Raw genomic sequence first — 57,671 nt, 5'->3', positions numbered from 1 at the left:
TCAATAGCACCAGCTGCACCTAACAAGTGACCAGTCATAGACTTTGTAGAATTTATATTGATGTTTTTAGCATGATCGCCAAAAACCTCTTTAATCGCTTTTAACTCGGCAACATCACCTAAAGGTGTAGATGTTCCGTGTGTGTTGATGTGATCCACATCTTCTGGTTTTAAACCAGCATTTTCTAAACAGTTTTTCATAACTGCTATTACACCAATTCCTTCCGGATGTGGTGCTGTCATATGATAAGCATCAGAAGACATTCCGCCTCCTAAAACCTCTGCATATATTTTTGCGCCTCTTGCTTTTGCGTGCTCATATTCTTCTAGAATAATTGCTCCGGCACCTTCACCTAAAACAAAACCATCACGTGTACCATCAAAAGGTCTTGATGCTGTTTGTGGGCTTTCGTTTCTAGTTGATAAAGCATGCATAGCATTAAATCCTCCCATTCCAGCAATTGTCACTGCTGCTTCACTACCACCTGTTACAATAACATCACAATGTCCTAAACGTATATAGTTTAAGGCATCAATCATTGCGTTAGCAGAAGAAGCACATGCAGATACAGTTGTGTAATTAGGACCCATAAAACCATTCTTAATAGAAATGTTTCCGGGTGCAATGTCTGCAATCATCTTAGGGATAAAGAATGGATTAAATCTAGGTGTACCATCACCAGCAGCAAAATTTAACACTTCATTTTGAAATGTTTCTAAACCACCAATTCCAGCGCCCCAAATAACACCAACTCTTAATTTGTTAACGGTCTCTAAGTCTAGTTTAGAGTCCGCAATAGCCTCATCAGATGCGACCATTGCGTACTGCGTAAACCTGTCCATTTTGCGGGCTTCTTTTCTATCTAGAAAATCAGTTGCCACGAAATTTTTTAACTCGCAAGCAAAGTTTGTCTTGAACTTTTCAGTATCAAAATATGTAATAGGTGCGGCACCACTTTTACCACTAATAAGACCAGACCAATACTCGTCCTTAGTGTTTCCAATTGGCGTTAACGCTCCTAACCCTGTAACTACTACTCGCTTAAGTTCCATAAATATTGTGCTTATTTAGCAGCTTCAATATAAGATACAGCCTGACCTACTGTAGCAATGTTCTCTGCTTGGTCATCTGGAATCTGGATATCGAATTCTTTTTCAAATTCCATGATTAATTCTACAGTATCTAATGAATCTGCTCCTAAGTCGTTCGTGAAGCTAGCTTCAGTTACAACTTCGTTTTCATCAACACCTAATTTGTCTACGATAATCGCTTTTACTCTTGATGCAATGTCTGACATAATTTTAATTTTTTTAGTTTTAATTAAGGGGCAAAAATAAAAAACTTTATTTTAAAACACACGTTTACTTTAAAAATGTGCTACGAATTTAATTATTTAAATCGAAGAATTTCGATTTTAGCCCGTAATTGTTAATAATTATTGCTTTTTTTGTTTGAAGAATTTAACATTGAAAATAGAAAATGAAACGTGTAGTAATTTTTGCGTCCGGTAGCGGAAGTAATGCTGAAAATTTAATAAGGTTTTTTCAAAATAGAGACAATGCGTCTGTTATTCAGGTATTAACTAACAATCCTCATGCCAAAGTCTTAGATCGCTGTAAAAAACTAAAAGTTAGCGGGTTATCGTTTAACAAAACAGCCTTTACAGCAACAGATGATGTCTTAAACCTATTAAAAGTTAACCAACCAGACTTAATTGTATTGGCTGGTTTTTTATGGAAATTTCCAGAAAACATCCTAAAGCACTTCCCAAACAAGGTTATAAACGTACACCCTGCATTATTGCCAAAATTTGGAGGAAAAGGCATGTACGGAATGCATGTGCACGAGTCTGTTGTAGCTAATAAAGAAACAGAAACAGGGATCACAATACATTATGTAAACGAACATTATGATGAAGGCGCTGTTATTTTTCAGGCTAAATGTGAGGTTTTAGCTTCAGATACAGCTTTGGACGTCGCAGAAAAGATTCATGAATTAGAAATGAAACATTTTCCGGAAGTCGTAAATAAATTATTAAGTTAGTAGATCAACTCTAATCAAAGTACTTTATACAGCGTATAGTATAACTTTAACTGATTTAAGATAAAACAATACCGTTTTCGCTTAAGCGGAAATTAAAAAATGGGTAAAAAGAAGAAAAAATATTACACCGTTTGGCAAGGACATCATAAAGGCGTTTTTGAATCCTGGAATGATTGCAAAGCACAAATCAAAGATTATCCTGGAGCGCAATACAAATCCTTTGCTACGTTTGACGCTGCCAAAGCCGCCTTAAAAGGAAATTACTTTGACTACATTGGAAAAAAGGAAGGCTTTAAAAGCGAGTTAAGCCATGAACAGCTTAAAAAAATTGGGCGTCCAAATTATAATTCTATTTCTGTAGATGCAGCCTCTTCTGGTAATCCCGGGATAATGGAATATCGTGGCGTAGAAACAAAATCTAAAAAACAACTATTTAAACAAGGTCCTTTTGCTGAAGGCACCAATAATATTGGCGAATTTTTAGCATTAGTACATGGTTTAAGTTTTTTAAAAAAACATAATAGCGACTTACTTATATATACAGACTCTAAAACCGCTATGAGTTGGGTGCGCAAAAAAACGTGCAATAGCAAACTAGAACGTAACGCAAAAAACAAACCGGTGTACGATTTGGTAGACCGCGCAGTTAATTGGCTAAAAGAAAACGATTATAAAACCACGATAGTTAAATGGGAAACCAAAGCTTGGGGTGAAATCCCTGCAGATTTTGGTCGAAAATAATTAGCGTTTCTTTCAATAGATTCCACTTTTTTACAGAATATATTTTACGTAAGTTTGCACTAAATTTTAAAGCCATTTATGAGCAAGTTAGTAATAGTAGGTACAGTAGCATTTGACGCTATAGAAACTCCTTTTGGTAAAACCGATAAAATTCTTGGTGGAGCAGCAACATATATAGGGTTGTCTGCAGCAAACTTTAATGTAGATCAAGCAGCAGTATCTGTTGTTGGAGGAGATTTTCCTCAGGAATATTTAGATCTTTTAACAGATAGAAACGTAAATATTGAAGGTATCGAAATTGTAAAAGACGGTAAAACCTTTTTCTGGAGTGGAAAATATCATAATGACATGAACTCTCGTGATACGTTAGCTACAGAATTAAATGTATTAGAGCATTTTAATCCTGTAGTTCCTGAAAATTATCGTGATGCAGAGATAGTGATGTTAGGTAATTTACACCCTTTAGTACAACAAGGTGTTTTAGACCAAATGACTAAAAAGCCAAAATTAGCTATTTTAGACACTATGAATTTCTGGATGGACATCGCTTTAGATGATTTAATTTCAGTAATTAAAAATGTAGATGTTATTACTATTAATGATGAAGAGGCAAGACAATTAACTGGAGAATACAGTTTAGTAGTTGCCGCTAGAAAGATTCATGAAATGGGACCAAAATATGTAGTTATTAAAAAAGGAGAGCACGGTGCTTTACTTTTCCATGATGACCATATGTTTTACGCACCTGCTTTACCATTAGAAGAAGTCTTTGACCCAACAGGAGCTGGAGATACTTTTGCTGGTGGATTTGCTGGATATTTAGCAAGCACTGGAGATATTAGTTTTGAAAACATGAAAAACGCAGTAATCTACGGATCTACTTTAGCATCTTTTTGTGTGGAGAAATTTGGAACAGAGCGCATGGTAACCTTGAAAAAAGAGGAAGTCAATACACGTTTGCTGGAGTTTAAAAAACTGACACAGTTCGATATAGAATTAACATAAACTAACGCGCTCATAATTATGAGCGCGTTTTTTATTTTTATTATTTTAATAAAACAACTCACAACACAACAACAATGAGTGATGCTTTAAAACACGAGTGCGGAATTGCACTTATTAGATTACGTAAACCGTTAGAATTTTACAAAGAGAAATATGGTAGTGCATTTTATGGTGTAAATAAAATGTATTTAATGATGGAAAAGCAACACAATCGTGGTCAAGATGGTGCTGGTTTTGCAAGTATCAAAATGGACACATTACCAGGAGAACGTTACATTAGTCGTGTACGCTCTATCGCACAACAACCTATTCAGGATATTTTTGCTCAAATTAATGACCGCATTAATAAAGAATTAGCAGATCATCCAGAATACCAAGATAGCGTTGCACTTCAAAAAAAGCACATCCCATATATTGGAGAGCTTTTATTAGGTCACGTACGTTATGGTACTTTTGGTAAAAACAGTGTAGAAAGTGTTCATCCTTTTTTAAGGCAAAATAACTGGATGCACCGTAACCTTATTTTAGCTGGTAACTTTAACATGACTAATGTTAAAGAGCTTTTTCAAAGTTTAGTCGATCTTGGTCAACACCCAAAAGAATATACGGACACCATTACTATAATGGAAAAAATAGGTCACTTTTTAGATGATGCGGTAAGTAAAATTTATAAAGAACTTAAAAACGAAGGTTATGGTAAGCATGAGTGCTCTCCATTAATAGCAGAACGTTTAAAAATTGCTAAAATATTAAGACGTGCTGCAAAAAACTGGGATGGTGGTTATGCTATGGCTGGTTTAATTGGACATGGAGATGCTTTTGTGCTTCGTGATCCTGCAGGAATACGCCCAGTGTACTATTACACTGATGACGAGATTGTTGTTGTCGCTTCAGAGCGTCCAGTAATACAAACGGTATTTAATGTAGAGTTTGATGATGTTAAGGAGTTAACCCCAGGTCATGCTTTAATCTCTAAAAAATCCGGTGCTGTTTCAATTAAAAAAATATTAGAACCTTTAGAACGCAAATCATGTAGTTTTGAGCGTATTTACTTTTCAAGAGGAAGTGATGCCGAAATATATCAAGAGCGTAAAATGTTGGGGCGCCTATTAATGCCTAAAGTTTTAAAGGCAATTGATAATGACACAGAAAATTCTGTGTTTTCATACATACCAAATACAGCAGAAACATCATTTTACGGAATGATTGAAACTGTAGAAGAGCATTTAAATGAAAAGAAAACAAAGGCTATTTTAAACGGTAATGGAAAATTATCTGCAGATGAAGTGACTTCTATTTTAAAAGAAAGACCTCGTATCGAGAAAATAGCTATAAAGGATGTAAAACTAAGAACCTTTATTACGGAAGACAGTAGTCGTGATGACTTGGTTGCACACGTTTACGATGTCACTTACGGTGTTATCAAACCAACAGATAACTTGGTTATTATTGATGATAGTATTGTGCGTGGTACAACCTTAAAAAAGAGTATTATTAAAATGATGGACAGATTACATCCTAAAAAGATTGTAATTGTATCCTCAGCACCACAAATACGTTTTCCTGATTGCTATGGTATTGACATGGCTAATCTAGAAACTTTAGTTGCTTTTAACGCTGCTTTAGCCTTACTTAAAGAAAACGGTAAGTATGACTTAGTAGAAGAAGTGTACCACAGGTGTAAAGCACAAGAAACATTAGCAGATAAAGATGTTAAGAATTTTGTAAACGAAATATACGATCAGTTTACTACAGAGCAGATTTCGGCTAAAATATCTGAGCTATTAACAGACGAATCAGTAAAGGCGGAAGTAGAAATTATCTTTCAACCAGTATCTAATTTACATAAAGCCATCCCTGATCATTTAGGAGATTGGTACTTTACAGGAAATTATCCAACTGCTGGAGGTAACAGAGTGGTTAACAGAGCATTTATTAATTTTTACGAAGGAAATAAAGAACGTGCTTATTAAACCAAGCTATTTTCTTACATCAAATCAGTTAACCGATTATATTTACGTTTTAACCATAATATACAACATATCAATTTAATTGTAGTTATATTTGAGCTTACCATAACATAAGTAGGTTAAGTTCATGGTAGATTTGGGGCAAAAAAGGAGAACTCTCGTTCTCCTTTTTTATTTGCCAAAAATTAAGCAAAACATACAATTTATAGCATAAAAAAAAGCAGATTCAAATGAATCTGCTTTTCTATTTTATAAACGTTTTAAAGCTTATTTAGCTTCTGCGTATCGTCTTTCAACTTCGTTCCAGTTAATTACATTAAAGAAAGCATCAATATAATCAGGTCTTCTGTTTTGGTAGTTTAAGTAGTAAGCATGCTCCCAAACATCTAATCCTAAGATTGGAGTTCCTTCGCAAGTTACACCTGGCATTAATGGGTTGTCTTGGTTTGGAGTAGAACATACTTCAACCTTACCTCCTTTATGCACACATAACCAAGCCCAACCTGAACCAAATTGTGTTGCTGCTGCTTTACTAAAAGCATCTTTAAAAGCTTCAAAAGATCCGTAAGCTGCTTCAATAGCATCTTTTAAATCTCCTGACAAACGTCCTTTTCCCTCTGGATTCATAACTTCCCAAAATAATGAGTGGTTATAAAAACCTCCACCATTATTTCTAACAGCCATATTTTTCATATCTAAGTTAGCAAGAATATCTTCGATAGATTTTCCTTCTAAATCAGTTCCTTCTATAGCAGCATTTAATTTAGTTGTGTAACCGTTATGGTGCTTAGTGTGGTGTATCTCCATTGTACGTGCATCGATATTTGGTTCTAATGCATCATACGCATATTTTAATTTTGGTAATTCAAATGCCATGATTGTATGTTTTAAATATTAATATTCAATTTTATCAAAAATAAACATTAAAGCTTTCAATCAAAAATATTTAAGGACTCTATTAATTCTATTTAATAATATTTTAACACCAGAAATTAATTATTACAGATTGTTTTGAAATAAATTTAACAACCATAATATTGTTATTATCTTGTCTAAAATTAAAAATTAAATGTCTAAAACAACTCCTTTTAAAGTTTACGATGCCTCCGCAGGAAGCGGAAAAACCTTTGCATTAGTTAAGGAGTATTTAAAATTATTATTTACCGCAACTTACAACGATGGCTTCAAACAAATATTAGCTATAACCTTTACCAATAAAGCGGTTGGCGAGATGAAAACTAGAATTTTAGACACCTTAAAACAGTTTTCTGACCCAGAGATTAGCGCAGACACAAATGGGATGTTTAAAGCTATTACAGAAGAGTTAGCATTGCAACCAAAAGATGTCCATCAAAAAGCCATTGTTTTGCTAAATACAATCATGCATAATTATGCCGCTTTTGATATTTCTACTATTGATGGTTTTAATCATAAATTAATTAGGACGTTTGCACATGATTTAAAGATTCCGATAAATTTTGAAGTCGAGCTAGACACACCTTCTTTACTAAGTCAAGCTGTAGACAGTTTAATTGCTAAAGCTGGAACAGATAAAAAGCTAACCAAAGTGTTAATAGATTTTGCTCTAGAAAAAGCAGATGATGATAAGAGCTGGGATGTCTCTAGAGATTTTAACACCATTGCAAAACTTTTAATTAACGATAACGATTTACCACATTTAGAAAGCATAAAGCATAAAACGCTAGAAGATTTTAGTGGCCTGAAGTCGCAACTTATTAAACAGATTGCTAATCAAGAGGTGCTAATTGCAGAATTAGCCAACAATTTATTATCTGTATTTGAAGCCAATGGATTAGATCAAAAAAGTTTTTCTAGAGGAACACTATTTAATCATTTTGTAAAGATTTCTAATTTAGAATTTTATAAAATTTACGACAATCAATTAGCAAATAACATAGCAGAAGGCAAACTCTACACCAAAACTTTAGATTCCGCGAAAGCGCAAGCAATAGATCAGCTTTTACCGCAAATAGAAACCGTTTATCACAAAATAAAAACAACTGTTTTAGATGTCAAATTCTTAAGAGCGGTTTACAAAAATGTAACACCATTATCTGTCCTAAACGCTATTAATAAAGAGTTAACACTAATAAAAGAAGACGAAAACAAATTACTAATATCAGAATTCAACACCTTAATTAGTAAAGAAATTAAAAACCAACCGACGCCTTTTATATATGAGCGTTTAGGCGAAAAGTTTAGACATTATTTTATTGACGAGTTTCAGGACACGTCACAAATGCAATGGGAAAACTTGATTCCGTTAATAGAAAACACGCTTACCGGACAGAATCTAAAAGGAGAACAAGGAACCGCTATGTTAGTTGGTGATGCTAAACAAGCCATTTATAGATGGCGAGGTGGAAAAGCAGAACAGTTTATTGGCCTAACAAAAGAAGACAACCCTTTTCCTGTCGAAAAAGAAGTAGTAAGACTAGAATATAATTATAGGAGTTATAAAAATGTTATTGAATTTAATAATCAGTTTTTTGATTATTTATCGCAAACCAGCTTTAGCAGTCCTGACTATTCTGACTTATACAATAAGGCCAAACAAAAACCAGTAATAAAACATGAAGGCTATGTAAACCTAAATTTTCTGGACATACAAAGCGAAGATGATATAAACCAATTATATCCGGAAACTGTATTTGAAACCATAAACAAGTGTTTAGAAAACAATTACAACCTTAAGGATATTTGCATATTAGTTAGAAAGAAAAAAGAAGGTGTTGCAATAGCTGAATATTTAAGCGACAAAGGCGTGCGTATTACATCCTCTGAAACCATGCTTATCAACAACTCTGAGGATGTTAGACTTGTTGTAAATATTTTTAGATTACTAGTTAACCCTAATAATCTTGAGGTCAAGATTAAAGTCTTAGACTATATTGCTAGTCTAAATGCTATTGAAGATAAACATCAGTTTTTTAAAACACATTTAAATTTACCGCTCCAAGTGTTTTTTGAGAGCTTTAAGTTATTTGATATTGATTGTGACCCAACACAATTAGTTCAGTTGTCTTTATACGATTTAGCGGAAAGTATAGTGAGGGGATTTAACCTGACCAAAAAATCGAATGCCTATATCCAGTATTTTTTAGATATTATTTTAGAGTTTTCACAAAAGAAGATTTCGGACATCCCAGGATTTTTGGATTATTATGACACTAAAAAAGACAGTTTAAATATTGTATCGCCAAGTAACCAAAATGCCATTCAGATTATGACGATTCATAAATCTAAGGGTTTAGAGTTTCCGGTAGTAATTTTCCCATATGCACAATTGGAAATTTATAGAGAGATGGAACCAAAAGAATGGTTTCCGTTAGACCAAAGCCAATTTAATGGCTTTTCAAAAACACTAATTAACTTTAATAAAGATTTTGAAGACTTTGGTGACATAGGAGAATCTATCTATTTAAAACATAGATCGGAACAGGAATTAGACAACATGAATCTGTTATATGTAGCCTTAACACGACCAATCGAGCAATTATATATAATTTCTAAAAAAGAAAACCAAACTAAAACCGGTGTTAAATTTGACAGTTACTCTGGACTATTAATGAATTACCTAATGCAACAAGGGTTATGGAATGATAGTCAATTAGAGTATAGCTTTGGACAGCAAAACCGTGAGGTAGTACCAGAAGAAAAGCCTGAAACAACTCAAGAAACAGAACAGTTTATTAGTGTTGCCAAGCAGGATCATGATATTAAAATTATCACCAAATCTGGATACCTATGGGATACAGAACAACAAAATGCAATTGAAAAAGGCAATTTAATTCATGATATTATGGCAGAAATTAATACTGAAAAAGAGGTACCTGCCGTAATTAAAGATTATATCAACTCTGGAATTATTAATAAAGAACAAGCTTTACTATTAAAAGACACCATAAATACTATTATAAACCACCCAGAACTCAAAGATTATTATAGCACAGACTACACTGTATATAATGAACGTGATATTATCTCTAAATCTGGAGCAATAATAAGACCTGACCGTTTAGCTATAAAAGATAATACAGCCACTATAATAGATTATAAAACAGGATTACCAGATCCCAAATACCAACAACAATTAGAAACGTATTCTGATATTTTAAAAGAGATGAATTTTACAGTAGACAAAAAAATACTGATTTATGTTAATGACGCTATAAAAATAGTGACGTATTAACATAAAAGAAAAATCACAACCATTATCTTAAAGAAAAACATTACTAAATTTGCAAAACTAAAATACGACATATGTACAGCAATATAAAAGAACATCTCCAAAAAGAAATACAAGACATAAAAGACAATGGGCTTTTTAAAGAAGAACGCATTATAACTTCTGCTCAAGGTGCAGAGATTACTTTAAACACAGGAGAACGTGTTTTAAACTTTTGTGCTAACAACTATTTAGGACTATCCTCACATCCAGACGTTATAAAAGCTGCACAAGACACAATGGATACTCATGGATTCGGGATGTCTTCTGTACGTTTTATTTGCGGTACTCAAGATATACACAAAACTTTAGAGCAAAAAATATCTGATTTTTATGGAACTGAAGACACAATACTATACGCTGCAGCATTTGATGCTAACGGTGGTGTGTTTGAACCTTTATTAGGAAAAGAAGATGCTATTATATCAGATTCTTTAAACCACGCCTCTATTATAGACGGTGTTAGATTATGTAAAGCAGCGCGCTATCGTTACAAAAACAATGACATGGCAGATTTAGAGCAACAACTAATTGATGCGAATAAAAATGGAGCACGTTTTAAAATCGTCGTAACTGACGGAGTATTTTCAATGGACGGACTTGTAGCACCTTTAGATCAAATAACAATCTTAGCAGAAAAATATGATGCTATGATTATGATTGACGAGTGCCACTCTGCTGGATTCATAGGAGAAACAGGTCGTGGTACTTTAGAAGAAAAAGGAGTAATGGGTAAAATTGACATTATTACCGGAACGTTAGGAAAAGCACTTGGAGGTGCAATGGGTGGTTATACAACTGGTAAAAAAGAAATAATAGAAGTACTACGTCAACGTTCTAGACCGTATCTATTTTCAAATTCTTTAGCCCCAGCAATTGTTGGTGCTTCGATTAAAGTCTTTGATATGTTATCTAATGACAATACTTTACGTGATCAATTAGAAGAAAATACTGCTTTTTTCAAAAAAGGAATGAAAGCAGCAGGATTTGATATCATAGATGGTGACTCTGCAATTGTACCTGTAATGTTATATGACGCTAAATTATCTCAGACTATGGCAAACATGTTATTAAAAGAAGGAATTTATGTCATTGGATTCTTTTTCCCAGTGGTACCAAAAGATAAAGCAAGAATACGCGTGCAACTATCCGCTGCGCATACAAAAGAACAATTAGAAAAAGCTATTGCAGCCTTCATAAAAGTAGGTAAAGCACTGGAAATTATCTAGAAAGATTCTATAATAGATAAACAAAAGCACTAAATAATCAATATTTTTATATATTTGTCTTTGTTAATAATATATAACAACTTATTTTTGCTTTTAATTAACACTTAAAAATTAAACTTTTGAATATGAAAAATCTTAGCAGATTATTGTTCACAATGTTACTACTTACAAGTATGGGTAACGTTATGGCTCAAAATGAAAACAATCCGTGGGCAATCAACTTCGGTATTAACGCAGTAGATGTTTATCCAGTAGGAGAAAACATGCCTCAAGGAGATTACTTTGATGAGTTCTTCAATGCTGAAGATCACTGGAGTATTTTACCTTCTTTATCTACTATCTCTGTATCTAAGTATGTAGGAGACAACTTTTCAGTACAAGCTGGAGGTTCTTTAAACAGACTTACAAAATGGGGACAAAGTGCAACAAACCCTAGTTTAGGAGTTAGTGATTTAGCTTACTATGCACTTGATGCTAATGTAAGATACCACTTAGGAGAAGTTATTGGTTCAAAAAAATTAGATCCAGCTATCGGAATTGGTGGTGGTTACACATGGATTGAAGAAGGAACTTACAATACGTTTTCTACAGTAGCAGGTTCTAACAATGCTGTTGGAGCAGGAACTTTAAATGCTTCTTTAGGTTTAACTTACTGGTTCTCTGATAACATTGGTTTATTTGTTGAGTCTAAATATAAGCACTCTTTTGAAGACTACTTAACTAAGCATTTCCAACATTCTGCAGGTCTTACTGTAAGATTTGGAGGAACTGATACTGATGGTGACGGAATATATGACAAAAACGATGCTTGTCCTGATGTACCTGGATTAGAAGCTTTCAACGGTTGTCCTGATGCTGATGGTGATGGAATCGAAGATTCTAAAGATACTTGTCCTGAAGTAGCTGGTTTAGCTGAATTTAATGGATGTCCTGATACTGATGGTGATGGTGTTTCTGATAACAACGATGACTGTCCACAAGTAAAAGGATTAAAATCTTTAAAAGGTTGTCCTGATGCTGATGGTGATGGTGTAACTGACGCTAAAGATAAGTGTCCAAGTGAAGCTGGTCCTGCTGCAAACAGTGGATGTCCTTGGCCTGATACTGACGGAGACGGTGTATTAGACAAAGATGATAACTGTCCTAAAGTTGTAGGTACTGTTGCAAACAAAGGTTGTCCTGAAGTTGTTGCTGCTCCAACTCAAGTTGTATTAGACAAGTTAAATAGCTATGCTAAAACTATCTTATTTGATACTGGTAAATCTAGCTTTAGATCAGAAACTTTTTCTGTACTACAGTCTATTACTGCTATCTTAAAAGAATACCCAGAATCTAACTTTACAATCGAAGGTCACACTGATAGTGTTGGAAGCAAAACTTCTAACCAAACTTTATCTGACTCTAGAGCTAACGCTGTAATGGCTTACTTAATCGAAAACGGAGTTAGTTCTCAAAGATTAAACGCTTACGGATTTGGTGAAGATTACCCAATCGATAGTAACACTACTAAGGCTGGAAGATTTAACAACAGACGTGTAGAAGTTAAACTTAGAAAATAAGTTTAAACAAAACATTAAATTTTATAGAAAAACGCTTCGGGAAACCGAAGCGTTTTTTATTTTTATATAATGACAAACTTTATTCAAGACGTACTAATAGACCTGAAAAATAAACAAGCTAATTTTAGCGACCTTATTTTTATTTTACCCAGCAGAAGAGCTGGAGTATTTTTAAGACGTGAACTAAGTTTAATTTTAGACCAAACACTATTTGCTCCTAAAATAGTAAGTATAGAGTCTTTTGTAGAAGAGCTGTCTGAGCTAAAATCAGTATCAAATACAGAACTACTATTTCAATTTTATAACACTTATATTCAATTAACACCAAAACCTGAAAGAGAGGATTTTGACACGTTTTCAAAATGGGCTCAGATAATTTTACAGGATTTTAATGAAATTGATCGTTATCTGATTCCACAATCAAAAATATTTGACTATTTAAAAGCAATACAAGATTTAGAACATTGGTCATTAGAACCCAACCAAACAGAAGTAGTTACCAACTATCTGAAATTTTGGAACAAGCTTCCTATCTATTATAAAAACTTCACACAAAATCTAATAGATAACAAGCAAGGCTACCAAGGCTTACTTTACAGAGAAGCCTTTAATAACATCAAAAACTACATTGATAATACAAATCAACAGCATATATTTTTAGGGTTTAATGCCTTAAATGCTGCCGAAGAAAATATAATTCAAGATTTACTACGTGAAGATTTAGCATCGATTTATTGGGATACAGACCAATCCTTTTTAGATAACAAAATACATGATGCTGGATTATTTATTAGACAACATCAAAACAATTGGGAGCATTTTAAAACAGCACCTTTTAATTGGAAAAATAACCATTACAAAAGTCAGAAAAATATATCTGTCTTTGGAGTACCCAAAAATATTGGTCAAGCAAAAGCTATTGGATCTATATTACAAGATTTATCAAAAAACGATCCTTCCTTAAAAAAAACAGCTGTAGTATTAGGAGATGAAAACTTACTTATTCCTGTATTGAATTCTATTCCAGAATCAGTAAAGACATTAAACATCACCATGGGGTTCCCTTTAAAATCAATCCCGCTAGCATCTTTGTTTGAACACCTTTTTAACTTACAAAAAAAGAACAGTTTAACCTATTACTATAAAGATGTAATAAGTATACTAACGCATCAATTTATACAACCACTGTTTAAAAATGGAAGCGCTATTGATTTGGTGGAGTTAATAAACAAAAACAATCTAGTTTATTTAATGGAAGCTGATTTAAAAGCTATTTGCAAAACAGAAGCGACGCTTTTATCCTTACTGTTTAGTAATTGGAATAACGATGCAAATACTGGCTTAAATAGCTGCTTTAAGCTTATTGCGACTATAAAAGAACACTTGTCTGAAGATAAAAAACAAAACCAACTAGGATTAGAGTATTTATATCGATTCAATACGTTGTTTAATGAGATATTGCGTCTAAACGATGCCTATAAACACATCAAGGATATCAAAGGTCTTTATAGTATCTTTAAAGAACTACTAAGCTCAGAAACATTAGATTTTCAAGGAGAACCTTTACAGGGTTTACAAATCATGGGAATGTTAGAATCTAGAGTATTAGATTTTGAGACCATAATAATCTCTAATGTTAATGAGGGGATATTACCGTCAGGAAAATCCAACAACTCTTTTATACCGTTTGATGTTAAAATAGAAAACAAACTACCTACTTATAAAGAAAAAGACGCGGTGTACACCTATCACTTTTATCACTTATTACAGCGTGCTAAAAATGTATATGTACTTTACAATACCGAAATAGACACGCTAGTTGGAGGAGAAAAAAGTAGATTTATAAATCAGTTAGAATTGGAAAACATTCATACCATAAATCACAAAATACTAACGCCAAAAGTCCCTAGTTATAAAAAAGAACTCGCTATTATAACAAAAACAGAAAGTGCCATTTCTCAGTTAAAAGAAATAGCACGTAAAGGATTTTCGCCATCATCATTAACCAGCTACGTTAGAAATCCAATAGATTTTTATTACCAAAAACTACTAGGCATATCAGATCTAGAAGAAGTAGAAGAAACCATTGCGGCAAACACTTTAGGTACAGTAGTACATAACACCTTAGAACAATTATACCTACCATACAAGCAACAACTACTAACAGTAGATATTGTTAAAAGCTTAATCCCTCAAATAGATAAAAATATCACTGCCTTTTTCAAAGAAGAATACAAAGAAGGTGATATGACCAAAGGTAAAAATCTTATTGTTTTTGAGATTGCAAAACGCTACGTCCTTAACTTTTTAAACCTTGAAATTGAAGATTTAAAAAAAGGGAATACCATCAAAATAATTGACTTAGAAGCCGAAACAAATAATGTTGCTATCAAAATTGAAGGCTTAGATTTTCCGATACAATTAAGAGGAACAGCTGATAGAATTGACGAGTTTAATGGTGTTACTAGAATTATAGATTATAAAACGGGAAAAGTCGACCAAAGCAAAGTGTCTATAGTAGATTGGGAAGACTTAACATCAGATTACGACAAGTACAGTAAATCATTTCAAGTTTTAATGTATGCCTACATGCTTCATAAAAAGAAGATCACAGAACCGCCTTTAGAGGCTGGTATAGTTTCGTTTAAAAACTTAAGTGAAGGGTTGCTAAAATTTACTAAAAAAGATCAAGTTAGAGGCGGGAACAAAGACACTTTAATCACAGAAGATACCCTAGTCGAATTTGAAATTCAGCTTAAAAAATTAATCTTAGAAATATTTGACCCAACTATAGATTTTATTGAAAAAGAACTATAATGATTGAAAAAAACCTAGTTTTAGATAGAAAAAACCAAAAACCAATTGTTTTTGATGTGTTTTACAACAAAACAAGTACACCAAAACCATTAGTTGTTTTTTGTCATGGCTATAAAGGCTTTAAAGATTGGGGCGCTTGGGATCAAGTAGCAGAGCAATTTAAAGACACTGGTTTGTTTTTTGTTAAATTTAACTTCTCTCATAATGGGGGTACAGTAAATCAACCCATAGATTTTCCGGATTTAGAGGCTTTCGCCGAAAATAATTACACAAAAGAATTACAGGATTTAGATGATATAATTACGTTTCTAATTTCGGATAAAAACCCACTATCTAACCAAATTAACACACAACATATTACAGTAATTGGCCACTCTAGAGGTGGTGGTATAGCTACTATAAAAGCTAGCGAAGACAACCGTATTACTAAGTTAATTACTTGGGCAAGTGTTTGCGCCTTTGGAAAACGCACCTCCACAACCGGAGACCTAGAACAATGGAAAAAAGCAGGTGTAAAATATGTGCTAAATGGCAGAACAAAACAAAAAATGCCACATAACTATCAGTTTTATTTAGACTACAAAGCACATGAAGCAAGATTAAATATAGAAAACGCATGTAAACACATCGCTATTCCACACGCAATCATACATGCAATTGATGACCCATCAGTTAGTTTTGAAGAAGCAAAACAATTACACAATTGGAACCCTAAAAGCACGCTATTAAGTCTTAAAAATAGTAATCACGTATTTAACGCAAGCCATCCTTGGAACAGTAATACATTACCAGAAGCACTTCAGACTGTTGTAACCGATACCATTACTTTTATAAATACAAAAGCTTAAAAAGAACGGCATCTAAAATCTAATTGGAATTATTTCTATTTTAAACCACTAAGGACTAAAACAGGTAACGTTGACACATAAAAGTCTCTTTTAAGGATATTATTTTTCTCCCATATCTTAGTAAAAAATCCTCTTTTACGTCTAACAACACACAATAAATCAGGATTAAAATCTTTATAGTGCTCTAAAACACCTTGAAAAGTTGTTGCGTTTTCACTTTCTTTTATAGTAGAAGCAATGGCTTTTAAATCGTCATTTACAAGTAAATCTTCATCGCTATGCATTGGTGTTTTTACTAACAGTAAGTTTACTGTAGCATTAAACTGTTTTTTAAAGCTCACTAACGGTGCTAAAGCATCTGTTTTATTAATAACAGCAGATTTTATAGCCATTAATATAGAATTAATAGATTTGTACTGATAGCCTTCAGGTACAATCAATGCTGGTATATTAGTTTGCTTAATAATCTTCCCAGATGTTTTACCTAAGTACACCTCATCTTTAATAGAGTTTGTTCTTGGTTCTAACATGATCAAATCAATATCTAGTGTTTTACAAACCAACTCTAAAGTATCTACTAATTTACCTTTAAAAGTCTTTACAACAACCTGAACATTTTTAGTATTTACTTTAGCCACGTGATTGTTTAAAAAATCTAAACTTTCGCGTTCTAAAATATCATCTACTTTAATCATAGTTCCGGACTTAGTGTATACATTGTAAATTTGTACTACATACACTTTTGCGCCAAAAGCTTCGGCAAAATCAACTGCGTATTGTAAATGACTTTGTGCGTTTTTGGAAGACCCAACAGGAACTAAAATAGATTTCATATAAAGTAAATTTAGAAATCAAAAATACAGATTTTTATTCACAAAAACTTCGATAATCTTTTACGACCTTTGTAAAACCAATCTTAACGTCTATTTTGAGCACTTCTATTAGTTTAAAACACATAAATAAACTCGCAATTCCAGCCTTAATTGCAGGTGTATCAGAGCCTATTTTATCGTTAACAGATGCTGCAGTAGTTGGTAATGTCCAAAATAACCCAACAGAGGCTTTAGCTGCAATTGGTATTGTAACTACCTTTTTATCCATGTTAATCTGGATATTGGGTCAAACCAGAAGCGCTATTTCGTCCATAATATCACAACATGTTGGGGCTAATAAACTAAATCAAGTAAAAGATTTACCAGCACAAGCTATTTTTTTAATCACCTCGTTAAGCTTAGTAATTATAGCCACTACCTACCCTTTTGCTTCGCAAATATTTACGTTATACAATGCCTCAGATTTAATCTTAGACTATAGTATTGATTATTATAAAATCCGCGTATTTGGCTTTCCGTTTACCCTATTTGTAATTGCTGTATTCGGGACATTTAGAGGGCTTCAAAACACGTTTTACCCAATGATAATAGCTATAATTGGAGCAGGACTAAATGTAATATTAGACTTTGCTTTTGTTTATGGTATCACAGGATTAATAACCCCTATGCATATCAAAGGTGCTGCGTATGCAAGTGTTATTGCTCAGATTGTAATGGCTTTAATTTCGGGATATTTATTATTGACCAAAACAGCAATACCCTTGCGCATTACATTTCCGTTTAATAAACAAATTGGCAATTTTGCCCTCATGATTTTAAACCTATTTATACGGACATTAGCACTAAATATCACGCTTTATTTTGCTACAAAATTCGCAACTGGATATGGTAAAAATTATATTGCAGCCTATACAATAGCCATAAACTTATGGTTTTTAGGGGCGTTTATAATTGATGGATATGCTAGTGCAGGAAATATCTTATCTGGTAAATTACTAGGAGAAAAAAATTACGGAACATTGCTACAACTTAGCACTAAACTAATAAAAATAGGCATTTTACAAGGCTGTATCATTGCTGTTTTGGGTGCTGTTTTTTACTATCCTATTGGACACATATTTACTAAAGAGCCCGAAGTATTAAAGCAGTTTTACAACGTCTTTTGGATTGTTTTAGCCATGCAGCCCCTGTGTGCGTTAGCTTTTATATTTGACGGTATGTTTAAAGGACTAGGGAAGATGAAGGATTTACGCAACCTTTTATTACTATCTACTATCCTAGTGTTTTTACCAATACTTTTTATCGCAGATCATTATGATTTTAAACTAAAGGGTATATTTATAGCCTTCACCTTTTGGATTATAGCACGTGGTTTTCCGTTAATTATAAAATTTAGAAAACAATTTTCACCTCTTGCCCAAAACAACTAACTTTACCGCTTAATAAAAATATATGTTTTTAAGCTTATTACAACAAGTCAATATTGAAGAAAAAATCAAGAATGCTCCTGACGATGAATATCAGATAGGGATTCTTATAGGATCTTACCTTCCTTTATTTGCATTAATTGTTTTGGCTTATATCCTATACAGGTACAACAAAAACAGAAACAAAGATCAATAACATTATGAGCGATTTAATTTTTCCCCTATTAGCATTATTTGTAATACTAGCTTACTTCTACAACAAGTTTCGTAACCGCAGATAATTAGCGCGTTTTTAGCCAACCAGTAATGCTTAATCTTTTAGTATTTACTGGTTTGACTTCGTGTTCTAAAATTTGACTTTCAAAAATCACCACACGACCAGGAAAAGGGTACACCACTTTTTCTACCTCCTGCCCATTATCATCTAAATACAATACCAATTCACCACCATTTTCAGGTTGCCAGTCTTCGTGGTTTAAATAACACACAAAAGACAGCTTACGTCTATCATCATTTTTAAAAGTATCTAAATGGCGTTTATAAAACGTTGCTTTAGGATAAATAGCATAATGAAACTCCTTATGTAAAATTCCTAAAAAACACGTTTTATTTAAATACCCAACCAGATCATTTATCTTATTAAAAAACAACCCTTCCGCATAATTAGATTTAGCCTCTTCAATCCACAAAATCACATCACCTCTAATGGATTTAACAATTAGCTCATCAAATTTATTACCAATAGCAGCCTTCTTAAAAGCATCCTCCTCATGCTTCTCAAGTATAGACGCTCTTAAGGCATCAACTTCTTCAGTAGAGAAAAAATGGTCAACAATCGCGTATTTCTGTTTCCCAATATCGTCTATGATTTGCTCATAAAGCGGATTTTCAACAAAATCTATAGCTTCAAAAAGCTGATTCATAGTACATTTATATTTAAAAAAGTGCGCAAATGTAACCTATTAACCATTCGCTTTTACAAATTCAATATCTTTGCACCCTAAATACTTTGGTTAATGAGCAATATTCGCATTACAAAACAATTCACTTTTGAGACAGGACACGCACTTTATGGTTATGACGGAAAGTGTAAAAACGTACACGGACACAGTTACAAATTAGATGTTACCGTAATCGGGACACCAATATCTGACTCCGATAATGCTAAATTCGGGATGGTTATAGATTTTACAGATCTTAAAAAAATAGTAAAAGAAGAAATTGTAGACGTCTTTGATCACGCCACAGTATTTAACAAAAACACACCACACGTCGAGCTTGCCAAAGAGCTAAAAGACAGAGATCACAATGTGTTATTGGTAGATTATCAACCAACCAGCGAAATGATGGTTATTGATTTTGCACAAAAAATAAAAAACCGCTTACCAAACGCAATCAAATTACACTCCCTAAAACTATCCGAAACCGCAACCAGTTATGCCCAATGGTATGCTAGCGATAATGGATAAATAATTAGGGCGTTACCACAAGGGTCGCGCTTTCCACTATATCTTTTTTGCGCATAAGCGCGCACAAAAAAGGATGCCGTATCAATCGCTAACGCAACCGTTAGCCAACACAAGGCATTATCAAGAATTAAGTATCTTTACAGCATGCAAATTCCAAAAGGAAAAAATATATATTTCGCCTCAGACAATCATTTAGGCGCACCAACAAAAGCACTGTCTTTACCACGCGAAAAAAAGTTTGTCGCATGGTTAGACATGGTAAAAGAAGATGCAGCAGCTATTTTCTTACTAGGAGATATGTTTGATTTTTGGATGGAATACAAACGTGTAATACCAAAAGGATTTACAAGAACATTAGGTAAACTAGCTGAAATTAGTGACTCCGGAATTCCAATCTATTACTTTGTTGGTAACCATGATTTATGGATGGATGGTTATTTTGAAGAAGAATTAAACATCCCTGTTTACCACAAACCAAAAGAATTTACCTTTAACAATAAAACCTTTTTTATAGGACATGGAGATGGTTTAGGTCCAGAAGACAAAGGGTATAAACGCATGAAAAAAGTGTTTACCAATCCTGTTGCTAAATGGTTATTCCAACGTTTATTGCACCCAGACTTTGCTTTGCGTTTAGGACAATATATGTCCGTTAAAAACAAAATGATTTCTGGAGACGATGATGCTAAATTTTTAGGAGACGATAAAGAGTGGTTAGTACAATACTGCAAACGCAAATTAGAGACTAAACACCGCGATTACTTTGTCTTTGGACACAGACACTTACCATTAAACATAGACTTAGGTAACAACTCTAAATACGTTAATCTAGGTGATTGGATACAGTACTTTACTTATGGGGTTTTTGATGGCGAAAACATGGAGTTAAAGGACTATTAATCCTCCTTTTCATGGTCCTCAATATCCTTAGTTAAATCTAAGTTTCTTAACGTTTTGTTTTTTGCTCCAATAGCAACTACTGTCAATAGCGTCATGACACCCCCAAAAATTACAGCTCTAGCAGCACCACCTAAATATTTGGCAGCAATACCGCTTTCAAAAGCACCAAGCTCATTAGACGACCCAACAAACATACTGTTTACTGATGCTACACGACCACGCATATGATCAGGCGTTTTTAATTGTAATATGGTTTGACGTATTACCATGGACACGCCATCTGTTACTCCAGAAAAGAACAAGGCTGCAACGCTAACCCAGAACAGTTCTGACATTCCAAAAATAATAATACAAATTCCAAAACCAAAAATAGAAATTAATAACTTTTTACCTGCATTTTTACTAACCGGTAAGTAGGTTGTAATAAACATAGTTAATATACTACCAATAGATATTGACGCATTTAAAACACCAAACCCTTTTGGTCCAACATGTAAAATATCTTGAGCAAAAACAGATAATAAAGCAACTGCACCACCAAATAATACAGCAATCATATCTAAAGACAAAGCCCCTAAAATAGCTTTATTATTAAACACAAACTTAAGTCCAACCTTTAGACTTTCCTTTACAGACTCACCAATATTAGGGTTTAAAATAGGCTTCTTTTCTATCTGAAACGTGATAACAAAAGCTAAAGCTACTAACACAAACACAATACACAATGTGCTAGCCACACCAATCCATCCTATAAAAAAACCTCCAAATAATGCTCCTAAAACGGTTGCTGCTTTCCAAGTACTACTACTCCAGGTCGCCGCATTAGGATAGATTTTTTTAGGAACCAATAACGCTATTAAAGAGAAAATAGTAGGCCCAAAAAACGATCGTAAAAAACCTCCAAAAAAGACCAAAGCATAAATACAGTATAAAATAGTATTGGTTTCCCAATGGCCAACAACCGTATCCCAAGTCAATAAAAACAAGCCCAAACTAATTAAAGAAAATGCTGCGATACATAGCGCTAACAAATTTCGTTTTTCTCTTTGGTCTACAATATGACCTGCAAATAAAGCCATAGTAAAAGCAGGAATAATTTCCATTAAACCAATTAACCCTAGATACAAGGGATCTTTAGTTAAAGTATACACCTCCCACTCAATAACAATAAACTGCATGGACCAACCAAAAACTAAGGCAAATCTTAATAATAAAAAGATATTAAACTCTCTTATTCTTAATGCTGCGTATGGATCATTTTTAGCCATATTACTCTTTTAAATCTCTTAATTTTAATTGCAAAGACACATTACCTTGCCAATGATTTTCGTCTACAGAATAGACCGCTTTAAAACGTTTTCTATCTTTTATAAGGTTTAATTTATCGCCTAAATTAAAACCAATACACACAAATTTTTCTCTACCAGATTGCGTCACTGTACATCTAATATGCTTATCGTCTTCTCCTACACATTTTCCATAACCAGTGTCTTTTAAATCTTCCGACATAAAAATAGGTGTCATGTTTCCAGGTCCAAAAGGTGCAAACTGTTTAACAATACGCCAAAATTTATCGTCAATAGCACTTAGTTCTAAAGTGGTATCAATTTTAATTTCTGGTGTTAATAAATTTTTATCTATTGTTTTGGAAACCTCATCTTCAAACGCTTGTTTAAAGGCTTCATAGTTTTCTTCTTTAAGCGTTAAACCTGCAGCATACATATGTCCTCCAAACTGTTCGATATGCTCACTACAAGCCTCTAAAGCATTGTAGACATCAAACCCAGAAACTGATCTTGCAGAAGCTGCTAATTTGTCTCCACTTTTAGTAAACACTAATGTTGGTCTGTAATACGTCTCTATTAATCTTGAGGCCACAATACCAATAACCCCTTTGTGCCAATCTTCTTGATACACTACAGAGGTTAGTCTTTGTTCCTCTTTGTTTTCTATTATTTGTGCTAACGCTTCAACCGTAATGGTTTTATCAGTATCGCGTCGGTCTGTATTAAACTCTTCTATCTCTTCAGCATAAGTAACCGCTGTGTCAAAATCAACTTCAGTTAATAAGTCAACCGCATATTGTCCATGTTTCATTCGCCCTGCAGCATTAATACGTGGCGCAATAGTAAACACAACATCCGTAATAGTTAACGTGTCTTTTTTAAGCTGATTGATAATAGCTCTAAATCCAGCTCTCGACTTTTGATTAACCACTTTTAATCCGTGGTATGCCAAAATCCTATTTTCCCCAGTAATGGGAACAATATCAGCACCAATTGCTGTGGCTACTAAATCTAAATATGGCAGTAAATCGGCAATAGTTTCACCATCTTTTCCTGCTAAGGCTTGGATTAATTTAAATCCAACACCACAACCACATAACTCTTTATAAGGGTAATTACAATCGGCTTGCTTAGGATCTAAAACAGCGACCGCATCTGGCACAACTGCTCCTGGTCTGTGGTGATCACAAATTATAAAATCTATGTTTTTTTCTTTCGCATAAGCGACTTTGTCTACCGCCTTTACTCCACAATCTAATGCTATAATAAGACCAAAATCATTGTCTTCCGCAAAGTCAATTCCTTTATAAGAAACCCCATAACCTTCGCCATACCTATCAGGAATATAAGTCGCAACTAAAGGTGTTTTTGTTTTTAAATACGATGACATTAACGCAACAGAAGTCGTGCCATCTACATCATAATCGCCATATACCAATATATTTTCATCATTAGCAATAGCGTGCTGTATTCTAACCACAGCTTTATCCATATCCTTCATTAAATACGGATCATGCAAATGGTCTAAGCTAGGTCTAAAAAAAGATTTAGCATCCTCAAAATTTTCAATACCTCGCTGCACTAAAAGAGATGCAATGGGTGCATCAATTTGCAAACTATCTGCTAAAGATTTAACAGTTTCAGGATTAGGTTTTGGTTTTAAGGTCCAGCGCATGTAATGGATTTAGAATAAAAATTAGACTCTTTTCTAAGTAAATACGATTACTTATTATGAAAATGCACATTAGTTTTAACTTCCGCAAATCGTCTAAACATCTCCATAACACCACAGTATTTTTCAACTGATAATTGTACTGCTCTATTTATTTTTTCTTCATTTAAATCCTCGCCAGTAAAATGATAATCTAAAATTACGGTATGATAATATTTAGGATGCTCGTCAGTTAACAAACCTTCAACCTCCATTTTTAAATCATACGTATTAATTTTCATTTTATCTAAAATAGATACAACGTCTAATCCAGAACAACCCGCTAAGGATGATAGCATTAAGGCTTTAGGAGACAATCCTTCACGCGCTTTACCTTCTACATCTGTATCCATTAAAACATGGTGACCACTTGGGTTATCAGAATCGAATAACATGTTTCCTTTCCAATTGGTTGTAATTTTATGCGACATAATTGAATATTTTTTCGTTTATTGATATCAATCAAAAATACTACTTAAAAACAAAAAACAATGCCTTTAATAACACCTTTAACAGCAGATCACGATTTAGAAACTAAAGAACTGGCAACATTCTTTAACGAGACCCTTGGATTTTGTCCAAATTCGGTTTTAACCATGCAACGTAGACCTGCTATTAGTAAAGCCTTTATCAATTTAAACAAAGCGGTTATGGCTAATGAAGGTCGTGTAACCTCAGCTTTAAAACGAATGATTGCATGGGTAAGCAGTAATGCTACAGGTTGTCGTTATTGTCAAGCACACGCCATTAGAGCTGCCGAGCGTTATGGAGCAGAACAAGAGCAATTAGATAACATCTGGGAATACAGAACACACCCTGCTTTTAATGATGCAGAGCGTGCTGCTTTAGATTTTAGCTTAGCTGCTAGTCAAGTACCAAATGCTGTTGATGGCGACATTAAAACACGTTTACACGACCATTGGGATGAAGGAGAAATTGTAGAAATGCTTGGTGTAATCTCTTTGTTTGGTTACTTAAACAGATGGAATGATAGTATGGGAACAACCTTAGAAGAAGATGCTATTGATAGCGGAAACCAATACTTAGGCAAACACGGTTTTGAAGTTGGAAAACACGTGTAATTAAAGCTTATTTATAATTATTATATATCAAAAACCTTACTAGAAATAGTGAGGTTTTTTTTATTAAATAGTCTTTTTAGTTAACGGATTTTGATTAAAATGTAACCCTTCAAAACCTGTTTTAATAAAGTTTCTGATATTTTGATGACCTGTCCCGCTGGGGTGGTTTAAAACCTCATCAAAATAATACTGCCCAAAACACGCCAAGGTTTCGGTTTTAGATAAGGCTTCTGCTTTTGCAAAAGCAAACACTTTACACGATCCCGAATTTTCTCCTTCAGCATTTTGCAACAAACCATTTATAAAAGCTGTTGGTGTAAAATCAAAATACGTGTCCACTACTTGCATAGTTTCCGCGAAAGCGATTGTATTTGGTGTGTTTTTTAATTTTAATTTAAACGCTGTTATAGTCATCGTTCTGTTTTAATTCTATTTACTTTTTCCGCCTACAACAATTACAATTTCGCCTTTAGGTGGCTTATTGGTGTAATGTTCTAAAACCTCTTTAGCGGTTCCTCGGATCGTTTCTTCGTATAATTTAGTTAATTCTCTAGACACAGACACAGGTCTGTCTTCTCCAAAATACTCACAGAAATGACCTAAGGTTTTGATTAACTTATGTGGACTTTCGTAAAAAATGATGGTTCTGGTCTCTTCGGCTAATAGTTTTAATCTTGTTTGGCGTCCTTTTTTTACGGGTAAAAAACCTTCAAAAATAAATTTATCATTTGGAAAACCGCTATTTACTAATGCGGGTACAAACGCAGTTGCTCCTGGAAGGCAATCTACCTCAATACCATGTTCTATACACGCTCTAGTTAGTAAAAATCCTGGATCAGAAATGGCTGGCGTACCTGCATCACTTATTAGAGCAATGGTTGTTCCTGCCTTTAATTTTTGCACCAAATTATCCACCGTTTTATGCTCGTTATGCATATGGTGGCTTTGCATTTGTGTACCGATTTGGTAGTGTTTTAATAACTTCCCAGAGGTACGTGTGTCCTCTGCTAAAATTAAATCGACGTCCTTTAAAACCTCTACAGCTCTAAATGTCATATCCTTAAGGTTTCCAATTGGCGTTGGAACTATGTATAATTTACTCATTTCTCGATTAATTAGAGCTCAAATTTAAACTATTAATTTGTTTTTTTGACGCACATCTTTACCCAAAAAATAAGACACTAACACTATAAAAATAGTATAAAAAGACATCCCAAAAAGACCATGTCCTGCATTGAAATGCGCAACAGTAGCTAATATGACATCAAAGAAAAAGCCTGCATAAGCCCATTCTGTGAGCCAAGCACTTTTACGCCATAAAATCATGACAACACCTAAAACTTTAATAATAGCTAAAGGAATTACAATATAAGTCGGATAGTTTAAACTTTTAAAATAGCCTTCTATCATTGTTGTATTGAAAAAGTACATTTGAGCCGAGTACAAAAACATGGCGCAAACCAAAATTGTACTAACCCAATATAATATGTTTTTTATAGATGTTTGTTTCATGTAATTATTGTGTGATTTTTAATTATTTTAAGCAGATACTTGCAACCAGACTACTCAAATCTAGCACCAATAATTGCCATAAAGCGGATTTCGTAATCTTCTTTACCTTCCCAATTATTATAATCTGGCTTAACCACATTATTAATTAAATTACTTGCTTCTTCTAAAGAAGACGATGTGTTTAATTGTGATAACACTCTGTTATAATCGTCAACTTCTCCATCAAACAAATGTTTGATAAAAGCCAACTTATCATTTAAACCTATATTTAATCCAGATTTCAATCTATCGTTTAAACTCTTTTTCTCATTAGCATCAGACTTTGCTACCGGTTCAAAAACAGGAATATCATCAAATCCAGCAGTGATATCTTCAAAATCGTTTTTACTATAGTCTTCCTTTGGTAAAACTGAAGCAAGCAAATCGTCCACCTGGTGGGTTTCGTCCGGCATTTGAGCAACCATATCCTTAATTTTCTCCATTAATGGCTCCATTATAGCATCATCTTCATCATCATCTAAGTTAATGTAGGTTTTATTATCAACTTCAATATTATCGCTTACCTTATTATTAAAAGCAGAGTCTAACATATCAAAAAACGAGGAGTCATTTCCTATAGTTGGCAAAGCGTCGTCTAAATTTTCGCTTGCAAACTTCAAAACAGTTAATTTTTCATACAAAGCAGCAACCTCAGCATGCATTTGGTTAACATCCTCTTTACCACCTAGCTTTAGAATCCTATGTGCTATACTCATTAATTCTGATTCTAATTTCTTCTTCATGGTTTTATTTTTTTTTATAATTTTTGAATTTATTGCAAGTTAGCCTTTTGATTTTTAATAAATTTGACCCACCTTTATACAAAACGTAAACACATTACGTTTTAGTGCTAAATTTACAAAATGTTTCTCGAAAATACAGTAAATCAAAAAGAACAATTTGGATGGATTGAAGTCATCTGTGGATCAATGTTTTCTGGTAAAACAGAAGAGTTAATCCGTAGGCTTAAACGTGCTCAATTTGCTAAACAAAAAGTTGAAATTTTTAAACCAGCAATCGATACACGCTATGACGAAGAGATGGTGGTGTCTCATGACTCCAACGAGATCAGATCTACGCCAGTACCCGCTGCTGCCAATATTCCAATATTAGCAGACGGTTGCGATGTGGTTGGTATTGACGAAGCTCAGTTTTTTGATGACGAAATTGTTAGAGTATGTAATGACCTAGCAAACAAAGGAATTCGTGTGATTGTTGCCGGACTAGATATGGATTTTAAAGGAAATCCCTTTGGACCAATGCCTAATTTAATGGCGACTGCAGAGTATGTTACAAAAGTACATGCGGTATGCACTAGAACAGGAAACCTTGCACAATATAGCTTTAGAAAATCTGCTAATGACAACTTAGTTTTATTAGGTGAAACTGAAGAGTATGAGCCACTGTCTAGAGCTGCTTATTACAAAGCAACCATGCGAGAAAAAATAAAAGACATAACTGTTCAGGATGCACAACAAGTAGATCAAAAACCTAAAACAACAAATGGTTAACGCTCAAGAAACCGTTTTAGAAATAGATTTAAATGCCCTAAAACATAATTTTGAGTATTTAAAATCTAAACTATCAGGAAACACAAAATTTCTGGCAGTAGTAAAAGCATTTGCTTACGGTAGTGATGCTGAAGAGGTCGCTAAATATCTAGAAACATTAGATGTTGATTACTTTGCGGTTGCTTATACTTATGAAGGCGTTGCACTTCGCGATGCAGGTGTAACAACCCCAATTTTAGTGCTACACCCTCTTCCGATTAGTTTTGACACCATAATTGAGCGCTGCTTGGAACCAAGTTTATACTCCAAACGTTTATTGGATCTTTTTATCGCTTGCGCTGAAACACATAAACAAAGTAACTACCCTGTTCATTTAAAATTTAATACAGGCCTAAACAGGCTTGGTTTTGCAGATCAAGATATTCCTGAAATTTCAGATGCACTATCTAAAACTGAAACTATAAAAGTAAAAAGTCTATTTTCTCATTTAGCAGAAAGCGAAGAAGTGGAGCACCCAGATTTTACTTTAAAGCAAATAGAACGCTTTACAGCTATCTATAAAAAAGTATATCGTTATTTAGATTACAAACCTTTCCTACACCTATGTAATACATCAGGACTATTAAATTATCCTGAAGCACATTTTGATATGGTTAGAAGCGGTATTGGTCTTTATGGTTTTGGAAACGATCCCCGATTTAATAAACACTTAAAACCTATTGCATCTTTAAAAACAATTATATCTCAAATACATCATATAAAACTAGGCGAGAGTCTAGGATATAATAGAGCCTATACAGCAGCAAAAGATACAAAAACAGCAACATTACCTATTGGCCATGCAGATGGTATTAATAGACAATATGGTAATGGACATGGTTTTGTGACTATTAATAATCAAAAAGCATACATATTAGGTAACGTTTGTATGGACATGATTATGGTAGATGTCACAAATATAGACTGTAAAGAAGGTGATCAAGTCGTCATTTTTGATACAAATCACACTGTAGACACTTTAGCAGAAAACGCCAATTCTATCTCATACGAATTGCTTACTGCGGTATCTCAGCGAGTAAAACGCGTAATTTGTCGATAAGTTAGTACCCAACCGACCTGTTTTTTCCTGTTTATGTTAAAAAATTAACTAAATTCGAAGTAGTAAATATAAACTAACATTTAAAATTAGAACATTATGCTTAAAGAATTTAAGAATTTTATCATGACAGGAAACGTAATTGAATTTGCGGTTGCTGTAATTATGGCTGGAGCTATAGGACTTGTAATTAACGGTTTTGTTGGAGACATCATTATGCCAGTTGTAGGTCATTTTGCAGGAGGAATGGACTTCGCTAGCTTAGCTTACCAATTAGATCCAGCAGTATTAGCTGCTGACGGAACAGTAGAAAAAGCTGCTAACAGTATCCGTTACGGTGCATGGATCAATACAATAATTAACTTATTTATTGTTGGTTTTGTAATGTTCTTAATGGTTAAAGCTTACAATAAAACTAAGAAGCCAGTTGAGGCTGCTGCACCAGCAGGACCAACTGATAATGAATTATTAATGGAAATCAGAGACGCTTTAAAAAAGTAATCTAAATTCTATTATTAGTATCAAAAACCGATTTTATATTTAAAATCGGTTTTTTTTATGCCTAATTTTTACGAAAAAATTAATACTTTTTATATTCTTTCTTTACTTAAATACCCTAATTTTAAACCTTAATTAAATTAATAGTAAAAATGAGAGTAGCAGTAGTTGGAGCAACCGGAATGGTTGGAGAAGTAATGCGTAAAGTACTAGAAGAAAGACAGTTTCCTATTTCAGAATTTATTCCTGTAGCATCAGAACGTTCTGTAGGTAAATCTATCTCATTTAATGGTAAAGATTATACCATTGTAAGCTTACAAGATGCCGTAAATGCTAAGCCTGATATTGCTTTATTTTCGGCAGGTGGAAACACGTCTTTAGAGTGGGCTCCAAAATTTGCGGAAGTTGGTACTACCGTTATTGATAATTCTTCTGCGTGGAGAATGGATCAAAGCAAAAAATTAATTGTTCCAGAAATTAATGCAGATCAATTAACTACATCAGATAAAATTATAGCAAACCCAAATTGCTCTACCATACAAATGGTAATGTGTTTGGCTCCGCTTCATAAAAAATACAAAATCAAACGTGTTGTTGTTTCAACTTACCAATCTATTTCTGGTACAGGTGTAAAAGCAGTACAACAATTAGAAAACGAATTAGCCGGAATTGATGGAGAAATGGCATACCACTATCCTATCTTTAAAAATGCAATTCCGCATTGCGATGTCTTTGAAGACAATGGTTATACTAAAGAAGAATTAAAACTAGTAAACGAAACTCAAAAAATATTAAACGATAATACTATAGCGGTAACAGCAACTGCGGTAAGAATACCTACTGCTGGTGGACATAGTGAGTCTGTAAATATTGCTTTTGAAAACGACTTTGACTTAACAGAAGTTAGGGAATTACTTAGCCAAACAGACGGTGTAGTTGTACAAGACAATACAGACGTAAACACATACCCAATGCCTTTATATGCTAATGGTAAAGACGATGTTTTTGTTGGTCGTATTAGACGTGATTTATCTCAAGCAAATACAATTAACATGTGGATTGTAAGTGATAACCTTCGTAAAGGTGCTGCAACAAACACAGTCCAAATTGCAGAATATTTAGTAAAAAATAAATTGGTTTAATATAAAACCAAAAAGCGTACTGCTATCTATTATAGCGTAACGCTTGAAATCTTAAAAAGTGCTTGTTTATTTTAAACAAGCACTTTTTTGTTTAAATTTATAGTCGCAACCAAAACGTATTTATAACATGAAAAAAATAGCACTTTGCCTATTAACCCTTTCCATAATTATGTCGTGTAAAGAAGAAGAAAAACAACAAGCAGTAAAAAGAGATATAGTCGTTGACTATCCTGATACTAAAAAAGCAGATACAGTAACCAATTATTTTGGAACGGATGTAAAAGACCCATACCGATGGTTAGAAGATGATAGAAGTGCTGAAACGGAAGCTTGGGTAAAAGCAGAAAACAAAGCGACACACTCATACTTAGACAATATACCGTACAGAAAAGCACTTAAACAGCGTCTTGAAAAACTATGGAATTACGAGAAAATTGGCGCTCCTTTTAAAGAAGGAGAATACACTTATTTTTATAAAAACGATGGATTACAAAACCAATATGTTATCTATAGATACAAAACCGGTGAAGACCCAAGTACAGCAACAGTATTTTTAGACCCAAATACTTTTAAAGAAGACGGAACCATCTCTTTAGGTGGGACAAGTTTTTCTAAAAACGGTAGCGTTTTAGCCTACGCCATCTCTGAAGGAGGTAGCGATTGGCGAAAAATATTAGTTATGGATATCGAATCTAAAAAAATTGTCGAAGACACTTTAGTCGATATTAAATTTAGTGGGATGTCTTGGTATAAAAACGAAGGCTTTTACTACTCTAGTTACGACAAGCCTAAAGGTAGTGAGCTGTCTGCAAAAACAGACCAACACAAAGTTTACTATCACAAATTAGGAACACCTCAAAAAGAAGATCAATTAATTTTTGGAGGTAAAGCTTCAGAAAAACACAGATACATTTACGGGTCAGTAACAGAAGACGACCGTTACTTAATAATTTCTCCTCGTGTTTCTACCTCAGGAAACAAATTATATATCAAAGATTTAACGCAACCTAATTCTAAACTAGTGGAGATTATTGGTAATACCGATAACGACACCTATGTATTAGTTAATGAAGGGTCAAAATTATTTTTAGTAACAAACCTTAACGCGCCAAATAAAAAAATAGTTACAGTTGACGCGTCTAATCCTACTCCAGAAAACTGGGTAGATTTTATACCAGAAACTAAAAATGTGTTAAGTCCATCAACAGCTGGCGGATACTTTTTTACTGAATATATGGTTGACGCCGTATCTAAAGTAATGCAATATGATTACGATGGTAAATTGGTTAGAGAAGTTAAATTACCAGGTGTAGGAAGCGCAGCTGGTTTTGGTGCTAAAAAAGAAGAAAAAGAATTATACTATTCGTTTACAAATTATGTAACTCCAGGCAGCATTTACAAATACGATATAGAAAACGGAACTTCAGAATTATTCCGTAAACCAGATATCGATTTTAATCCTGAAAATTACGAGAGCAAGCAAGTTTTTTATGCTTCAAAAGACGGTACAAAAGTACCAATGATAATCACGCACAAAAAAGGATTAGAACTTAATGGTAAAAACCCAACTATTCTTTATGGTTATGGTGGTTTCAACGTTAGTTTAACACCTAGTTTTAGCATCGCTAATGCGGTTTGGATGGAACAAGGTGGTATTTATGCTGTACCAAATTTACGTGGTGGTGGAGAATACGGAAAAGCTTGGCATGATGCAGGAACGCAATTAAAAAAGCAAAATGTTTTTGACGATTTTATCGCTGCTGCGGAATACCTTATTGATCAAAAATATACCTCATCAGACTTTTTAGCAATCCGTGGTGGATCAAACGGTGGGTTATTAGTTGGTGCAACGATGACGCAACGTCCAGATTTAATGAAGGTTGCTTTGCCTGCAGTTGGTGTTTTAGACATGTTACGTTATCATACTTTTACTGCAGGAGCAGGTTGGGCTTATGACTACGGAACAGCAGAAGACAGCAAAGAAATGTTTGATTATTTAATGGGGTACTCTCCTGTACATAATGTAAAAGAAGGTGTGAAATATCCTGCAACTATGGTAACCACAGGTGATCACGATGACAGAGTTGTACCTGCACATAGTTTTAAATTTGCTGCCCAATTACAAGACAAGCAAACAGGAAGCAATCCAACGTTAATACGTATCGAAACTGATGCTGGTCACGGTGCCGGAACACCTGTAAGTAAAACAATAGAGCAATATGCTGACATCTATGGTTTTACACTTTTTAATATGGGATTTGATGTTTTACCAACAGAAATCGAAGATTTTAAAGACTAATAATATTACTTAAAAAAATAGCAGCAAGTGGTTAGCAAAATAGATTAACCGTTTGCTGCTATTTTTTATTTCAACCATAACAATTCCCCAACATTTAAACTTATGAAAAAAATACTTTTACTAGCATGTGTTGCTTTTGCCTCACTAACTGCAACAGCTCAAAAAGCGGATGTTAAAACGCAAGACGTTAAAGCTACTTTTGAGCAACCAGAGATTCTAAAAAACACTAAAACGTATAGCTACACCATTCAAGATGATGGAAAATACTGGAATTATACTGCTACTGAAGCAAATCCAACAATAGCATCCAATACAGAAGGCATAAACCTAAGTGGGTTAGAGCGTGTTACTGAAAATGCAGACTTACAGGTAATTGTTGGTTTTTCTGGTAACCAATTAAAATCTAGTCCAGGATTAATTGTTTTACAAGGCACATACAATATCATGGTGTTAAATAAAGAAAACAAACTACTCTTGAACATTAAAGAAACTGTAGAAAAGAATGTATCCGCAGCAAAAAGCGAATACAGTATAGTAAACAAAAATGCAAGAAACATAACAAAAGCACTTATTGTTACAGAACACGTGCAGGATTTACTTAAAGAATATGAGCATCTATTCTCAGGTAGTGCGGACCTAAAAGTACCATTTGGATTGTTTAAAAAAACAAAGGATGGTGTTGCAGAAAGTTTTAACACGTCTTCTAAACCTTTAATAGATGCCATTGTTACTAACAGTAACGATACGGAAGCACTAGATAAAGCTATTGCTTTTTGGACCGCTCAATTAAATGTTGATTTTGGGAAAAAAGTTAAAGACAAGATAAAAAATCGCGTTATTTACGCCAATTTAACTTCTGCAAGTTTATTAAAAAAAGACATAAACGCTGCTAAAACCTATTTTGAATTAGTTAAAGAAAACACTGGATTCTTTGATACTTGGACTTCAAGTTACAAAACGATATTTAGTCGTTTTGAGAGCTCTAATTCATTAGAAAATTCAGACAACTTAGTAACTGTTGCTGTAACACCAAATAGTGCATATTTAATTACACTACCTGCAGGAAAATACACTTACAAATCTAAAGACCCAATAAACTATTCTAAAATAGAGATTCAAAATTTTGTTCCAAATGTTAAGTCTGGTATTGCATCTTTAGACTCTAAAATAAAGCCAGAAATTTACATTTACGAAAATGATGTAAAAACACTTCGTCATTTTGGAGACGGAAATAACACTATTATTACTAATGATGGTGAAGAAATAATCTTTAAAGTTTACAAAGGAGAATATAAGCCTTGCGTCAAACAAGCGGATGGTTCTTATAAAATGTATAACAGTAATATTGTTATAGAATAGTCATAAAACTAATTTTAAATTAAAGAGTCGCTCTAAATCAGAGCGACTTTTTTAATACATTATTTTTCTTCTTAAAGAAGACTTAAAAAGCAATCTTTAGTTTGGTAGTAATAATCAATTACTCTAGTTTTGCACTCGTAAATGAACAAAATAATCACTAAATATTTATCCTTATTAGCACTCTTGCTATTGACAGGACTAACTAACGCACATGCAGATACTGCAATTGATGCGGACTATGCTTTAGCTGGTAATCATGAAAATAAAGCTTCAGTAGATGCCAACTTAGGTACTATATCTAATTTTACAATTCAACAAAACGAAACAGCAGAATGGTTTTTCGATTATACCGAAGCCGAAGAAGCAGAAAACGAAGAAACCGTTAGTAGCACGACTATTAACTCTTTTAGTAGTTATATTTCAAAACTGTTTCATACTCAATTATTAAGTGATTTATCTTCTAAACTTCAAAAAGAAGCTAACAGTTTCACCTATATCGTTTGTCAACCTTCGACAAAACTTCATGTTAGATTAGAAGTCTTTATAATCTGATTTTTTCTTTCTATTATAGACTAATTTTTATTGGTTTATTACATATTTCAAAAAAAATAATATAACACAAACAGCCTGTCTTGTGCCGTATTGGCAATGACTTGCTGCAATCACATTTTATTTTACCAATTTATTTTAAATAAAAAATTATGAAAAAAATCTTCATTTTCATGGGTTTATTCGCATGTCTAATTCATACAAGCTGCGAAACTAAAAAAGAAGAAAAGAAAGAACACGTTGCTTTTCTTGTTACCAATCCTATTAAAAAAGACACCACTATAACTAAAGATTATGTTAGTCAAATACATTCTATTAGACATATCGAATTAAGAGCCTTAGAAAGAGGTTATCTAAAAAGCATCTCTGTAGACGAAGGGCAACATGTTAAAAAGGGACAAGCCATGTTCCAAATAATGCCAAATATTTATCAAGCTGAATTACAGAAGGCTAAAGCCGAATCTGACGCTGCCAAAATTGAGTTTCAAAACACGAAATTATTGGCGGATGGTAATGTCGTTTCTCAAAACGAATTAGCCATGGCAAATGCTAATTTAGATAAAGCTAATGCTGAAGTAACTTTAGCACAAACACATTTAGGTTTTACTAGAATTACAGCGCCTTTTGATGGTATCATGGACCATTTAGAAGCAAGAGAAGGGAGCCTTTTAGATGAAGGCGAATTACTTACAACATTGTCTGATAATAGTCAAATGTGGGTCTATTTTAATGTCCCTGAAGCAGAATACCTAGACTATATTACTAGCGCCGATAAAGACACTAAAAAAGAAGTTGGCTTACTAATGGCTAACAACAAACAATTCAACCAAAAAGGAATTGTTGAAACTATTGAAGGAGAGTTTAACAGCGAAACAGGAAATATTGCTTTTAGAGCCACGTTTCCAAATCCGGATGGAATCCTAAGACATGGCGAAACAGGTAGCGTATTAATGGCAGTACCTTTTAAAGACGTTATTATTATTCCTCAAAAAGCAACGTTTCAAGTCTTAGATAAAACCTATGTTTTTATTGTAGATCAAGACCATATCGTAAAACAAAAAGAAATTACTATTGGTGCAGAGTTACCACATCTATTTATTGTTAGTAAAGGACTATCTGAAAACGATACTATCTTACTAGAAGGTATCAGAATGGTTAAAAACAATGAAGAAATAGAAACCAAATTTTTAGAACCAAACAAAGTAATGTCTGAGTTAGACTTATACGCTGAATAATTTTAGAATTTAATCTACAAAAGACATGTTTAAACAATTTATAAAAAGACCCGTTTTGGCTATTGTCATTTCGGTTATCATTCTATTTATAGGGGGACTTGCCATCAAGCAACTTCCTATATCTCAGTTCCCACAAATAGCACCAACAACGGTAAATATCTTTATCGCTTATCCTGGTTCTAGTTCTGAAGTATTAGTTAATTCGACATTAATCCCATTAGAAACAGCCATTAATGGTGTACAAGATATGCGCTATATCGCGTCTGATGCAACCAGTGCCGGAGAAGCAACCATTCGTGTTATTTTTGAACCAGGCACAGATCCAAACGAAGCTGTTGTCCGAGTAAAAACACGTGTGGATCAAGTAATGCCACTATTACCAGAATTGGTACAACGTGAAGGCGTTATTATATCCCCAGTCCAACCTAGTATGTTAATGTACGTTAACCTATCTAGCACAGATAAAAATAATGATGAAAAGTTTTTATATAACTATGCTTACACTAAGGTTATACCAGAAATACAACGTATTAAAGGGATTGCAAGCGCTCAAATTTTAGGAAGCAGAAAATACGCCATGAGAGTTTGGCTAAAACCAGACCGTATGCGTGCGTATAATATTTCTGCAGAAGAAGTATTAGAAGCCATGGAGGAGCAAAGTATTTTAGCTAGACCTGGACGACTAGGACGTAGTTCTGGTATGACTGCACAATCTTTAGAATATGTACTAACTTATGAAGACCGCTATAACGAACCTGAACAATACGAAGAGATTATAATCCGTGCCAATAAAGAAGGAGAAATCATTCAATTAAAAGATATTGCAGAGGTTAATCTAGGAAGTGAGTTTTTTGATATCTACTCCAACTTAGACGGAAAACCTTCCGCGTCAATAGTATTAAAACAAACGTTTGGAAGTAACGGTAGCGATGTAATAGATGCTGTAAAAGTAAAATTAGCAGAATTAGAAGTAGAACTACCACCGGATGTAGACTTTCAAATTAGTTATGATGTGTCTAACTTTTTAGATGCGTCTATAGAACAAGTATTACACACCCTTAGAGATGCTTTTATCTTAGTTGCTATTGTAGTATTTCTATTTTTAGGGGATTGGCGTTCTACATTAATCCCGATTATAGCCGTACCCGTATCTTTAATTGGAGCCTTTTTTGTAATGCAATTATTTGGATTGTCCATCAACTTAATAACATTGTTTGCATTAGTACTAGCTATTGGTATTGTCGTCGATAATGCTATTGTCGTCGTGGAAGCCGTCCATGTTAAAATGGAAGAAGAACATCTCACCCCCTACAAAGCATCGTATGAAGTGTTAGGTGAAATTGGAGGGGCTATTGTCGCAATTACTTTGGTGATGGTTTCTGTTTTTATTCCTATTTCATTTATGACGGGGCCTGTAGGTGTTTTCTATCGTCAATTCTCTATTACTATGGCTGGTGCTATTGTTATTTCAGCAATTGTTGCATTAACACTAACACCTGTATTATGTGCCATGTTACTTAAAAACAACCATGGAAAAACTAAAAAATCACCAATAGATAAATTTATCAACTGGTTTAATAATGGTTTTGAAAAACTAACAGGTAGGTATGTCAAAATACTTAATAAAATTGTAGCAAGACGCGTAATAACCTTTGGAATATTAGCTGCTTTTTGTGCCGGTATTTATTTTACCAACAAAGTATTACCAGCAGGATTTATACCTAATGAGGATCAAGGTATGATTTACGCTATTATTCAGACACCGCCAGGTGCAACGTTAGAACGCACAAACGAAGTCGCTAAAAAACTTCAGAAAATATGTGAAGAAACAGAAGGTGTCGAATCAGTATCCTCTTTAGCCGGTTACGAAATCATGACGGAGGGTCGTGGATCTAATGCCGGAACCTGTTTAATTAATCTTAAATCTTGGTCAGATCGTGAGCATACCGTGCACGAAATCATGGAAGAACTAGAAGAAGAGACTAAAGATTTAGGTGCGGTTATCGAATATTTTGAACCACCTGCTGTTCCTGGATTTGGATCTTCTGGAGGGTTTGCCATGCGTCTATTAGACAAAACGAATTCAACGGATTATCATCATTTTGAAGAGATTAACAACAACTTTATAGAAGCTCTATCTAAACGTAAAGAGCTTACAGGTTTGTTTACCTTTTTCTCTGCAAATTACCCACAATATCAATTAAAAATAAACAACAAGATTGCTATGCAAAAAGGGGTAACCATTAGCAAAGCAATGGAAAATTTGAATATTTTAATTGGTAGTACTTACGAGCAAGGTTTTATTCGTTTTGGTAGATTCTTTAAGGTTTACACACAAGCAGGACCAGAATATAGACGCTTACCATCCGATCTTGAAAAGCTTTTTGTTAAAAATGAAGAAGGAGAAATGGTACCATATTCTGCATTTATGACTATCACTAAAAAACTAGGACCTAATGAGATTACAAGATATAATCTTTACAACTCAGCATCCATTAGAGGCTTACCAGCTTCAGGATTTACAAGTGGAGATGCAATTAATGCCATTAAGGAAGTTGCTGCTAAAGAACTTCCTAGAGGTTATGATATTGCTTGGGAAGGACTGTCTTATGACGAAGCAAGTAGAGGTAACGAATCCACTTATATTTTTATAGTAGTACTAATATTTGTGTACTTTGTTTTAGCCGCACAATACGAGAGTTTTTTATTACCATTTGCAGTAATATTATCACTACCTGTGGGTGTTTTCGGGTCATTCTTCCTGTTAAAGTCAATGGGGTTAGCTAACGATGTTTATGCACAAATTGGAGTTATCATGCTGGTCGGATTACTTGGTAAAAACGCAGTACTAATTGTCGAATTTGCAGTACAAAAACAACGTGAAGGTGCTACAATTCTGGAGGCAGCTATTGAAGGTTCTAGAGCCAGATTTAGACCTATTTTAATGACGTCCTTTGCCTTTATCGCTGGATTAATTCCGCTAATAGTAGCATCCGGAGCAGGTGCTATTGCCAATAAAACCATTGGTAGTTCTGCTTTAGGAGGAATGCTTATTGGAACCCTTGGTGGTGTTTTAATTATCCCTGGCTTATACTACATTTTTGCTAAAATGGCTGAAGGAAAAAGTCTTATTAAAGATGAGTCTCATGAGCCATTATCTGAAGAATTTATTAGAAATAGTGAATCTGCTGGTAAACAAACAAAAGAAAATACCGAACAAATAAGCAAATTGAAAAGTCTATTTAAAAAACTAAGCAAAAGAAACAAAGATGAATAATTTTAAAAAACATATAAAGATCAGAAAACGTTTCGTAATAGGTGTTTTAACAATACTATCCTTGTATTCTTGTGCACCTACCAGAATTGTTAGAGCAGAAAACAAGACCGTTCCTAAGCAGTATAAAAGTCAGTCAGAAGACACGACAAATACTGCCAATATGCAATGGAAAGATTTTTTCAAAGACCCTAATTTAGTCGCGTTAATAGATAGCGCTTTGGTTAATAATCAGGAGCTAAACATTATGTTACAGCAAGTGGATATAGCTAAAAACGAAATAAAAGCTAAAAAAGGAGAATACCTCCCTTTTGTTGGTGTTTATGCTGGAGCTGAAGTTGAAAAAGTTGGTGAATACACTAGGAGTGGTGCAGTAGAAAAACACTTAAATATCCGTGAAGGTGAAGAATTCCCGGAGCCTTTAACTAATTTTTCAATCGGGCTTTCTGCCTCTTGGGAACTTGATGTTTGGAAAAAACTTCGCAATGGTAAAAAAGCAGCAGTTTTAGAATATCTAGCGACTATTGAAGGTCAACATTTTATGGTAACGCAACTGGTTACAGAAATTGCAAGCTCGTATTATGAGCTTATGGCTTTAGATAATCAATTAGAAATTATTGAAGAAAACTTAGAGATCCAGCAACAAGCTTTAAAAATGGTGAAACTTCAAAAAGAGGCAGCTAGAGCTACTTTATTAGCTGTAAGACGTTTTGAAGCGGATGTTTATAAAAACCAAAGCAGCAAGTTTAAAATTCAGCAAAAAATAGTTGAGACAGAAAATTTAATTAACTTTTTAGTTGGACGTTACCCACAAACAATAACTAGAAGTTCTAGCAATTTTATTACAAAAACGGTTGATAGTATATCTGCAGGGATTCCAGCTCAACTTTTAGCTAATCGTACAGATATTAGACAAGCAGAGTACGAGTTGTCTGCCACTAAACTAAACGTGAGTGTTGCAAAAGCTAATTTTTATCCTTCTATCGGTCTTAAAGCTGGTGTAGGATTAGAAGCTTTTAAACCTAAATTTTTGACAAGCACACCTGAATCTTTACTTTACAATTTAGTGGGCGATATTGTAGCGCCATTAATTAACAGAAATGCGATAAAGGCAGAATATAAAAATGCAACTGACCAACAATTGCAAGCTCTTTTTGAATATGAAAAAACCATTTTAAATGCGTTTATTGAAGTTACAAATCAGTTGTCTAATGTGGATAATCTTAAAAAAAGCTACCAGCTTAAAGAAGATCAAGTGCAAGCACTTACAGAATCTATAGACTTATCGCTTAGGTTATTTAGATCTGCTAGAGCAGAATACACAGAAGTGTTGCTAACCCAAAGAGAAGCTTTAGATTCTAAAATTGAAATTATAGAAACTAAAAGGGACCAGTTATTAGCTAACGTAAAACTATATCAGGCTTTAGGTGGCGGTTGGAATTAAATTGTCATGTTTTTTTTAAATTTAAAAACCGCTCAAGTAATTGAGCGGTTTTTTTATATTATTTTTGTGTTATGCTGACAGTTAAAAATCTTACCTTTTCTTATAATAAAACACCTGTTTTAAAAGACCTTTCTTTTACTGCTAAACAAGGTGAAAACGTAGCCATTATCGGAGAAAGTGGCTCAGGAAAAAGCACACTATTAAATCTTATTTTTGGCGAATCCGACTTAAATCAAGGTCAAATTTTTTGGAAGGATGAACAAGTTTTGGGACCAAAATATAATTTAGTTGTAGGTTACGACTTTATGAAATACGTAAGTCAAGAATTTGACTTAATGCCTTTTATAACCGTTGAAGAAAACATTGGTAAACACCTTTCTAATTTTTTTCCAGAAGAAAAAAAAGAACGTACTGCAGAGTTACTAGAAGTTGTAGAACTTACTGAACTTGCTAAAACAAAAGTAAAAACCTTAAGTGGTGGTCAAAAACAGCGTGTAGCATTAGCACGTGCATTGGCAAAACAGCCAGAAATTATTTTATTAGACGAGCCTTTTAGTCATATTGATAACTTCCAAAAACAATCACTTAGACGTAATGTCTTTAGATATTTAAAAGATAAAAACATTACATGTGTTGTTGCAACACATGACAGAGAAGATGTTTTAGGTTTTGCAGACAGAATGATTGTTTTGTACGACAACAAAATTGTTGTTAATGATAGTCCAGAAAATTTATTCAAAAATCCAGAAGCACCATTAATAGCTTCGTTTTTTGGCGAGTTTAATATTATTGGTGATGCTATAATATACGCACATCAATTAAAAATGGTAACCAATTCTGAGCTTAAAGCTACAGTAATACACGCTTATTTTAAAGGACACTATTACTTAATTGAAGCCTTATTAGATGATGATGTTGTGTTTTTTGAGAGTAAAACAAACTTAGAAAAAAATACTACTCAGTATTTAGAAATCACAAGATAGCATAACCACTAAAAGCACCATGATGTGTCAACGAAAAAGAGACATCTAACAAGTCACTGTTATGCTGTAGTTTAGGCACACCAATATTGTTTTTAATAATAGTTACTTCATCTAAATTCAACGTTTTTAAAAAGCTCCTTTTTAGGCATTTGCTCTGTGCGCCATAGTCTTGACTATGATCTAAAAACCATTCACTTTTATAACTTTTATCAGACGCTATTAACGCAATAGAATAAATAAAATCTTCAGTAATTATAGACTCTATAAAATAACGATTGTCTTCAATAATCACCTCTCCTTTTAAATTAGAAAGTAAAGTACATTCCAAACGTTTTGGATTAAAAAACCGTGTCCCAAACTGTTGTACATTTACTTTATACGCAGCTTCTTTCATGCTCCAAAGTAGCCAAACCATTTGGTCTTGATCTTTAGCAGACCAAATTAATCGCTGCTCTCTTGGCGTAAAAATTTTATCTAAAAAACGTGGACGTTTCCAATTACTATCTTTAGCAGCTTGTTTTAAATCGACAATATCATTGCCTATCATTTTGCTGCTAATTTTTCGTTTACAATATCCATTGCTGCTTTTACAGACGTCATTTTTTCCATGTCGTCGTTTTCTATTCTAATATCAAATTCGTCTTCTACATCCAGAATAACATCTACTAAATTTGCTGAATTTATTTTAAGATCATTTATAAAATCAGTCGCTTCAGATAAATTATTAAAAGCGTCTTCGTTTTGAATATACGGTTGTACAATAGTTTTTAGTTTCGCGATAAGTTCTTCTTTAGTCATAGTGTGATTTTTCTGTTTTCTATTTCAGCGTAAGCGTAAATATATTTTTAAATATCTCTTTTTTTTAGCACTTCGACAAGCTCAGTGTGACATTTATAATCACAATTGGCAATATCCAAGGTTATAATATTTATTACTCTTCGACAAGCTCACTTTGACATCTATATACACAATTGGCAATATCGAAATTAAAATGTTTATTACAATCACAAATATGAAAAACCAATGTCAGTCTGAGATTGTCGAAGATCCTATTTATATTTTTTAAAAATCACACAACCATTAACATCACCAAAACCAAAACTGGCTTTTGCTGCAATATTAAGGCTTGTATTAATAGTCTGTTTTACAATTTTTTCTTCAGAAATTAGTGCAGATATTTTAGGGTGCACGTCCTCGCAATTAATATTAGGAAACACAAATTGATGTTTTAACTGCAATACAGTAGCTACACTTTCTATACTACCCGAAGCTGCCAAACAATGACCAACCATCGCTTTTAAAGAGTTTATATACGGAAAACCCGTTCCGCTTCTACCTAATGCTTTTGTCCAATTTTCGATTTCCAAACTGTCTTTTGAAGTCGCTGTTAAATGCCCATTTATAGTGTCAATATCTTCGGCTAAAATGCCCGAATCTTTAACCGCATCTTGTATGCAACGTTGCACAGCTTTAGCATTTGGAGCGGTCATTGTCCCTCCATCACGTTGTCCTCCAGAGTTTATATTTCCGCCTAAAATTTCAGCATAAATAGTCGCCTTTCTTTTTAAAGCACTTTCTAAAGACTCTAAAACTAAAGCGCCTGCTCCTGCGCCTGGCACAAAACCACTTGCTGTTTCACTCATTGGTCTAGAGCCTTCTTTTGGAGTTTCATTATGCTTATATGTCATCACTCGCATAGCATCAAATCCTCCCCAAATATAGGGTCCGTCGTCACTACAACTACCAACCAACATGCGTTTTGCTTGTCCGTTTTTAATACGTTCATAACCCATTAAAATAGCTTCTGTACCTGTGGTACATGCAGATGAGTTTGTAGTTACTTGGTTACCTAAGCCCAAAATTCCGCCTAAAAAAGCACTAATTCCACTAGCCATAGTCTGTACCACAACTGTACTTCCTAATCGCTTTACCTGCTTGTCATCCAACTTATAAATAGCCTCTCTAAACTTGTCTACTCCTGAGGTTCCTGTCCCAAAAACAGTACCCGAATCAAAGTCTAAATCATTGTCAGGATCAACTTCAAAACCAGCATCTTTCCAAGCATCCATTCCTGCAATACAACCATATAAAATACCAGAACTATTAAAGCCTCTTAGTTGTAAGGGTGTTAAGTATTCTAACTTTTTTTCTTCGGAAATATTAGGAATTCCACCAATACAACACGAAAAATTTAAATCTGCTAATTGTTGATGAAAAGTAATTCCGGATACACCATTTTTTATAGCCTTAGTAAATGCGTCGACACCTACTCCATTTGGTGCAACGACTCCTAAACCTGTTATTACGACTCTGTTTTTCATACTTTATTAATTAAAATACACCTCGACAAACTCAGTTTGATCTATCGTTTACAATTGGTATTATTCTGCTTTCAGCATTCCTGAAATCTGTCCTCTACAAACCAATTCATTTTTCTGATTAAACATTTTTACTTTACATTTCAATTTATTGAAACGAAAGACTTCTTTTTCTGAAACCACAATCACTGTTTCGCCTGGAAAAACAGGTAAAAAGAAATCTACTTGACTTGACGTTAAAGCTATTTGAGGTTTATTATCTTCTGAAATTTCATCCTTCAACATATAAATACCCAAACATACTACACCTATTTGCGCCATACATTCCGTTAAGATCACGCCTGGCGTAATTGGATTGTCTTTAAAATGTCCTTTGTAGAAATACTCGTCCTTTTTAAAAGTATAACTTCCCGTTACGCCTTCATTAGAAATCGTGTTTAATTCATCCACAAATAGAAATGGCTCTTGATATGGTAATAGTAATATGATTTTTTCTTTTGTCATTTTTAACTAATATGTTCGCCTCCATCAACAGGAATCACACAACCATTGATCCAGCTAGCTTCATCTTTAGATAACAAATACACTGCATTTGCAACATCTTCCGGTAATGTTAATCTGTTAAATGGATTACGCAATAAACTGTGTTCTTTAATTTTATCACTTCCAGGAATCATACGTAAAGACGCTGTATCTGTTACTCCTGCTTGGATGCAATTGGCTCTAATACCATAAGGCGCAAACTCTAAAGCAATATTTCTAGTAATGGCTTCTAATGTTACTTTTGCTGCAGAAACTGCTGCGTAATTTTTCCATGCTTTTGTATTGCCTTCACTTGTAAAACTTATGATTCTTGAATCTTCTGCGAATAATTCTGCTTCAAAAATAGCTTTAGTCCAATCAAACAAGCTAATAGCCATAGCGTTTATTGTTAAATTGAAATCGTCAGTTTTAAGTGTTGGTTTTTGGTCATCCAACATTGGTTTTAAATTCCCTTTAGCAACGCTGTGTACTAATGTTCTTATTTTTCCTTCTGAGCCTAAAATTACTTTTAATTCAGAAATAATTTGCGTTCTTTTTTCTTGCTTAAAAGCATCAACATTTAACGATTTAAACTGTACTCCTTCTGCTTTTATTATATCAAAATTGCTGTTAATTTCGGCTTCCTGAGTTCTTGAATTTCTGTGAATAATACAAATATTCATACCATGTTTAGCTAGCTTTTTTGCTGTAGCTAAACCCAATCCGCTTGAACCTCCTAAAATGAGTGCCCAATAGTTTTTATGCTGAAAATCTTTTGTCATAACTAATAAATTTTGTTTCTCAGACACTTCGACTGCGCTCAGTGTGACGTTAAATTTTAAAATATTTTGATAACATTAAAAAGCTTCGACAAATTGAGCATGACATAGCAATTACCATTTGCCTTTATAATTACCATTCTAATAATATACGTTGTGCTGAAAAACCAGGTCCAAAACTCAACATTAATCCTCTATCGCCTTTTGGTAATGGTCTATCCATAAAGCGTTCTAAAACATACAAAACAGTTGCGCTACTCATGTTTCCGTAAAGTCGCAAGACTTCTTTTGTGTCGTCTATATTCTTCCCTAAGGATCCAAATAAATCTTCTACAGTTTGCACTATTTTTTTCCCTCCTGGATGAAAAATAAGATGATCAATATCTTCAATTGTAATGTTATTGCGTTCTAAAAACGGATGGACAATCATAGGGAAATGTTCTGAAATGGTTTCAGGAACAGCCTTATCTAAAATCATTTGTAACCCTGTGTTTACCAATTTAAAACCCATCATGGTTGTGGCATCATAAAAATGATACATGGCTTCATCTACTATTTTTGGTCCTACTTCATCTTCATAAGACGATAAAATAACACTTGCTGCACCATCACCAAAAATGGCAGCACTTACTATGTTAACCATTGAAAAATCATCTAGCTGAAACGTTGCTGTTGGCGACTCAACCGCAATGACAGCTGCCCGTTTATTAGGGTTTGCTTTTAGGAAATTCTTGGCGTAAATAATACCTGAAACACCTGCTGCACATCCCATTTCCGTAACAGGTAACCTAACAATATCATGCCTCATCTTTAGATTATTTATCAAATAAGCATCTACAGAAGGAATCATAATACCTGTACAACTTACTGTAATAATATAATCGATATCGGTTGGTTTTAGCGCTGCTTTATCTAATGCTTTTACCAAAGATTGCTCTGCTAATTTTACTACTTCACGAGCGTAAATATCATTTTTTTCTTGAAAAGATGTATTTGTAAAAACTTCTTCTGCATCCATTATAGAGTAGCGCTTGTCCACTCCTGCGCCTTCAAAAAGTTTGATTACTTTACGCTGAAAACGGTCGTCTTGACCAGTCATCCAAAGTTTTAAAAAAGGAATAATATCCTTAGTTTTTCTAGTGTACTTTGGAAGTTGTTTGGCTACTGCTGTTATTTTTACGCTCATATTATTATTGCTTCAAAATCCATTGAAAACGAAACGCCCACTTCCATTGGATTTGATAATTTGCATTTATTTGTTTTGAAATAGTTGTCAACTCTTCCCTTTTGAATCCTCTTAAAACAGAGGTTAGTCCATCTTCTACTATTGTTTTGTTCTTGATAGTTGTACATAAAAGTTTAAACAGGTAATAAGCTAATTTATGTCTGTGTAAATCATTAACCACTATACCTAATTTTGCTTTTTGCAACACAGGTTTTAAAAACGAAACCAATTGATCTTCTTTAAAATGATGCAAAAATAAAGTGGTTAATACTAAGTCGTACTCTAAGTTATTGAACTGATCTGAAAATATATCTATTGCTTCAAAACTTACGTTATCGTATTTTTGCGATAATGAATTAGCGTAATTAACTGTATGAGGGTTTGCATCAATCCCTATTAGTTTAAAATTATAGTCGTTTTTCTTTCCAAAAAGTGATATTTCTCTTAATATATCTCCCCCTCCACACCCCAAATCAATGATGGTTACAGCTTCTGATTTACTATGGTTTTTAAGTGCTTTTTTTAAGCCATTAATAGTCACAATATTTCCGCCTAACCATTGATTAATTTTGGCTAATTTATCTAATGCATCATGAAGTATTGGACCATTATAATCCAAATCGTCCATTATTTCTTCTGCTTCACTTCTATATTTTGTATTTACTAAAACACTCATTTAATTGTCATTGTTTTACCATGTGTACGCTTAATAATTTGTGGCAAAATACTTGGTATTGTTTTTACGATACGTATTAAAACCTCAGCCAATTTGTTGTAACTAAATAGTTTTGCTACAATATGACCTGTTGTTAATCGCGATTTAAACTCGGTATTCCATTCTCTAAGATACTGTTTTTCTAATCCTTCTCTGTCCTTTATTGCACCATTAAAAAATTGAATAATTAATAGTGATGCCATTTGTGCACTGCGTATTGCCATGCTCATTCCGTTACCACATAAAGGGTGAATCATTCCTGCAGTATCGCCACACATTAACATATGGTTTTCTATGGGGTTTTTGGTTTCGAAAGAAATCTGACTAATAGTTAAAGGCGTTTCAAAAACTGAAGTTGTGTTTTCAAATACTGATTTTAAAGCGGTATTTTTATAAAGCACTTTCCGCTGAAATTCGTCAATATCTTTATACTTTTTAAAAGCCTCAAAATTGGTGATGTAGCATACATTTATACTATCGTCTTCTACTTTTGAGATACCACAATAACCGCCTTCAAAATTATGAAGTGCTACTAAATTGCTAGGAAAAACGCCTTTTAAATGTGTTTTAACTGCTAAAAATGGTGATTTGTTTTTAATGAAATTACGATTGAGCTTAACATCCAAATTAGCACGTTTGCCATAAGCACCAATCACTATTTTTGAAGTATACTTATTTGTTTTAGTTTCAACCGAAAACACATCATTAGCAAACGTTACATTTTCTACTGTATCTTGAGTAATGGTCGCCTGATTTGCTAATGCAACTTTTGCCAATTGGTTATCTAAACAATAGCGACTAATACCAAAACCACCAAGAGGCAAATTGGCTTTTACAAGCTTGTTTTTAGGTGTAGATAGTTCAAATTTATCAATCCTTTTTGCGCCTAGTTTAAAAACGTCTACTCCCAGAAAGTTTAAATAAGGTAAGACTTCGTTAGAAATATACTCGCCACAAACCTTATGTTTTGGATACTCGTTTTTTTCGATAACCAAAACACTATGCTTATTTTTTGATAAATGGATAGCACTACTAAGACCTGCTAATCCTCCACCAATAATAATAACATCAAAATTTGAGGGAATTATATTCAACTTTTTTCTAATTCAATTTTACTAAAGATACCTCGAAAATTGTTGACTTAGACGTTAGTTAACATTTGTTATTGAAAAATTTTGTGCCCTAAAAACAATATCATCGCCAATTGTTTTACCTAAAAGCAATTGTGCAATAGGCGTATTGGCTGCAATTGCATAAAATTTTTGAGTGTCAACCTCTAGCTCTCCAGCACTTATAGCAATGTAATAATTGGATTTTGTGGTATAAACAACACTACCTAAGCCAATAATTTTAGAGGTCTTTTCTGTACTTATTTTGACTAATAACTGGTTTACTTTTTGGATTTGAGCTAATTGATGTCCTGCTTTTTCGCGTTCTAATTGCACCATAGCTCGCCCAGTCTCATGCTTATCACCAGCACTACTTTTAGTCTCAGAGGTTAAGGATTCTTGTAATTCTGAAATTGTTTTATTTATGGTATCCAGCCTATTTTTTGTAAACAAAGCGCAACTATCATGCAATGCTTGTTTAATCTTTACTGTGCTATTCATCCTCCGTTTTATAATTTAAAGTACCATAAAAATTCATCTGTGTCATTATCCAACTTTTTCTAGATGCTATATAATTAGTCACCGGATTTGCTTTATATTTTCTCGGGTTGGGTAATATTGCTGCTATAGCAGAGGCTTCTAATTTTGATAATTTTGAAGCTGGTTTTTTAAACCAATATTGAGCTGCCGACTCTGCGCCATATATACCGTTGCCCATTTCTATACTATTTAAGTAGACTTCCATAATACGTTCTTTATCCCAAATGGTCTCTATTAAAAACGTAAAATAAACTTCTAAACCTTTACGTAACCAACTACGCTGTGGCCATAAAAATACATTTTTTGCTGTTTGCTGACTTATGGTACTTCCGCCTTTAACACGTTTTCCTTTTTTATTGTTTTCGTACGCTTTTTCAATTGCATTTAAGTCAAACCCTGTATGTTTTAAAAAACTTTGATCTTCGCTACAAATAACTGCTAACTGCAAATTTTTGGATATGTTTTCTATTGGCTCCCAATCGTGATTCAATAATTTTGGACTGTCTTTTTCAAAATATCTAATAACCATTAAAGGTGTTATTGGTACCGGTACCCATTTGTAAAACACAACTATCCCAACTGTTATAATAACAAACCAAACGAGTATTTTAGCAATAAACCTGAAAATATTATGCATGCTTTTATTCTATAAGATTGGCTAATTCTTCTCCAATCAAACTACCTATCGCTACTCCCATACCACCAAGACGTACGCCACAAAACACATTATTACTAAGTTGCTTTACTATTGGTTTTTTTTGACTACCCACGCCCATAATTCCGCTCCAGCGATGTTCTACTTCAAAAGGCGTGTTTGGTAAGATAGTTGTTTTTAAAAGTGATTCTAATGTATTTTGAATTAAGTCCGTTTGGGTTAACACTGTAGTTTCTTCGCCTTTAAAATCTAGATTACGGCCACCTCCAAATAGTATTCTACTATCGATGTTTCGGAAATAATAATACCCTTCATCCAAATGAAACGTACCTTTAATATGAAGGTTTTTTATAGGCTTTGTAATTAACACTTGCGCTCTTGCTGGTTTAACTTCCGGAATATTTAAAACTGAAGCGAAGCCATTTGTAGCTATTAATAATTTTGAAGTCGAAAAACTAAATTGATTCGTTTCAACTTTAACAGCATTTGCTTCTTCTGAAAAATTAGACACCGAAACATTATTAAGTATTTTAATACCTTTTAAGAGCGCTTTTTGCAATAAAGCCTCCATCATGCGCCCCGTATCTATTTGTCCTTCATATTGATTAAAACAGTATTGATTCTTGATGTTATTAAAACCAAAGGTGTTGTCTTTTAAACTAAATACGTTGTCTCCAAAAACAGGTTTCAATAAATTATTAACCAACGTTTTTTGTTCTAAGCAGGTTTCAAATAAATCACCGCTAGTATTAAACAATTCGTAGCCTCCTAGTTGTTGGTAATCTATGGTTTTGTCGCCAAGATTGTCTCTTAATTTTTGTAATCCGTTTACGCGTTTTTGCACCAAATCTAAAACCTCTTGTTCTGTATGTGTTTTAAGATCGTCTACAATTTCTGACAAGCTTCCAAAACAAGCAAAACCTGCATTTTTTGTGCTTGCTCCTTGCGGTAAAGTTCCTTTTTCTAAAATTAAAATATTAGCTTTTGGAAAGCGTTTTTTTAATTGCAGCGCGCAATTTAAACCTACAATACCACTACCAACAATAGTATAATCTACGTTGGTTAGCCATGATTTTATTTCCCAATAACTTAATGTCATTTTAGTAAGGTACTAAATTTGTTTATTCTTTCTGATTAATAAAAAACTGAGCAAGCGCATTAATGTCTTTATTTTTTAAATTGACTTCACCACTTACATCGATTGTTTCCTCGTGATTACTAATTCCATTAAGCTTTAAAGTTAACAGTTTATCCATATAATTAGACGCTATTGGAAAGTGATTTTGCTCCTGTAGTTTTTTAAAATCAACAGTTAATGCCAAAACCTTTAATGGTTCTATTTTTTTGGTTTCAAAAACACGAGTATCACCTGTGCTTAAAAGCAAACCATTAGTTGTACTGTCTACATTAAATTGATATAAAGGAAATAAGTCTTTACTAATCCTATTAGTGTTTATAATACCTACCTGTTTTAAATACTTATATAGTTTTGTCCCTTGAGTAGACATTTGAATATTAATTTCTGGCACTTCTTTTTCTACAGCAGTTTGTGTTGCTACTTTTTCAAAATCATCATTAAATTGATATGTAATTACCGAATCTATTTGTGTCGTTTTTCTTGCTAATTCTACACCTAAATACCCTTTAAAATAAGCACTTAAACTATCTGTTTGCACCGTAAAATCTTTATGTTTAAAAGACACAAAATTAACCGTTGACACTGCATTTAAATCAAGTGTAATACTAGCATCACTAGAAAATTTGCTTGCAATAATTACTTTGGGCACATCTAAATATTCTGGTAAAATAAAGTTGCCATTTATTAACAATTGTCCTGATTTAAAATCTAAATTTAAGTTATTATTTTTAGTGATATAATTAACATGCGCAGTCGCTGCTTTAAGCTTTGACCATTTCTGATCTGATTGATCCAATGTAATACCATTATTAAGAAGGTCTTCAAACACAAGGTTAACATCCTCTTGATTTTGACTAAACACAACAACACATTGCTTAGCATTAAAACCAATTTGCATTTTTTTGTCTTTTGTAAATGCAGTTGTAATAGTTTGGGATGATTTAAAATTTTTAAACTGAAATTTAGAAGTAATAAAGTTTTTAAATGCTGAAGAATCTGAAATTTTAAACGACGTAAAAACAGTTGTTTTTGAGTAATTATTTAGAGTATACAAAAATAGGTTTGCAGGAACAGAAACGCCTTTATCATCAGATTTTTTATCATCCTCAGACTCTTTTTTTGAATCTTTTTTTAAATAATACGACGGGTTTTTAATCGCATTAAAAGCAATAGATTGAAAGATCCCATCTACTCTAACTTTTACAATTTGATTGGCATTTTTATGTATCACATCTTTATAGGACGTATAATCACGATACATTAAAACACCTTTAAAAATTAAGAGCAGCACACTAATACTAATGGCTGCTCTTTTTAATATTTTTTTAAACTTCATTGCCTATTACTTTGCAAATTTATCGATAATAGTAAAAATGTACTTTAATGCATTTTTTTCTGATCCAGGAACACCAACTACCATCTTAGTCTCAACGGTATTACCTTTTATTTTTGAAGCCGTCATATAAGCATCCTCAGACGTATTTAAAAACCACTCTAACTTTCCGCTTCCGTCAAGCCCCATTTCTTCAATTGGTAATTGAGAAGCCAACTGCTCTGCGCTTACAAATAATGAAGTGCTATTATCTAACATCCTTTTTTTATGTTTAGAAGATAACTTAGCATCAAAAGTACCCGTTGTTATTTTTCTCATTTCAGCTTTTGATGTTCCTAAAAATACAATACCATCCTTAATTACAAAGTGCAATGATAATGGGCTTTTTGGAATTACAAAAGAGTAATAACCATTATCAAAAGTCACCATCTCTTTATTTACAGCATACTTTATTAACTTAGTAAACATGCTAGAATCTTCAGTAGATGCCATTAATAAAAAGTCCGGAATTGTTTCTGTTTTAGTTTTTTCAACTTCAATATATTCGTAATCATCATTATACTCATACGTCGTATACGTTACTTCTTGTTTAGAGATACCAGATAATAAAAATAATAAATCACCATTTAACACCTCCCCAACTGCTGCTTCATCCAATAATAAAGAAAACATATCAAGTCCTAAAACAGCTTCTTCTCCATAATACGGTATGTTTTTATAAATAGACTTTAAAATTATAGGATACTCTTCTAATGTTGCTTTTGTATCCATAGCATAACTCATGTAACCAATCATTCTATCTTCGTTAACATAGTCTAAAAACTTTTTATTAAGCTTTCTAGAGGTCATTTTCTTATAGCTCTCCGCCATTTGATCAGACATTCTGTAACTAGTACTAAGCTCCATTCTGTCGTTTTCAAGTAATAACTTTGCACTTAAACCATTGTTAGCATACATCTGACCTAAATCAAATCCGGCTAACTCGCTAAAATACAAACCCCCTAAAACATTAGAATACAACTGGCCAAAATCGTGTACCCACAATGTTGCTTCTGCATTGTCATCTAAACTTTTTAAGTAAGATTTATTTTTTAAGATCGAGCGATTAGGTGCTTGTTTTAAAATTTGTATTGCCTTTAATGTAGCCCAATTTTCAGATAATTCTCGCTTTATTTTGTTATTTGCATCATACACATCGTAATAACTATAGTTGTCATCGTTATCGTTGTAATCTTCCGTAGACTCAATAACTGTTTCTTCTATTTCCTCTTCTTCATATACTTCTTCAGACACTTCTGTAGACTCTATTACTGTTTCCTCTACTTCCTCTTCATATACTTCTGTTGATTCCACAATCGTTTCTTCTTCATCGTATGCTTCCGCAGATTCAGATTTAAGACCATAACGCGCCATTACGGTTTTATCTTGAAAAAAATAATTATTCATTGATGCGTCCACGACAACTAAAGCTGAAGCATCCCAAAAGATTGCGCTTTCGTTTTGTCCCTGAATTGTTCTAACACCGTTTTGACTAATTATTTCTTTTTTACCTTGCGACAATACTAAGGCTTCAAATTTATTTACGTCCTTCATAGGGACAATAAAAGCGTTATAATTTATACTATCATTTGCTTGAAAAAAGTAATGCGAAGACGCTCCTAAATTAAAACCAAAGTCCTCTAAAGATTTAAAGTCGCTGTTTTTTCTAGACATTTCTTTTAACATTTCAATACCTACAAAAGAGTTATTAATCTCTTCCATAGACATTAATTGCAGTAGATTTTTTCCTTTAATAGTCGCTACAATAGAAGCATCACTAGGTATTTTAGATATTGTGTTTTGTGCTACTGCAACTACCGAAAGGCAAAGCATGATTAGGCATGATAATTTTTTCATTACTATATTGGTTGTTAGTTTAAGGATTATTTTTTTAATAAAATTTGAGTACTAAAATCACCTGTACCATTGATTACATCCATAGCACTTACACGTTGCATGACTGCTTTTTTTGATTTAGAAATTTTAGCTTTTTGGTTGTTTTGAGAAGTAACTTCGTTCTCAAATCTATAAATTACAGTGTAAGAGGCATCATCAAACACTTTTTTGTTTTCTGTGTTAAGCTTATTATATGCTTTTGTAACGTCTTCGGAATGTGTATACTTTCTTTTAAACACACTACTATTATCATCAAATGCATACGATGATTTTATAGCTTTATTTTTTTGATTACTAGAAATCTGATTAGAAATCTTATTAATGTTTTGCACCGAATTAAAGTCACATTGTATTGAAAACACAAAATTATCATAATCGGCAGTTTTCTTGATATTAGAGATGCCCTCAGCTTTAGTTAGTTCTGAAACAATATCTTCTAACCCTTTTTGAATATCTGCTCTAGAAGGCACTTTATATCCATTTATAGAGTCTAACAACATTATAGATGCTAACTTCGATTTGCTTTTACTTAAGTTAAGCGTATAGGTCATTGTACCTGTACCATCTGATTTAAGATCTATTTCTTCAATAATCTCAAAACAAGACGTTATAGATAAAAAGCTAATTATTAAAATACAGAATTTAAAATAGTTACGCATTTTCAAGGCTATTGTTTAAGTAATCAAATATACTATTGTTTTTGTTTGTAGTAAAAAAAAACTCCGAAAGAGATTTCGGAGTTTTTAGTTTTGTTTTATTCTTCTATTTGTTTTTCTATGACAAAATCTTCCATGAATTTAGTGGTATAATTACCAGCTCTATAATCAGGATGATCCATTAATTGTCTATGAAAAGGAATTGTTGTTTTAATACCTTCAATTACAAATTCATCTAAAGCACGTTTCATTTTATTGATCGCTTCTTCACGTGTTTGCGCAGTTGTAATTAACTTAGCAATCATTGAATCGTAATTTGGAGGTATACTATAACCTGCATAAACATGCGTGTCTAATCTAACACCATGACCACCTGGCGCATGTAATGTTGTTATTTTACCTGGAGAAGGACGGAAATCGTTAAACGGGTCTTCTGCATTTATACGACACTCTATTGAGTGTAGTTGTGGTAAATAGTTTTTACCAGAAATTGGCACACCTGCTGCAACTAATATTTGCTCACGGATTAAGTCAAAATCAATAACTTGCTCTGTAATTGGGTGCTCTACTTGGATACGCGTATTCATTTCCATAAAATAGAAATTTCTATGCTTATCTACTAAAAACTCAACTGTTCCTGCACCTTCATATTTAATGTATTCTGCTGCTTTTACAGCTGCTTCACCCATTTTTTTACGTAATGCTGTTGTCATAAAAGGAGAAGGCACTTCTTCTGTTAACTTTTGGTGACGACGTTGTATAGAACAATCTCTTTCTGATAAATGACAGGCTTTTCCTGTACTATCTCCAACAATTTGGATTTCGATGTGACGTGGCTCTTCAATAAGTTTTTCCATGTACATGTCATCATTTCCAAAAGCAGCTTTAGATTCTGCACGAGCAGACTCCCAAGCGTTTTGTAAATCTTCTTCTTTCCAAACCGCACGCATACCTTTACCACCACCACCTGCAGACGCCTTAAGCATTACTGGGTAACCGGTTTCTTTAGCAACTTTAATACAATCTTCAAAGGTTTCAATTATACCTTCACTTCCTGGAACTACTGGTACACCTGCAGCAATCATTGTTGCTTTGGCGTTAGCCTTGTCTCCCATTCTGTTAATCATGTCTTCTGAAGCACCAATAAATTTAATTTGGTGTTCTTCACAGATTTTTGAAAACTTAGCATTTTCAGATAAAAATCCGTAACCTGGGTGTATCGCGTCAGCATTTGTAATTTCTGCTGCAGCAATAATATTAGACATTTTTAAATAGGATTCACTACTAGCTGCTGGTCCAATACAAACTGCTTCGTCAGCAAATTTGACGTGTAAACTTTCAGCATCCGCAGTAGAGTATACTGCAACTGTCTTTATGCCCATTTCTTTACAGGTTCTGATAACACGTAATGCTATCTCTCCTCTATTGGCAATTAATACTTTTTTAAACATCTTTTTTAAATTAGATAATTAGACGATGGGATTATTCGATTTTAAAGTACTTATTATACATACTTTAATCTCTAACAATCTAAAATTAAGATGGGTCTACTAAAAATAATGGCTGATCAAACTCTACAGGAGAAGAATCGTCCACTAATATTTTAACGACTTTACCTGATACTTCAGATTCTATTTCGTTAAACAATTTCATAGCTTCGATAATACAAAGTACATCTCCTTCTGCTATAGTCTGTCCTACCTCTACAAATAATGGTTTATCTGGAGATGGTTTTCTGTAAAATGTTCCGATAATAGGAGACTTTACAGTAATATATTTTGAATTTTCGTCTTCAGCTGGAGCTGCATCTGTTGGAGCTGCTGCTACCGGTGCTGGCTGCATTGCTTGTTGCATTGGCATTTGGGCCTGCATTGGCATTTGCTGAACGTAAGTTGTTTCTGTATCAGAACCGGTTCTAATCGTAATTTTTACGTCGTCAGTTTCCAATTTAACTTCACTTGCACCAGATTTGGCAACAAATTTAATTAAGTTTTGAATGTCTTTTAAATCCATAATTATAAGTTATTAATTTAGTTTTAGTTAGTTTAAGAGTTGTAGGCCCATTTTAAATAAATAGATCCCCACGTAAATCCACCTCCAAAAGCAGCAAATATTAGATTGTCTCCTTTTTTAAGTTTAGATTCAAAATCATAAAGTAGTAATGGTAATGTTGCAGAAGTTGTATTACCATATCTATGAATATTTTTTAAGACTTTATCGTCTTCTAAATTCATTCGTTTAGCTGTAGCGTCTATAATACGCATGTTAGCCTGGTGTGGCACTAACCATGATACATCATCATTAGTTAAGTTGTTACGTTGCATTATTTTTTCGCAAACGTCCGCCATGTTTGAAACCGCAAATTTAAACACTGTACGTCCGTCTTGATGCACAAAGTGTTGTTTATTGTCTATGGTTTCTTGTGAAGACGGTGTAATTGATCCACCTGCTTCAATTTTTAAAAAATCTCTTCCAGAACCATCACTTCTTAAGTACTCGTCTTGCAACCCTAATCCTTCCGTATTAGGTTCTAACAATACGGCACCAGCTCCATCACCAAAAATGATGCATGTAGAACGGTCTGTATAATCAATAATAGAAGACATTTTATCTGCTCCTATTAATAAGACTTTTTT

General features: G+C 33.5%; 54 protein-coding genes (2 of these 54 only partly in view). 25 read left to right on the top strand and 29 right to left on the bottom strand.

Going from position 1 to position 57,671, the window contains the following annotated elements:
- Positions 1-1,052, bottom strand: the 5' portion of a protein-coding gene (gene fabF, locus ACZ2G2_RS06385; protein ID WP_090836884.1) for a beta-ketoacyl-ACP synthase II. It extends 199 nt beyond the left edge of the window; only the first 1,052 of its 1,251 coding nucleotides appear in the window; its start codon is at positions 1,050-1,052; the stop codon falls past the left edge of the window.
- 11 nt (positions 1,053-1,063) lie between these two features.
- Complete coding sequence (locus ACZ2G2_RS06380) at positions 1,064-1,297, bottom strand: acyl carrier protein (protein WP_013869581.1); 234 nt, start codon at positions 1,295-1,297, stop codon at positions 1,064-1,066.
- Between the two features lie 182 nt (positions 1,298-1,479).
- Here ACZ2G2_RS06380 and purN point away from each other — a divergent pair, with 182 nt between their 5' ends.
- From purN to ACZ2G2_RS06360, 4 genes are all read left to right on the top strand, one after another.
- Entirely contained in the window at positions 1,480-2,043 is a 564-nt protein-coding gene (gene purN / locus ACZ2G2_RS06375) for a phosphoribosylglycinamide formyltransferase (RefSeq protein ID WP_101202171.1), read from the top strand.
- A 99-nt stretch (positions 2,044-2,142) separates the two neighbouring features.
- Positions 2,143-2,784, top strand: coding sequence for a ribonuclease H1 domain-containing protein (locus tag ACZ2G2_RS06370; RefSeq protein ID WP_090836888.1), 642 nt, complete (start codon positions 2,143-2,145; stop codon positions 2,782-2,784).
- Positions 2,785-2,862: 78 nt separating this feature from the next.
- Positions 2,863-3,789, top strand: coding sequence for a PfkB family carbohydrate kinase (locus ACZ2G2_RS06365; protein WP_090836894.1), 927 nt, complete (start codon positions 2,863-2,865; stop codon positions 3,787-3,789).
- A gap of 74 nt (positions 3,790-3,863) precedes the next feature.
- Entirely contained in the window at positions 3,864-5,762 is a 1,899-nt protein-coding gene (locus ACZ2G2_RS06360) for an amidophosphoribosyltransferase (RefSeq protein ID WP_101202173.1), read from the top strand.
- Positions 5,763-6,026: 264 nt separating this feature from the next.
- Here ACZ2G2_RS06360 and ACZ2G2_RS06355 read toward each other — a convergent pair whose 3' ends face one another.
- Positions 6,027-6,635, bottom strand: coding sequence for a superoxide dismutase (locus tag ACZ2G2_RS06355; protein ID WP_090836898.1), 609 nt, complete (start codon positions 6,633-6,635; stop codon positions 6,027-6,029).
- Between the two features lie 193 nt (positions 6,636-6,828).
- On the opposite strand from ACZ2G2_RS06355, the gene ACZ2G2_RS06350 reads away from it, so the two are divergent.
- The 5 genes from ACZ2G2_RS06350 (at position 6,829) to ACZ2G2_RS06330 (ending at position 16,461) form a co-directional block, all read left to right on the top strand.
- A complete protein-coding gene (locus ACZ2G2_RS06350) occupies positions 6,829-9,972 on the top strand; it encodes a UvrD-helicase domain-containing protein (protein WP_470394576.1) in 3,144 nt (1,047 codons plus the stop codon).
- A gap of 71 nt (positions 9,973-10,043) precedes the next feature.
- On the top strand, positions 10,044-11,237 hold the full coding sequence (kbl, locus tag ACZ2G2_RS06345) for a glycine C-acetyltransferase (RefSeq protein WP_090836902.1): 1,194 nt from the start codon (positions 10,044-10,046) through the stop codon (positions 11,235-11,237).
- A gap of 125 nt (positions 11,238-11,362) precedes the next feature.
- On the top strand, positions 11,363-12,796 hold the full coding sequence (locus ACZ2G2_RS06340) for an OmpA family protein (RefSeq protein WP_470394575.1): 1,434 nt from the start codon (positions 11,363-11,365) through the stop codon (positions 12,794-12,796).
- Positions 12,797-12,865: 69 nt separating this feature from the next.
- Entirely contained in the window at positions 12,866-15,613 is a 2,748-nt protein-coding gene (locus ACZ2G2_RS06335; RefSeq protein WP_470394573.1) for a PD-(D/E)XK nuclease family protein, read from the top strand.
- On the top strand, positions 15,613-16,461 hold the full coding sequence (locus ACZ2G2_RS06330; protein ID WP_470394571.1) for an alpha/beta hydrolase family protein: 849 nt from the start codon (positions 15,613-15,615) through the stop codon (positions 16,459-16,461). Before ACZ2G2_RS06335 ends, ACZ2G2_RS06330 begins: the two co-directional genes overlap by 1 nt.
- Positions 16,462-16,496: 35 nt before the next feature.
- Here the strand turns inward: ACZ2G2_RS06330 and ACZ2G2_RS06325 are convergent, their stop codons facing one another.
- Complete coding sequence (locus ACZ2G2_RS06325; RefSeq protein ID WP_090836908.1) at positions 16,497-17,294, bottom strand: universal stress protein; 798 nt, start codon at positions 17,292-17,294, stop codon at positions 16,497-16,499.
- A gap of 95 nt (positions 17,295-17,389) precedes the next feature.
- On the opposite strand from ACZ2G2_RS06325, the gene ACZ2G2_RS06320 reads away from it, so the two are divergent.
- Positions 17,390-18,724: an MATE family efflux transporter gene (locus ACZ2G2_RS06320; RefSeq protein WP_470394568.1), complete on the top strand. Its 1,335-nt coding sequence runs from the start codon at positions 17,390-17,392 to the stop codon at positions 18,722-18,724.
- Positions 18,725-18,746: 22 nt separating this feature from the next.
- Complete coding sequence (locus ACZ2G2_RS06315) at positions 18,747-18,917, top strand: hypothetical protein (protein ID WP_177183495.1); 171 nt, start codon at positions 18,747-18,749, stop codon at positions 18,915-18,917.
- A gap of 85 nt (positions 18,918-19,002) precedes the next feature.
- Here ACZ2G2_RS06315 and ACZ2G2_RS06310 read toward each other — a convergent pair whose 3' ends face one another.
- On the bottom strand, positions 19,003-19,644 hold the full coding sequence (locus tag ACZ2G2_RS06310) for a 2OG-Fe(II) oxygenase (RefSeq protein WP_470394567.1): 642 nt from the start codon (positions 19,642-19,644) through the stop codon (positions 19,003-19,005).
- Between the two features lie 93 nt (positions 19,645-19,737).
- Here ACZ2G2_RS06310 and ACZ2G2_RS06305 point away from each other — a divergent pair, with 93 nt between their 5' ends.
- Together ACZ2G2_RS06305 and ACZ2G2_RS06300 are read left to right on the top strand one after the other, a co-directional pair.
- Positions 19,738-20,190 carry a 6-pyruvoyl trahydropterin synthase family protein gene (locus tag ACZ2G2_RS06305; RefSeq protein ID WP_090836912.1) on the top strand — a complete coding sequence of 151 codons (453 nt, stop codon included), beginning with the start codon at positions 19,738-19,740 and terminating at the stop codon, positions 20,188-20,190.
- A 144-nt stretch (positions 20,191-20,334) separates the two neighbouring features.
- Positions 20,335-21,090 carry a UDP-2,3-diacylglucosamine diphosphatase gene (locus ACZ2G2_RS06300; protein WP_470394565.1) on the top strand — a complete coding sequence of 252 codons (756 nt, stop codon included), beginning with the start codon at positions 20,335-20,337 and terminating at the stop codon, positions 21,088-21,090.
- Here ACZ2G2_RS06300 and ACZ2G2_RS06295 read toward each other — a convergent pair.
- The 3 genes from ACZ2G2_RS06295 to ACZ2G2_RS06285 are packed head-to-tail and all read right to left on the bottom strand — an operon-like array spanning position 21,087 to position 24,518.
- On the bottom strand, positions 21,087-22,358 hold the full coding sequence (locus ACZ2G2_RS06295; protein WP_090836915.1) for an MFS transporter: 1,272 nt from the start codon (positions 22,356-22,358) through the stop codon (positions 21,087-21,089). The genes ACZ2G2_RS06300 and ACZ2G2_RS06295 overlap by 4 nt on opposite strands.
- Position 22,359: 1 nt before the next feature.
- Positions 22,360-24,051: a single-stranded-DNA-specific exonuclease RecJ gene (gene recJ, locus ACZ2G2_RS06290; protein WP_470394563.1), complete on the bottom strand. Its 1,692-nt coding sequence runs from the start codon at positions 24,049-24,051 to the stop codon at positions 22,360-22,362.
- 47 nt (positions 24,052-24,098) lie between these two features.
- A complete protein-coding gene (locus ACZ2G2_RS06285) occupies positions 24,099-24,518 on the bottom strand; it encodes an OsmC family protein (RefSeq protein ID WP_470394561.1) in 420 nt (139 codons plus the stop codon).
- A 60-nt stretch (positions 24,519-24,578) separates the two neighbouring features.
- Here ACZ2G2_RS06285 and ACZ2G2_RS06280 point away from each other — a divergent pair, with 60 nt between their 5' ends.
- The gene (locus ACZ2G2_RS06280; protein ID WP_090836920.1) at positions 24,579-25,169 is read left to right on the top strand and encodes a carboxymuconolactone decarboxylase family protein; all 591 of its coding nucleotides are present in this window, start codon (positions 24,579-24,581) and stop codon (positions 25,167-25,169) included.
- Positions 25,170-25,232: 63 nt separating this feature from the next.
- Here ACZ2G2_RS06280 and ACZ2G2_RS06275 read toward each other — a convergent pair whose 3' ends face one another.
- Genes ACZ2G2_RS06275 through ACZ2G2_RS06260 form a run of 4 tightly spaced genes read right to left on the bottom strand, consistent with a single transcriptional unit; the run spans position 25,233 to position 27,463 of the window.
- Complete coding sequence (locus ACZ2G2_RS06275) at positions 25,233-25,583, bottom strand: HopJ type III effector protein (protein ID WP_470394559.1); 351 nt, start codon at positions 25,581-25,583, stop codon at positions 25,233-25,235.
- 15 nt (positions 25,584-25,598) lie between these two features.
- Positions 25,599-26,273, bottom strand: coding sequence for a 16S rRNA (cytidine(1402)-2'-O)-methyltransferase (gene rsmI / locus ACZ2G2_RS06270; protein ID WP_101202184.1), 675 nt, complete (start codon positions 26,271-26,273; stop codon positions 25,599-25,601).
- A 24-nt stretch (positions 26,274-26,297) separates the two neighbouring features.
- Complete coding sequence (locus ACZ2G2_RS06265) at positions 26,298-26,681, bottom strand: DoxX family protein (RefSeq protein WP_470394557.1); 384 nt, start codon at positions 26,679-26,681, stop codon at positions 26,298-26,300.
- A 50-nt stretch (positions 26,682-26,731) separates the two neighbouring features.
- On the bottom strand, positions 26,732-27,463 hold the full coding sequence (locus tag ACZ2G2_RS06260; RefSeq protein WP_090836929.1) for a hypothetical protein: 732 nt from the start codon (positions 27,461-27,463) through the stop codon (positions 26,732-26,734).
- 120 nt (positions 27,464-27,583) lie between these two features.
- Between ACZ2G2_RS06260 and ACZ2G2_RS06255 the strand changes: the two genes are divergently transcribed.
- The 11 genes from ACZ2G2_RS06255 (at position 27,584) to ACZ2G2_RS06205 (ending at position 42,110) form a co-directional block, all read left to right on the top strand.
- Positions 27,584-28,231, top strand: a complete 648-nt coding sequence (locus ACZ2G2_RS06255) for a thymidine kinase (protein ID WP_090836931.1) — start codon at positions 27,584-27,586, stop codon at positions 28,229-28,231.
- Positions 28,224-29,330, top strand: a complete 1,107-nt coding sequence (gene alr, locus ACZ2G2_RS06250; protein ID WP_470394555.1) for an alanine racemase — start codon at positions 28,224-28,226, stop codon at positions 29,328-29,330. The genes ACZ2G2_RS06255 and alr overlap by 8 nt, the downstream gene beginning before the upstream one ends.
- Positions 29,331-29,426: 96 nt before the next feature.
- Complete coding sequence (gene mscL / locus ACZ2G2_RS06245; RefSeq protein ID WP_090836934.1) at positions 29,427-29,828, top strand: large conductance mechanosensitive channel protein MscL; 402 nt, start codon at positions 29,427-29,429, stop codon at positions 29,826-29,828.
- 149 nt (positions 29,829-29,977) lie between these two features.
- Positions 29,978-30,967: an aspartate-semialdehyde dehydrogenase gene (locus tag ACZ2G2_RS06240; RefSeq protein ID WP_090836935.1), complete on the top strand. Its 990-nt coding sequence runs from the start codon at positions 29,978-29,980 to the stop codon at positions 30,965-30,967.
- A gap of 127 nt (positions 30,968-31,094) precedes the next feature.
- Entirely contained in the window at positions 31,095-33,266 is a 2,172-nt protein-coding gene (locus ACZ2G2_RS06235) for a prolyl oligopeptidase family serine peptidase (protein WP_470394553.1), read from the top strand.
- A 102-nt stretch (positions 33,267-33,368) separates the two neighbouring features.
- Positions 33,369-34,625, top strand: coding sequence for a hypothetical protein (locus ACZ2G2_RS06230; protein ID WP_470394552.1), 1,257 nt, complete (start codon positions 33,369-33,371; stop codon positions 34,623-34,625).
- 141 nt (positions 34,626-34,766) lie between these two features.
- A complete protein-coding gene (locus ACZ2G2_RS06225; RefSeq protein WP_470394550.1) occupies positions 34,767-35,177 on the top strand; it encodes a hypothetical protein in 411 nt (136 codons plus the stop codon).
- 149 nt (positions 35,178-35,326) lie between these two features.
- Positions 35,327-36,409, top strand: coding sequence for an efflux RND transporter periplasmic adaptor subunit (locus tag ACZ2G2_RS06220; RefSeq protein WP_090836943.1), 1,083 nt, complete (start codon positions 35,327-35,329; stop codon positions 36,407-36,409).
- A 25-nt stretch (positions 36,410-36,434) separates the two neighbouring features.
- A complete protein-coding gene (locus ACZ2G2_RS06215; protein WP_090836944.1) occupies positions 36,435-39,686 on the top strand; it encodes an efflux RND transporter permease subunit in 3,252 nt (1,083 codons plus the stop codon).
- Entirely contained in the window at positions 39,679-41,127 is a 1,449-nt protein-coding gene (locus ACZ2G2_RS06210) for a TolC family protein (protein ID WP_470394548.1), read from the top strand. Before ACZ2G2_RS06215 ends, ACZ2G2_RS06210 begins: the two co-directional genes overlap by 8 nt.
- 71 nt (positions 41,128-41,198) lie before the next feature.
- The gene (locus tag ACZ2G2_RS06205) at positions 41,199-42,110 is read left to right on the top strand and encodes an ABC transporter ATP-binding protein (protein WP_282069631.1); all 912 of its coding nucleotides are present in this window, start codon (positions 41,199-41,201) and stop codon (positions 42,108-42,110) included.
- Here the strand turns inward: ACZ2G2_RS06205 and ACZ2G2_RS06200 are convergent.
- From ACZ2G2_RS06200 to ACZ2G2_RS06120, 17 genes are all read right to left on the bottom strand, one after another.
- Complete coding sequence (locus tag ACZ2G2_RS06200) at positions 42,100-42,657, bottom strand: 4'-phosphopantetheinyl transferase family protein (protein ID WP_470394547.1); 558 nt, start codon at positions 42,655-42,657, stop codon at positions 42,100-42,102. The two genes, ACZ2G2_RS06205 and ACZ2G2_RS06200, sit on opposite strands and share 11 nt — an antisense overlap.
- On the bottom strand, positions 42,654-42,908 hold the full coding sequence (locus ACZ2G2_RS06195) for an acyl carrier protein (RefSeq protein WP_218700878.1): 255 nt from the start codon (positions 42,906-42,908) through the stop codon (positions 42,654-42,656). Before ACZ2G2_RS06195 ends, ACZ2G2_RS06200 begins: the two co-directional genes overlap by 4 nt.
- 251 nt (positions 42,909-43,159) lie before the next feature.
- Positions 43,160-44,431 carry a beta-ketoacyl-[acyl-carrier-protein] synthase family protein gene (locus ACZ2G2_RS06190; RefSeq protein WP_470394546.1) on the bottom strand — a complete coding sequence of 424 codons (1,272 nt, stop codon included), beginning with the start codon at positions 44,429-44,431 and terminating at the stop codon, positions 43,160-43,162.
- Between the two features lie 60 nt (positions 44,432-44,491).
- Positions 44,492-44,932: a 3-hydroxyacyl-ACP dehydratase FabZ family protein gene (locus ACZ2G2_RS06185; protein WP_470394545.1), complete on the bottom strand. Its 441-nt coding sequence runs from the start codon at positions 44,930-44,932 to the stop codon at positions 44,492-44,494.
- A 2-nt stretch (positions 44,933-44,934) separates the two neighbouring features.
- Complete coding sequence (locus tag ACZ2G2_RS06180; protein WP_470394544.1) at positions 44,935-45,732, bottom strand: SDR family oxidoreductase; 798 nt, start codon at positions 45,730-45,732, stop codon at positions 44,935-44,937.
- A gap of 130 nt (positions 45,733-45,862) precedes the next feature.
- Complete coding sequence (locus ACZ2G2_RS06175; protein ID WP_470394543.1) at positions 45,863-46,915, bottom strand: type III polyketide synthase; 1,053 nt, start codon at positions 46,913-46,915, stop codon at positions 45,863-45,865.
- 4 nt (positions 46,916-46,919) lie between these two features.
- Positions 46,920-47,630 (bottom strand): methyltransferase domain-containing protein, encoded by a 711-nt coding sequence (locus ACZ2G2_RS06170; RefSeq protein WP_470394542.1) that lies wholly within the window; start codon positions 47,628-47,630, stop codon positions 46,920-46,922.
- The gene (locus tag ACZ2G2_RS06165) at positions 47,627-48,763 is read right to left on the bottom strand and encodes an NAD(P)/FAD-dependent oxidoreductase (protein ID WP_470394541.1); all 1,137 of its coding nucleotides are present in this window, start codon (positions 48,761-48,763) and stop codon (positions 47,627-47,629) included. The genes ACZ2G2_RS06170 and ACZ2G2_RS06165 overlap by 4 nt, the downstream gene beginning before the upstream one ends.
- Positions 48,764-48,817: 54 nt before the next feature.
- A complete protein-coding gene (locus tag ACZ2G2_RS06160; RefSeq protein WP_282069625.1) occupies positions 48,818-49,279 on the bottom strand; it encodes a GreA/GreB family elongation factor in 462 nt (153 codons plus the stop codon).
- Positions 49,272-49,955, bottom strand: a complete 684-nt coding sequence (gene mtgA, locus ACZ2G2_RS06155; protein WP_101202204.1) for a monofunctional biosynthetic peptidoglycan transglycosylase — start codon at positions 49,953-49,955, stop codon at positions 49,272-49,274. Before mtgA ends, ACZ2G2_RS06160 begins: the two co-directional genes overlap by 8 nt.
- Before the next feature lie 4 nt (positions 49,956-49,959).
- The gene (locus tag ACZ2G2_RS06150) at positions 49,960-51,072 is read right to left on the bottom strand and encodes an NAD(P)/FAD-dependent oxidoreductase (RefSeq protein WP_470394540.1); all 1,113 of its coding nucleotides are present in this window, start codon (positions 51,070-51,072) and stop codon (positions 49,960-49,962) included.
- A 22-nt stretch (positions 51,073-51,094) separates the two neighbouring features.
- Positions 51,095-52,447 carry a hypothetical protein gene (locus ACZ2G2_RS06145; RefSeq protein ID WP_470394539.1) on the bottom strand — a complete coding sequence of 451 codons (1,353 nt, stop codon included), beginning with the start codon at positions 52,445-52,447 and terminating at the stop codon, positions 51,095-51,097.
- 6 nt (positions 52,448-52,453) lie between these two features.
- Positions 52,454-54,340: a hypothetical protein gene (locus tag ACZ2G2_RS06140; protein WP_470394538.1), complete on the bottom strand. Its 1,887-nt coding sequence runs from the start codon at positions 54,338-54,340 to the stop codon at positions 52,454-52,456.
- 26 nt (positions 54,341-54,366) lie between these two features.
- On the bottom strand, positions 54,367-55,038 hold the full coding sequence (locus tag ACZ2G2_RS06135; protein WP_470394537.1) for a hypothetical protein: 672 nt from the start codon (positions 55,036-55,038) through the stop codon (positions 54,367-54,369).
- 95 nt (positions 55,039-55,133) lie between these two features.
- A complete protein-coding gene (gene accC, locus ACZ2G2_RS06130) occupies positions 55,134-56,486 on the bottom strand; it encodes an acetyl-CoA carboxylase biotin carboxylase subunit (RefSeq protein ID WP_272022071.1) in 1,353 nt (450 codons plus the stop codon).
- A gap of 85 nt (positions 56,487-56,571) precedes the next feature.
- Positions 56,572-57,048 (bottom strand): acetyl-CoA carboxylase biotin carboxyl carrier protein, encoded by a 477-nt coding sequence (gene accB, locus ACZ2G2_RS06125; protein ID WP_470394534.1) that lies wholly within the window; start codon positions 57,046-57,048, stop codon positions 56,572-56,574.
- 32 nt (positions 57,049-57,080) lie between these two features.
- On the bottom strand, positions 57,081-57,671 hold the 3' portion of the coding sequence (locus ACZ2G2_RS06120) for a beta-ketoacyl-ACP synthase III (RefSeq protein ID WP_101202210.1). Its footprint extends 405 nt past the window's final position; only the last 591 of its 996 coding nucleotides appear in the window; its start codon lies beyond the right edge, outside the window; the stop codon is at positions 57,081-57,083.

The sequence above is a fragment of the Olleya sp. KKT75 genome, assembly GCF_055635485.1.
The sequence above is the reverse complement of the archived record's forward strand: the minus strand, read 5'-3'. Positions and strand labels throughout refer to the sequence as shown.

What these genes read in the sequence shown, in the direction of transcription:
- ACZ2G2_RS06380 (WP_013869581.1), bottom strand. Translation starts at nt 1,297, where the DNA reads ATGTCAGACATTGCATCAAGAGTAAAAGCGATTATCGTAGACAAATTA.
- purN (WP_101202171.1), top strand. Translation starts at nt 1,480, where the DNA reads ATGAAACGTGTAGTAATTTTTGCGTCCGGTAGCGGAAGTAATGCTGAA.
- ACZ2G2_RS06370 (WP_090836888.1), top strand. Translation starts at nt 2,143, where the DNA reads ATGGGTAAAAAGAAGAAAAAATATTACACCGTTTGGCAAGGACATCAT.
- ACZ2G2_RS06365 (WP_090836894.1), top strand. Translation starts at nt 2,863, where the DNA reads ATGAGCAAGTTAGTAATAGTAGGTACAGTAGCATTTGACGCTATAGAA.
- ACZ2G2_RS06360 (WP_101202173.1), top strand. Translation starts at nt 3,864, where the DNA reads ATGAGTGATGCTTTAAAACACGAGTGCGGAATTGCACTTATTAGATTA.
- ACZ2G2_RS06355 (WP_090836898.1), bottom strand. Translation starts at nt 6,635, where the DNA reads ATGGCATTTGAATTACCAAAATTAAAATATGCGTATGATGCATTAGAA.
- ACZ2G2_RS06350 (WP_470394576.1), top strand. Translation starts at nt 6,829, where the DNA reads ATGTCTAAAACAACTCCTTTTAAAGTTTACGATGCCTCCGCAGGAAGC.
- kbl (WP_090836902.1), top strand. Translation starts at nt 10,044, where the DNA reads ATGTACAGCAATATAAAAGAACATCTCCAAAAAGAAATACAAGACATA.
- ACZ2G2_RS06340 (WP_470394575.1), top strand. Translation starts at nt 11,363, where the DNA reads ATGAAAAATCTTAGCAGATTATTGTTCACAATGTTACTACTTACAAGT.
- ACZ2G2_RS06335 (WP_470394573.1), top strand. Translation starts at nt 12,866, where the DNA reads ATGACAAACTTTATTCAAGACGTACTAATAGACCTGAAAAATAAACAA.
- ACZ2G2_RS06330 (WP_470394571.1), top strand. Translation starts at nt 15,613, where the DNA reads ATGATTGAAAAAAACCTAGTTTTAGATAGAAAAAACCAAAAACCAATT.
- ACZ2G2_RS06325 (WP_090836908.1), bottom strand. Translation starts at nt 17,294, where the DNA reads ATGAAATCTATTTTAGTTCCTGTTGGGTCTTCCAAAAACGCACAAAGT.
- ACZ2G2_RS06315 (WP_177183495.1), top strand. Translation starts at nt 18,747, where the DNA reads ATGTTTTTAAGCTTATTACAACAAGTCAATATTGAAGAAAAAATCAAG.
- ACZ2G2_RS06310 (WP_470394567.1), bottom strand. Translation starts at nt 19,644, where the DNA reads ATGAATCAGCTTTTTGAAGCTATAGATTTTGTTGAAAATCCGCTTTAT.
- ACZ2G2_RS06305 (WP_090836912.1), top strand. Translation starts at nt 19,738, where the DNA reads ATGAGCAATATTCGCATTACAAAACAATTCACTTTTGAGACAGGACAC.
- ACZ2G2_RS06300 (WP_470394565.1), top strand. Translation starts at nt 20,335, where the DNA reads ATGCAAATTCCAAAAGGAAAAAATATATATTTCGCCTCAGACAATCAT.
- ACZ2G2_RS06295 (WP_090836915.1), bottom strand. Translation starts at nt 22,358, where the DNA reads ATGGCTAAAAATGATCCATACGCAGCATTAAGAATAAGAGAGTTTAAT.
- recJ (WP_470394563.1), bottom strand. Translation starts at nt 24,051, where the DNA reads ATGCGCTGGACCTTAAAACCAAAACCTAATCCTGAAACTGTTAAATCT.
- ACZ2G2_RS06285 (WP_470394561.1), bottom strand. Translation starts at nt 24,518, where the DNA reads ATGTCGCATAAAATTACAACCAATTGGAAAGGAAACATGTTATTCGAT.
- ACZ2G2_RS06280 (WP_090836920.1), top strand. Translation starts at nt 24,579, where the DNA reads ATGCCTTTAATAACACCTTTAACAGCAGATCACGATTTAGAAACTAAA.
- ACZ2G2_RS06275 (WP_470394559.1), bottom strand. Translation starts at nt 25,583, where the DNA reads ATGACTATAACAGCGTTTAAATTAAAATTAAAAAACACACCAAATACA.
- rsmI (WP_101202184.1), bottom strand. Translation starts at nt 26,273, where the DNA reads ATGAGTAAATTATACATAGTTCCAACGCCAATTGGAAACCTTAAGGAT.
- ACZ2G2_RS06265 (WP_470394557.1), bottom strand. Translation starts at nt 26,681, where the DNA reads ATGAAACAAACATCTATAAAAAACATATTATATTGGGTTAGTACAATT.
- ACZ2G2_RS06260 (WP_090836929.1), bottom strand. Translation starts at nt 27,463, where the DNA reads ATGAAGAAGAAATTAGAATCAGAATTAATGAGTATAGCACATAGGATT.
- ACZ2G2_RS06255 (WP_090836931.1), top strand. Translation starts at nt 27,584, where the DNA reads ATGTTTCTCGAAAATACAGTAAATCAAAAAGAACAATTTGGATGGATT.
- alr (WP_470394555.1), top strand. Translation starts at nt 28,224, where the DNA reads ATGGTTAACGCTCAAGAAACCGTTTTAGAAATAGATTTAAATGCCCTA.
- mscL (WP_090836934.1), top strand. Translation starts at nt 29,427, where the DNA reads ATGCTTAAAGAATTTAAGAATTTTATCATGACAGGAAACGTAATTGAA.
- ACZ2G2_RS06240 (WP_090836935.1), top strand. Translation starts at nt 29,978, where the DNA reads ATGAGAGTAGCAGTAGTTGGAGCAACCGGAATGGTTGGAGAAGTAATG.
- ACZ2G2_RS06235 (WP_470394553.1), top strand. Translation starts at nt 31,095, where the DNA reads ATGAAAAAAATAGCACTTTGCCTATTAACCCTTTCCATAATTATGTCG.
- ACZ2G2_RS06230 (WP_470394552.1), top strand. Translation starts at nt 33,369, where the DNA reads ATGAAAAAAATACTTTTACTAGCATGTGTTGCTTTTGCCTCACTAACT.
- ACZ2G2_RS06225 (WP_470394550.1), top strand. Translation starts at nt 34,767, where the DNA reads ATGAACAAAATAATCACTAAATATTTATCCTTATTAGCACTCTTGCTA.
- ACZ2G2_RS06220 (WP_090836943.1), top strand. Translation starts at nt 35,327, where the DNA reads ATGAAAAAAATCTTCATTTTCATGGGTTTATTCGCATGTCTAATTCAT.
- ACZ2G2_RS06215 (WP_090836944.1), top strand. Translation starts at nt 36,435, where the DNA reads ATGTTTAAACAATTTATAAAAAGACCCGTTTTGGCTATTGTCATTTCG.
- ACZ2G2_RS06210 (WP_470394548.1), top strand. Translation starts at nt 39,679, where the DNA reads ATGAATAATTTTAAAAAACATATAAAGATCAGAAAACGTTTCGTAATA.
- ACZ2G2_RS06205 (WP_282069631.1), top strand. Translation starts at nt 41,199, where the DNA reads ATGCTGACAGTTAAAAATCTTACCTTTTCTTATAATAAAACACCTGTT.
- ACZ2G2_RS06200 (WP_470394547.1), bottom strand. Translation starts at nt 42,657, where the DNA reads ATGATAGGCAATGATATTGTCGATTTAAAACAAGCTGCTAAAGATAGT.
- ACZ2G2_RS06195 (WP_218700878.1), bottom strand. Translation starts at nt 42,908, where the DNA reads ATGACTAAAGAAGAACTTATCGCGAAACTAAAAACTATTGTACAACCG.
- ACZ2G2_RS06190 (WP_470394546.1), bottom strand. Translation starts at nt 44,431, where the DNA reads ATGAAAAACAGAGTCGTAATAACAGGTTTAGGAGTCGTTGCACCAAAT.
- ACZ2G2_RS06185 (WP_470394545.1), bottom strand. Translation starts at nt 44,932, where the DNA reads ATGACAAAAGAAAAAATCATATTACTATTACCATATCAAGAGCCATTT.
- ACZ2G2_RS06180 (WP_470394544.1), bottom strand. Translation starts at nt 45,732, where the DNA reads ATGACAAAAGATTTTCAGCATAAAAACTATTGGGCACTCATTTTAGGA.
- ACZ2G2_RS06175 (WP_470394543.1), bottom strand. Translation starts at nt 46,915, where the DNA reads ATGAGCGTAAAAATAACAGCAGTAGCCAAACAACTTCCAAAGTACACT.
- ACZ2G2_RS06170 (WP_470394542.1), bottom strand. Translation starts at nt 47,630, where the DNA reads ATGAGTGTTTTAGTAAATACAAAATATAGAAGTGAAGCAGAAGAAATA.
- ACZ2G2_RS06160 (WP_282069625.1), bottom strand. Translation starts at nt 49,279, where the DNA reads ATGAATAGCACAGTAAAGATTAAACAAGCATTGCATGATAGTTGCGCT.
- mtgA (WP_101202204.1), bottom strand. Translation starts at nt 49,955, where the DNA reads ATGCATAATATTTTCAGGTTTATTGCTAAAATACTCGTTTGGTTTGTT.
- ACZ2G2_RS06150 (WP_470394540.1), bottom strand. Translation starts at nt 51,072, where the DNA reads ATGACATTAAGTTATTGGGAAATAAAATCATGGCTAACCAACGTAGAT.
- ACZ2G2_RS06145 (WP_470394539.1), bottom strand. Translation starts at nt 52,447, where the DNA reads ATGAAGTTTAAAAAAATATTAAAAAGAGCAGCCATTAGTATTAGTGTG.
- ACZ2G2_RS06140 (WP_470394538.1), bottom strand. Translation starts at nt 54,340, where the DNA reads ATGAAAAAATTATCATGCCTAATCATGCTTTGCCTTTCGGTAGTTGCA.
- ACZ2G2_RS06135 (WP_470394537.1), bottom strand. Translation starts at nt 55,038, where the DNA reads ATGCGTAACTATTTTAAATTCTGTATTTTAATAATTAGCTTTTTATCT.
- accC (WP_272022071.1), bottom strand. Translation starts at nt 56,486, where the DNA reads ATGTTTAAAAAAGTATTAATTGCCAATAGAGGAGAGATAGCATTACGT.
- accB (WP_470394534.1), bottom strand. Translation starts at nt 57,048, where the DNA reads ATGGATTTAAAAGACATTCAAAACTTAATTAAATTTGTTGCCAAATCT.